Annotated in this window: 31 protein-coding genes (1 of these 31 cut by a window edge); 22 read left to right on the top strand and 9 right to left on the bottom strand. The window is 70.6% G+C overall.

Annotated elements, in window-relative coordinates; translation table 11 throughout:
- From ACK1X7_RS37595 to ACK1X7_RS37580, 4 genes are all read right to left on the bottom strand, one after another.
- On the bottom strand, positions 1–14304 hold the 5' portion of the coding sequence (locus tag ACK1X7_RS37595; protein ID WP_413116942.1) for a type I polyketide synthase. Its footprint begins 2580 nt before the window's first position; only the first 14304 of its 16884 coding nucleotides appear in the window; it begins with the start codon at positions 14302–14304; its stop codon lies beyond the left edge, outside the window.
- A gap of 62 nt (positions 14305–14366) precedes the next feature.
- Positions 14367–14975, bottom strand: coding sequence for a nuclear transport factor 2 family protein (locus ACK1X7_RS37590; protein ID WP_413116311.1), 609 nt, complete (start codon positions 14973–14975; stop codon positions 14367–14369).
- A complete protein-coding gene (locus tag ACK1X7_RS37585) occupies positions 14972–20395 on the bottom strand; it encodes an SDR family NAD(P)-dependent oxidoreductase (protein WP_413116310.1) in 5424 nt (1807 codons plus the stop codon). The genes ACK1X7_RS37590 and ACK1X7_RS37585 overlap by 4 nt, the downstream gene beginning before the upstream one ends.
- A 35-nt stretch (positions 20396–20430) precedes the next feature.
- Entirely contained in the window at positions 20431–25461 is a 5031-nt protein-coding gene (locus tag ACK1X7_RS37580) for a type I polyketide synthase (RefSeq protein WP_413116309.1), read from the bottom strand.
- Positions 25462–26031: 570 nt separating this feature from the next.
- On the opposite strand from ACK1X7_RS37580, the gene ACK1X7_RS37575 reads away from it, so the two are divergent.
- The 3 genes from ACK1X7_RS37575 to ACK1X7_RS37565 all read left to right on the top strand — a co-directional run bounded on the left by ACK1X7_RS37575 (position 26032) and on the right by ACK1X7_RS37565 (position 31290).
- The gene (locus ACK1X7_RS37575) at positions 26032–26817 is read left to right on the top strand and encodes a FadR/GntR family transcriptional regulator (RefSeq protein WP_385141417.1); all 786 of its coding nucleotides are present in this window, start codon (positions 26032–26034) and stop codon (positions 26815–26817) included.
- 889 nt (positions 26818–27706) lie between these two features.
- Entirely contained in the window at positions 27707–29137 is a 1431-nt protein-coding gene (locus tag ACK1X7_RS37570) for a sugar porter family MFS transporter (protein WP_390794519.1), read from the top strand.
- Between the two features lie 164 nt (positions 29138–29301).
- Positions 29302–31290: a right-handed parallel beta-helix repeat-containing protein gene (locus tag ACK1X7_RS37565; protein WP_413116308.1), complete on the top strand. Its 1989-nt coding sequence runs from the start codon at positions 29302–29304 to the stop codon at positions 31288–31290.
- Positions 31291–31427: 137 nt separating this feature from the next.
- On the opposite strand, the gene ACK1X7_RS37560 is transcribed toward ACK1X7_RS37565, so the two are convergent.
- Both ACK1X7_RS37560 and ACK1X7_RS37555 read right to left on the bottom strand, forming a co-directional pair.
- Positions 31428–32480, bottom strand: a complete 1053-nt coding sequence (locus tag ACK1X7_RS37560; RefSeq protein WP_413116307.1) for an alcohol dehydrogenase catalytic domain-containing protein — start codon at positions 32478–32480, stop codon at positions 31428–31430.
- Positions 32481–32663: 183 nt separating this feature from the next.
- Positions 32664–33410 (bottom strand): SDR family NAD(P)-dependent oxidoreductase, encoded by a 747-nt coding sequence (locus ACK1X7_RS37555; RefSeq protein WP_385141429.1) that lies wholly within the window; start codon positions 33408–33410, stop codon positions 32664–32666.
- 579 nt (positions 33411–33989) lie between these two features.
- Here ACK1X7_RS37555 and ACK1X7_RS37550 point away from each other — a divergent pair.
- The 9 genes from ACK1X7_RS37550 (at position 33990) to ACK1X7_RS37510 (ending at position 43416) form a co-directional block, all read left to right on the top strand.
- A complete protein-coding gene (locus tag ACK1X7_RS37550; protein ID WP_390794522.1) occupies positions 33990–35192 on the top strand; it encodes a mandelate racemase/muconate lactonizing enzyme family protein in 1203 nt (400 codons plus the stop codon).
- Between the two features lie 28 nt (positions 35193–35220).
- On the top strand, positions 35221–36096 hold the full coding sequence (locus tag ACK1X7_RS37545; RefSeq protein ID WP_413116306.1) for a fumarylacetoacetate hydrolase family protein: 876 nt from the start codon (positions 35221–35223) through the stop codon (positions 36094–36096).
- Complete coding sequence (locus ACK1X7_RS37540) at positions 36093–36365, top strand: hypothetical protein (protein WP_413116305.1); 273 nt, start codon at positions 36093–36095, stop codon at positions 36363–36365. The genes ACK1X7_RS37545 and ACK1X7_RS37540 overlap by 4 nt, the downstream gene beginning before the upstream one ends.
- Complete coding sequence (locus tag ACK1X7_RS37535) at positions 36362–37213, top strand: SMP-30/gluconolactonase/LRE family protein (RefSeq protein ID WP_390794525.1); 852 nt, start codon at positions 36362–36364, stop codon at positions 37211–37213. The genes ACK1X7_RS37540 and ACK1X7_RS37535 overlap by 4 nt, the downstream gene beginning before the upstream one ends.
- Before the next feature lie 671 nt (positions 37214–37884).
- A complete protein-coding gene (locus tag ACK1X7_RS37530; protein ID WP_423247800.1) occupies positions 37885–39420 on the top strand; it encodes an ISL3 family transposase in 1536 nt (511 codons plus the stop codon).
- A gap of 494 nt (positions 39421–39914) precedes the next feature.
- Entirely contained in the window at positions 39915–41267 is a 1353-nt protein-coding gene (locus ACK1X7_RS37525; RefSeq protein WP_413116304.1) for an amidohydrolase family protein, read from the top strand.
- A gap of 40 nt (positions 41268–41307) precedes the next feature.
- Positions 41308–42297, top strand: coding sequence for a TIGR03619 family F420-dependent LLM class oxidoreductase (locus tag ACK1X7_RS37520; RefSeq protein ID WP_385158000.1), 990 nt, complete (start codon positions 41308–41310; stop codon positions 42295–42297).
- A 29-nt stretch (positions 42298–42326) separates the two neighbouring features.
- Positions 42327–42791 (top strand): MBL fold metallo-hydrolase, encoded by a 465-nt coding sequence (locus ACK1X7_RS37515; protein WP_413116303.1) that lies wholly within the window; start codon positions 42327–42329, stop codon positions 42789–42791.
- A 214-nt stretch (positions 42792–43005) separates the two neighbouring features.
- A complete protein-coding gene (locus tag ACK1X7_RS37510; RefSeq protein WP_413116302.1) occupies positions 43006–43416 on the top strand; it encodes a nuclear transport factor 2 family protein in 411 nt (136 codons plus the stop codon).
- Here the strand turns inward: ACK1X7_RS37510 and ACK1X7_RS37505 are convergent.
- Both ACK1X7_RS37505 and ACK1X7_RS37500 read right to left on the bottom strand, forming a co-directional pair.
- Complete coding sequence (locus tag ACK1X7_RS37505) at positions 43380–43697, bottom strand: hypothetical protein (RefSeq protein WP_390795715.1); 318 nt, start codon at positions 43695–43697, stop codon at positions 43380–43382. The two genes, ACK1X7_RS37510 and ACK1X7_RS37505, sit on opposite strands and share 37 nt — an antisense overlap.
- Positions 43698–44092: 395 nt before the next feature.
- Positions 44093–45595 (bottom strand): PucR family transcriptional regulator, encoded by a 1503-nt coding sequence (locus tag ACK1X7_RS37500; RefSeq protein ID WP_385146123.1) that lies wholly within the window; start codon positions 45593–45595, stop codon positions 44093–44095.
- An 801-nt stretch (positions 45596–46396) separates the two neighbouring features.
- Between ACK1X7_RS37500 and ACK1X7_RS37495 the strand changes: the two genes are divergently transcribed.
- From ACK1X7_RS37495 to ACK1X7_RS37460, 8 genes are all read left to right on the top strand, one after another.
- A complete protein-coding gene (locus ACK1X7_RS37495; protein WP_385146122.1) occupies positions 46397–48025 on the top strand; it encodes a GMC family oxidoreductase in 1629 nt (542 codons plus the stop codon).
- 10 nt (positions 48026–48035) lie between these two features.
- Complete coding sequence (locus tag ACK1X7_RS37490; RefSeq protein ID WP_385146120.1) at positions 48036–48428, top strand: hypothetical protein; 393 nt, start codon at positions 48036–48038, stop codon at positions 48426–48428.
- Positions 48429–48545: 117 nt separating this feature from the next.
- Entirely contained in the window at positions 48546–50072 is a 1527-nt protein-coding gene (locus ACK1X7_RS37485; RefSeq protein WP_390795714.1) for an aminobutyraldehyde dehydrogenase, read from the top strand.
- A complete protein-coding gene (locus tag ACK1X7_RS37480; RefSeq protein WP_390795713.1) occupies positions 50069–51517 on the top strand; it encodes a purine-cytosine permease family protein in 1449 nt (482 codons plus the stop codon). The genes ACK1X7_RS37485 and ACK1X7_RS37480 overlap by 4 nt, the downstream gene beginning before the upstream one ends.
- A gap of 73 nt (positions 51518–51590) precedes the next feature.
- A complete protein-coding gene (gene speB / locus ACK1X7_RS37475; RefSeq protein WP_413116301.1) occupies positions 51591–52580 on the top strand; it encodes an agmatinase in 990 nt (329 codons plus the stop codon).
- Between the two features lie 224 nt (positions 52581–52804).
- Complete coding sequence (locus tag ACK1X7_RS37470; RefSeq protein WP_413116300.1) at positions 52805–53590, top strand: electron transfer flavoprotein subunit beta/FixA family protein; 786 nt, start codon at positions 52805–52807, stop codon at positions 53588–53590.
- A 35-nt stretch (positions 53591–53625) separates the two neighbouring features.
- The gene (locus ACK1X7_RS37465) at positions 53626–54594 is read left to right on the top strand and encodes an electron transfer flavoprotein subunit alpha/FixB family protein (protein ID WP_385146110.1); all 969 of its coding nucleotides are present in this window, start codon (positions 53626–53628) and stop codon (positions 54592–54594) included.
- A 12-nt stretch (positions 54595–54606) separates the two neighbouring features.
- Complete coding sequence (locus tag ACK1X7_RS37460) at positions 54607–55146, top strand: hypothetical protein (RefSeq protein ID WP_413116299.1); 540 nt, start codon at positions 54607–54609, stop codon at positions 55144–55146.
- Between the two features lie 355 nt (positions 55147–55501).
- On the opposite strand, the gene ACK1X7_RS37455 is transcribed toward ACK1X7_RS37460, so the two are convergent.
- The gene (locus ACK1X7_RS37455; RefSeq protein ID WP_413116298.1) at positions 55502–56071 is read right to left on the bottom strand and encodes an ATP-binding cassette domain-containing protein; all 570 of its coding nucleotides are present in this window, start codon (positions 56069–56071) and stop codon (positions 55502–55504) included.
- 558 nt (positions 56072–56629) lie between these two features.
- Here ACK1X7_RS37455 and ACK1X7_RS37450 point away from each other — a divergent pair.
- Together ACK1X7_RS37450 and ACK1X7_RS37445 are read left to right on the top strand one after the other, a co-directional pair.
- Complete coding sequence (locus ACK1X7_RS37450) at positions 56630–56944, top strand: hypothetical protein (protein ID WP_413116297.1); 315 nt, start codon at positions 56630–56632, stop codon at positions 56942–56944.
- A 6-nt stretch (positions 56945–56950) separates the two neighbouring features.
- Positions 56951–57409 (top strand): response regulator, encoded by a 459-nt coding sequence (locus ACK1X7_RS37445; protein ID WP_413116940.1) that lies wholly within the window; start codon positions 56951–56953, stop codon positions 57407–57409.
- Positions 57410–57671: the final 262 nt, after the last annotated feature.

The raw sequence follows: 57671 nt of genomic DNA, 5'->3' as shown, positions 1-57671 counted from the left end.
CCGGCGGGCGCGCACTCCGTCGGCCTGGCACTGGGCGAGCAGTCCTTCGAGGGCCCCGGTCTCGCCGGACACCACGACCGCGCTCGGCCCGTTGACCGCGGCCACCGACAGCCGCTCGCCCCATGCCTCGGCGCGGGCCAGGACCTGGTCGAGCGGGAGCGGGACGGAGACCATGCCGCCCTTGCCGGACAACGTCGCCAGGGCCCGGCTGCGCAGGGCGACGACGCGGGCGGCGTCCCGCAACGACAGCGCGCCGGCCACGTACGCGGCGGCGATCTCGCCCTGGGAGTGTCCGGCCACCGCGGCGGGACGGACTCCGTAGGAGCGCCACAGCGCGGCCAGTCCCGCCATCATGGCGAACAGCGCGGGCTGGACGACATCCACCCGGTCCAGGCCGTGTCCGTCGCGCAGCACATCCGTCAGGGACCAGTCCACGTACGGCGCCAGCGCCTCGGCGCACGCCTCGATCTCCTGCCGGAAGACCGGGGACGAGTCGAGCAGTTCCGAGGCCATCCCGGGCCACTGCGAGCCCTGGCCGGGGAACACGAACGCGACCTGTCCGCCGGTGTCGGCCACGCCCTGGACCAGGTCCGGGTCGGCACCGCCCGCGGCGAGCGCGGTCAGCCCGCGGCGCATCGCCGCCGCGTCCGTACCGAGGACGACCGCCCGGTGCTCGAACGCCTTCCGGGTGGTGGCGAGCGAGTACCCGATGTCCGGTACGGCGCGGTCGGCGGCCGGCAGCAGGCGGGCGGCCTGGGCGCGCAGTGCGGGCTCGGTGCGCGCGGAGAGGATCCACGGCAGCGGCGCCCCGGCAGCGAGTCGATCGGGGGCCTGCGCGTCGGTCGGCAGGTCGGCCCGGTCGTCGGCCGGAGCCTGCTCCAGGACCAGGTGCGCGTTGGTGCCGCCGATCCCGAACGAGGACACCGCGGCGCGGCGCGGACGGCCGTCCTCGGGCCACGGCCGGGTCTCGGTCAGCAGCCGTACCGAACCGGCGGACCAGTCCACGTGGGGTGTCGGCGGGTCGGCGTGCAGGGTCCGGGGCAGGGTCGCGTGCCGCAGGGCGAGGACCGTCTTGATCACTCCGGCGACACCGGCCGCGGCCTGGGTGTGTCCGATGTTCGACTTGACCGATCCGAGCCACAGCGGGCGCTCCCGGTCCCGGCCGTAGGTCGCCAGCAGCGCCTGCGCCTCGATCGGATCGCCCAGGGCCGTGCCGGTGCCGTGCGCCTCCACCACGTCCACGTCGGACTCGGAGAGCCGGGCCGCCGCCAGCGCCTGACGGATCACCCGCTGCTGGGCGGGGCCGTTCGGCGCGGTCATCCCGTTCGAGGCGCCGTCCTGGTTGACCGCCGACCCGCGGATCACCGCGTAGACGGTGTGCCCGTTGCGCCGGGCGTCCGACAGCCGCTCCACGAGCAGCATGCCCACGCCCTCGGCCCAGCCGGCCCCGTCGGCGGTCTCGCCGAACGACTTGCACCGGCCGTCGGGGGACAGCGCCCGCTGCCTGCTGAACTCGACGAACAGGCTGGGCGTGGACATCACCGTGGCCCCGCCCGCGAGCGCCAGCGAACATTCGCCGTTGCGCAGCGCCTGCGCGGCCAGGTGCAGCGCCACCAGCGAGGACGAGCACGCGGTGTCGACGGTCACCGCGGGGCCTTCCAGGCCGAATGTGTAGGCCACGCGGCCGGAGGCCACACCGCCCGCGCTGCCGATGCCGACGTACGCCTCCAGTTCCTCGGGCACCTTGCGCAGGCGGGAGCCGTAGTCCTGGTGCATCATCCCGGCGAAGACCCCGGTTCGGCTGCCTCGCACCGTCTCGGGGTCGATCCCGGCCCGTTCGAACGCCTCCCAGGAGGTCTCCAGGAGCAGCCGCTGCTGCGGGTCGGTGGAGAGCGCCTCGCGCGGGCTGATGTCGAAGAACTGCGGGTCGAAGTCGGCGGCGTCGTAGAGGAAGCCGCCGGCGCGCGTGTAGCTCCTGCCGGGCCGGTCGGGGTCGGGGTGGTACAGCTCACCGACGTCCCAGCCGCGGTCGGTGGGGAACTCGCCGATGGCGTCCTCGCCCCGGAGCAGCAGCTCCCACAGGTCCTCGGGGGAGCGCACACCGCCCGGGAGCCGGCACGCCATGCCGATGATCGCGATCGGTTCGTCGGCCGTCGGCACCGCGTCGGCGCTCCGCGTGGCCGGGGCTTCCCCTACGGATGGTTGCCCGCCGAGGAGTTCGCCGCGCAGGTGGGTGGCCAGCGCGAGCGGGGTCGGGTGGTCGAACACCACGGACGCGGATATCCGCAGCCCGGTCTCCGCGCCCAGTCTGTTCCTGAGCTGCACCGCGCCGAGCGAGTCGAACCCGATCTCCTTGAAGGCCCGGTCCATCCGGATGGCGTCGGGTCGGTCGTGGCCCAGCACCAGGGCCGTCTGCCGCTGCACCAGATCCCTCACCGTCCGTTCGCGCGCGGCCTCCGGCAGGGCGGCCAGGCGTTCCGCCAGGCTCGGCCCGGCCGCACCGTCGTCCACCACGCGCCGTAGGGGTGCCGGCGTCAGGCCGCGCAGCATGGGGCCGGCGTCGGCTGCGCGGGAGGCGGCCGTGTCCAGCCGGGCGGTCACCAGTACGGCGTCCGGCCGGCCGAGGGCCGCGTCCAGGAGCGCGAGGCCATGCGCTGTGGACAGGGGGGAGACGCCGGTCCGGGCGACCCGTCGCCGCAGCTCGGTGGGGTCGAGATGCCCGGTCATCCGGCCGGTCTCGGCCCACAGTCCCCACGCGAGCGACTGGGCCGCCAGCCCCTGATCGCGACGCAGTTCGGCGAGCGCGTCCAGGAACGCGTTCGCCGCCCCGTAGTTGCTCTGGCCCGGGTTGCCCAGCACCCCGACCACCGAGGAGAACAGGACGAACGCGGACAGGTCGGCCTCACGGGTCAGCTCGTGCAGAAACCACGCGGCGTCCGACTTCGGCCGCAGCACCCGGTCCATCCGCTCGTCGGTCAGCGACGAGAGCACGCCGTCGTCCAGTACGCCCGCCGCGTGCACCACCGCGACGAGGGGGTGCTCCGCCGGCACCGTCGCCAGCAGCGCGGCCAGGGCGGCCCGGTCGGAGACATCGCATGCCGCGAGGCGGACCTCGGCGCCCAGGGCGGTCAACTCGGCTTCCAGAGCGGCCGCGTCGTCGCCCGCCCGGCCGCGTCGGCTCGCCAGGAGCAGGTGCCGTACACCGTGTTCGGCGACGAGATGGCGGGCGACCAGGCTGCCCAGCGCGCCGGGGGCTCCCGTGATCAGGACGGTGCCGGTGGGGTCCATCGGCGATACGGCGCCGGTGTTGTCGGGGTCCGTCGGCGATACGGCCTCTTCCGCGGGCGCCGGTTCGAGCCGGGGTGCCCTGACCGTGCCCTGCCGTATCACGAGTTGGGGTTCGCCCAGGTCGAGCGCGGCCGGCAGAACGGCGCTGGTCGCCTCGTGGTCGTCGAGGTCCACCAGCACGAACCGATCCGGGTGTTCGGCCTGGGCCGAGCGGACCAGTCCCCACACCGGTGCCGCCGCCACGTTGTCGCCGGGGCCCATGGCACCGCGCGTCACGACCACGAGCCGTGCGGAGGAGACACGCTCGTCCTCGATCCAGGACCGCAGCAGCGACAGGGCCCAGTGGGCCGACTCGTGCACGCCCGTGACCACGTCCTGGGACACCGGGCAGACCGCGAGCACCACGTCCGGCCCGGCCCCGGCCGCCGCGTCGAGGTCCGCGAAGGACTCGCCGGGCAGTGCGCCGTCCGCGCCGAGGACCGCCCAGCGCAAGGCGGGAGGCGTCGCCACCGCGGGTGTACGTTCGACCCAGTTCACGCGGTACAGCGAGTCCACGCGGGGCCTGTCCCCCGCCGCCGCGCGGGTGCTCAGCGAGTCCATCGAGATCACCGGTGCGCCGGTGCGGTCGACGGCCGTCAGCGACATCCCGCCGGTCCGGCCGGGCCGTAGCCGGACCCGGAGGACCGAGGCGCCGGTGGCGTGCAGGCGGAAGCCGTTCCAGGAGAACGGCAGAAGCGGTGTGCCGTCCTCGACGGCGGCAAGTTCGAGGGCGTGCAGCGCGGAGTCCAGCAGGGCCGGGTGCACACCGAACCCGTCCGCTTCCACGCCGTGCGCCAGCTCGACCTCGGCGAACAGTTCGGCCTCGCGCCGCCACACCGTGTGAAGGCCCCGGAACGCCGGCCCGTAGTCGAGGCCGATGTCCGCCAGCCGCTCGTACAGCCCGCTCACGTCGACCGGCGCGGCGCCGTCCGGTGGCCACACCAGCGGGTCCACGGTGTACGGCCCGGAGGCCGTGAGGGAGCCGTCGGCGTGCAGTCGCCAGTCCTCGTCGGCCGATCGGGAGTGCACGGTCAGTTCACGGCGTCCGGTCCCGTCCGCCGCGCCCACCCGTATCTGCACCCGGACACCGCGCTCCGGCACCGTCAGCGGCGTCTGGAGGACCAGTTCCTCGACGAGGTCGCACCCGACCTGGTCGCCCGCCCACACGGCCAGTTCCATCAGCGCCGCGCCCGGCACCACCACCGAGCCCAGCACCGTGTGGTCGGCGAGCCAGGGATGCGTGGCCGGGGACCAGTCGCCGGTCAGCACCAGGCCCGCGCCGTCGGCGAGGACGACGCAACCGCTCAGCAGCGGATGACCGGCCGGGTCCGCGGTGGGCGCGGTGCCCTGCTCCAGCCAGAAACGGCGGTGCTGGAAGGCGTAGGTGGGCAGATCGACCCGGCGCCCGCCGGGGGCCGCCGGTGTCCAGTCGACCGGGACGCCGTGCACATGCGCCTCGGCCAGCGACGTCAGGAACCGCTGCGGCCCGCCGTCGTCGAGCCGCAGCGAGGGGATCACGGCACCGGCCACACCGGCCGCGTCGATGGCGTCCTGGACCGCGGGCAGCAGCACCGGGTGCGGGCTCACCTCGACGAAATGCGTCAGTCCCTGGCCGACCAGGTCCCCTACGGCCTCGGCGAACCGCACCGGCTCACGCAGGTTGCGGTACCAGTAGGCGGCGTCGAGGGTCGAGGTGTCGTGCCGCCGGCCGGTGACGGTGGAGTGGAAGGGGACGGTGGCCGTCCGGGGTGTGACGGCGGCGAGGGCGGTCTCGATCTCCTCCCGGATGGGTTCGATCTGTGCCGAATGGGCGGCGAAGTCCACTCCGGACAGTCGCCAGCGCAGTGTGCCCCGGCGGGACAGCTCGCGTTCGAGTTCCTCGAGCGCGCCGCGGTCGCCGGAGACGATCACCGCCTCCGGGCCGTTGACCGCCGCGATCGACAGCCGCCCGTCGAAGGGTTCCAGCAGCCGCGCGGTCTCGTCGGCCGGGAGCGTGACCGACAGCATTCCGCCCGTGCCGGACAGCCGGCGCAGGCACTTGCTGCGTTCGGCCACGACCCGGGCCGCGTCGGTGAGGGACAGCGCACCCGCGGCGCAGGCGGCGGCGATCTCGCCCTGGGAGTGTCCGACGACGGCGGCCGGGGTCACTCCGTACGAGCGCCACAGCTCGGCCAGGGACACCATGACCGCGAACAGGACCGGCTGGACCACGTCCACCCGGTCCAGTTCGGACCGGTCCCGGACGACGTCGAGCAGGGACCAGTCGACGAACGGGCGCAGCGCGGTGGCGCACTCGGCCATCCGGGCGGCGAACACGGGTGAGGCGTCGAGCAGTTCGGCCGCCATGCCGACCCACTGCGTGCCCTGCCCGGAGAACACGAACACCACCTGGCGGTCCTCGCTCGCCGCGCCGGTCAGCACGCCCGGCACATCCCGCCCCTCGGTCAGGGCCACGAGTCCGGCCCGCAGACGGGCGTGGTCCGCGCCGACGACGACGGCACGGTGTTCGAACACCGTGCGGGTGGTCGCCAGCGACAGGGCGACGTCCGTGGCGTCCCGTTCGTCGACGACGTCCAGGAGCCGGGCGGCCTGCGCGCGCAGTGCCTCGGGGGACTTGGCCGAGAGCACCCACGGCACCGGGGCCATCTCGTCGGTGCCCACCGGTGCGGCGATGTCGGCGGGTTCCGGGGCTTCGAGGACGACGTGTGCGTTGGTTCCGCTCACGCCGAACGAGGACACCGCCGCCCGCCGTGGCCGGTCGGCGTCCGGCCACGCCTGTGGCTCGGTCAGCAGCCGCAGCGATCCCGTCGACCATTCCGCCTGGGACGTCGGCCGGTCGACATGCAGGGTCCGCGGCAGTACGCCGTACCGCATCGCCTGCACCATCTTGATGACGCCCGCCGCGCCCGCGGCGGCCTGGGTGTGGCCGAGGTTGGACTTCACCGAGCCGAGCCAAAGGGGGCGGTCCGCCGTCCGCCGGCGGCCGTAGGTGGCCAGCAGCGCCCGCACCTCGAGCGGGTCGCCGAGCCGGGTTCCGGTGCCGTGTCCTTCCACGGCGTCGACGTCCGAGGCGGTGAGACCCGCGTTGTGCAGCGCCTGCCGGATCACCCGCTGCTGGGCCATGCCGTTCGGCGCGGTGAGCCCGTTGGACGCGCCGTCCTGGTTGACGGCACTCCCCCGGACCACCGCCAGCACCTGATGTCCGTTGCGCCGGGCGTCGGACAGCCGTTCCACCACCATCATGCCGACGCCCTCGGACCAGCCGGTGCCGTCGGCGGCGTCGGCGTAGGACTTGCACCGACCGTCCGGCGACAGCGCGCCCTGCCTGCTGAACTCGACGAACGTGTGCGGCGTGGCCATCACGGCCACACCACCCGCCAGAGCCAGCGAGCACTCGCCGGACCGCAGTGCCTGCGCGGCCAGGTGGAGCGCCACCAGGGACGAGGAACAGGCCGTGTCCACGGTGACCGCGGGCCCCTCGCAGCCGAGCACGTACGCCACCCGGCCGGAGGCGACGCTCGCCTGGTTGCCGATCAGCAGATGGCCTTCCAGGTCGTCGGGAGCGGACAGCAGCCTGCCCGCGTAGTCGTGGTACATGACGCCGGTGAAGACACCCGTGGCGCTGCCGCGCAGGGACGCCGGGACGATCCCGGCGTGCTCCAGGCCCTCCCACGCCGTCTCCAGCAGCAGGCGCTGCTGCGGGTCGGTGGCCAGGGCCTCCCGTGGCCCGATGCCGAAGAAGGAGGCGTCGAAGTCGGCCGCGTCGTAGAGGAAGCCGCCGTGCCGGGTGTAGCTGGTGCCGGTCGTCGTCGGGTCCTCGTCGTAGAGCGCCGCGAGGTCCCATCCCCGGTCGGTGGGGAAGTCCGAGATCGCGTCGGTGCCCTCGACGACCAGTCGCCACAGGTCCTCCGGCGAGCGCACCCCGCCCGGATAGCGACAGGCCATGCCGACGATGACGATCGGATCGTCGTCGGTGGAGGTGGAAGGGGAAGGGGAAGGGAAAGGGGAGATCGAAGGGGAAGGGGAAGGCGACACGGGGGTGCGGTCCGGCTCGTCGGCGGCGGACCCGGTTCCGGCGATCTCGTCCAGCAGATGACCCGCCAGCGCGGTGGGGGTCGGATATTCGAAGACGATCGTGGCGGGGAGCCGGACCCCGGTGAGGGTGTGCAGCCGGTTGCGGAACTCGACCCCGGTGAGGGAGTCGAACCCGAGGTCCTTGAAGGAGTGGTCCGGGTCGAGAGTCCCCGGGTCGAAGTGGCCGAGCAGGGACGCCACTTCCGTGCGGACGAGGTCGAGTGCGGCGCGGGCGCGCTCGGACTCGGGGCGGGCGAGCAGACCGGGCAGGCCGTCGCCCGGTGTGGGCGTGGACCGTGCGGGGCGGCGGCGGGTGAGCCTGGCCGGCAGCACATGGGCGTGCTCGCCGGACAGGGCCGCGTCGAAGAGGGCGAGTCCTTCCGCCTCGGTGATCGTCCCCAGTCCGCCGCGTCGCATACGGGCTTCCTCGGCCGGATTCATCCGCCGTGCCATGCCGACGCCGTCGGCCCACAGTCCCCAGCCCAGTGACAGGGTCGGCCGGCCCTGTGCCCCGCGGTGCCGGGCGAAGGCGTCCAGGAACGCGTTGGCCGCCGCGTAGACCGCCTGCCCGGGGTTGCCGAGTGCGGCGACCGCGGAGGAGAACACGACGAACGCGGACAGGTCGCGGTCGCGGGTGAGCCGGTCCAGGTGTACGACGGCGTCCACCTTGGGGCGCATGACGGTGGCGATCTGCTGCGGGGTGATCGACGTGAGGGTGGCGTCGTCGAGCACACCGGCCGTGTGGACGACGGCGTCCAGGTCGGGCAGTGTCGCGAGCAGGTCCGCCAGCGCGCCCGGGTCCGCCGTGTCGCACGCCGCGACCGTCACGGTGGCGCCCGATTCGGTGAGCTCGGCCTCCAGTTCGGCCGCGCCGGGCGAGTTCCGGCCGGCCCGGCTGGTCAGTACCAGGTCGCGCACCCCGTGGGCGGTGACGAGGTGCCGGGCGAGCAGTCCGCCGAGGCCACCGGTCCCGCCGGTGATCAGGACCGTGCCGCTCAGGCTCCGCGGGTCCTCGCGGACGGGGCGCAGACGGCGAACGCGCGGCACGAAGAGCCGGCCGTCGCGCAGCGCCAACTGGGGCTCGCCGACGGCTCGAGTGGCTGGGGCGCCCGCCAAGGCGGCATGGACGTCCGCCCGGTCGGCCGGCCGGGCGTCGATGAGCAGGAACCGCCCGGGATGTTCGAGCTGGGCCGTGCGCACCAGGCCCCAGACCGCCGCGCCCGAGGGATCCTCGATCTCCGGGTCGGACTCCACGGCGACCGCGCCACTGGTGAGCACCGCCAGCCTGGTGCCCGCGAACCGCTCCTGGGTCAGCCAGTCCTGGATCAGGGCGGTCAGCCCGGCCGTCAGGGCGTGCGCCCGGCCGACGACGTCGTGCGAGGGCTGCTCGGACGTGCAGTCGACGAGCAGGATGTCCGCGGTCGGGGTGCCGGCGTCGAGACCGGCGGACACGGTCGTCTCCGCGACCACCGGTGTCCGGCCCTCGGCCCAGGCGCCCGTACCGTCCGTGGTGCGGGGCACCCACTCGACCGTGTGCAGTGCGTCGGGCACGCTCGTGTCCATGGCCAGCAGCGCCAGCGACGCGACGGCCAGGACCGGTGCCCCGGAGGTGTCGGCGACGGTGAGCGCGACGGTGTCGTCGCCGGTCGTGGTGAGCCGGACGCGCAGTGCGCTCGCGCCTACGGCGTACCGGGTCACGCCGGTGAAGGAGAAGGGCAGCAGACCGGTACGGGCCCGGCCGAGCAATCCGAGCACCACGGGGTGCAGACAGGGGTCGAGCAGGGCGGGGTGCAGACCGAACCGGCCGGGCTCGGCGGCCAGTTCGACCTCGGCGTAGACGTCGGCGCCGGACCGCCACGCGGCGCGCAGGCCCTGGAAGCCGGGGCCGTAGTCGTAGCCGAGCCCGGCCAGTCGCGGGTAGGCGTCGGTCAGGTCCAGCGGCTCGGCACCGGCCGGCGGCCACTGCTCGGGCATGGGAGGCGGCGGCGCGGCGGCGCGGGAATCCAGGGCGCCGGTGGCGTGTCGGGTCCAGTCGGTGTCGTGCTCGCCCCGGGCGAACACGGTGAACGGGTACTGGCCGGACGCGTTCACCGGCCGTACGACCACCTGGAGGTCCGTGCCGTCCGCTTCGGACACGATGAGCGGCTGCTCGACGGTGAGTTCGGCGATGTGTTCGGCACCGGCCCGGCCGGCGACGTACAGGGCCAGTTCGGCGAAGGCGGCCGCGGGCAGCAGTTCCCTGCCCGCCACGACATGCTCCGACAGCCACGGGGTGTCCTGGGCGGAGAGTCGTCCGGTGGCCAGCCAGCCCTGCTCGTCGGCCAGTTCGGTCACGTCGGTCAGCCAAGGATGCCCGGCCGCCGCGGAGGCGTCGCCGGTGAGCCAGAAGCGCCGGCGCTGGAAGGGATAGGTCGGCAGCTCGACCTGGCGCGGCTCCCGGCCGGCGAAGTACGCCGGCCAGTCGACCGGCACACCGCGGGCGCCCAGGTGCGCGACGGCGGTGGCGAGGGTCCGCACCTCGGACTGGTCGTGCCGGAGCGCGGGGACGACGACGGCGGTGGCATCGGTGGCGACCTCACCCGCCGGTACGGCGAGCACCGCGTCCGGCCCCAGCTCCAGATAGCCCGTCGTGCCCTGGGCGTCGAGGTGGCGCAGGCCCGCCTCGAACCGGACGGTTTCGCGCACGTGCCGGGCCCAGTAGTCCGGTGAGCCCAGTTGTGCGGGTGTCGCGAGGCCGCCGGTCAGGTCGGAGACGATGGGGATGTGCGGGGCCGTGGCGTGGAGTTCCCCGAGTTCCCGGCGGAAGTCCTCCAGCATCGCGGCCATGTGCGGCGAGTGGAAGGCGTGGCTGGACCGCAGCCGCCGTACCCGCCCGCCCAGTTGCTCGGCGATACGGCGCGCCGGGCCCTCGTCGCCCGAGATCACCACGGAGCCGGGGCCGTTGACCGCGGCGATGCCCACCGAGTCCTGGTGGCCGTCGAGCAGCGCGGCGACCTCCTCGGCGGAGGCGCGTACGGTGAACATCGCGCCGCCGGCGGGCAGCGCCTGCATCAGCCGGCCGCGCACCTCGACCAGCCGGACCGCGTCCGGCAGCGACAGCGCGCCGCCGACATGCGCGGCGACGATCCCGCCGACCGAGTGCCCCAGCAGGTGGTCCGGGCGCAGGCCCCAGTGCCCCACCAGCCGGAACAGGGCCACCTCCAGGGCGAACAACGCCGCCTGGGTGTAGCGGGTCCGGTCGAGCAGCCCGGACTCGTCGGTGAACATCACCTCGCGCAGCGAGCGGTCCAGGTGCGGATCGAACAACGCGCACACCTCGTCGAGCGCGTCGGCGAAGGCCGGGTAGGCGACGTACAGTTCACGTCCCATGCCCACCCGTTGGCTGCCCTGGCCGGTGAACAGGAACGCCGTGCCGCCCGCGGCCTTCGCGCTCGCCCGCAGCACGTCCGGCGTGGACCTGCCCTCGATGAGCGCGGACAGTCCGGCCCGCAGCCGCGCCCGGTCCTCGGCCACGATGACGGCCCGCCGGGGGAAGGCGGTACGGGTGGTCGCCAGCGAGAAGGCGAGGTCGACCGGCTCGGCGTCGAGCACGGACAGCCGGGCGGCCAGCTCGCGCAGGGCGTCGTCGTCCTTGGCGCTCAGCACGACGGGTACGGCGCCGGGTGCGGGGCGCGGCGGCCGCGGGCGCTCGTCGGGCGAGGGCTCCTGGAGGATCACGTGCGCGTTGGTGCCGCTGATGCCGAACGAGGACACCCCGGCGCGGCGCGGCCTGCCGGACGAGGGCCATGGCACGGACTCGCGCAGCAGCGCGATGTCGCCCGCCGACCAGTCCACGTGCGGCGACGGGGCGGTTGCGTGCAAGGTCCCCGGCAGCGACCCGTGCCCCATGGCGGTGATCATCTTGATCACGCCGGCGACGCCGGCCGCGGCCTGGGCGTGTCCGATGTTGGACTTCAGCGAGCCCAGCCACAGCGGACGTCCGGCGGGCCGGCCCTGGCCGTAGGTGGACAGCAGGGCCTCGGCCTCGATCGGGTCGCCGAGGGTGGTGCCGGTGCCGTGCGCCTCCACCGCGTCGACCTCGTGGGCGGCCAGTCCGGCGGCGGCGAGCGCCTGGCGGATCAGGCTTTCCTGGGCGGCGCCGTTGGGCGCGGTGAGTCCGTTGCTCGCACCGTCGGAGTTGATGGCCGAGCCGACGAGGACGGCGTGCACCCGGTGGCCGTTGCGCCGCGCGTCGGACAGCCGTTCCAGGACCAGCACACCTGCGCCCTCGGCCCACGCGGTGCCGTCGGCGCTCGCCGAGAAGGGCTTGCAGCGGCCGTCCGGTGCCAGCCCGCGCTGGCGGCTGAACTCCACGAACATGCCCGGGTTCGCCATCACCGTGACCCCGCCGGCGAGGGCCAGCGTGCACTCGCCCTGGCGCAGCGCCTGCGTCGCCAGGTGCACGGCCACCAGCGACGAGGAACACGCGGTGTCCACGGTGACGGCCGGGCCGAGCAGGCCGAGCGTGTAGGCGACCCGGCCGGACAGGACGCTGACCGTGCTGCCGGTCAGCCGGTAGCCCTCGGTGCCGCTGTCGGCGGCGTGCAGTCGGGGGCCGTACTCCTGGGAGGTCGCGCCGACGAACACCCCGACGCGGCTGCCGCGCAGGGACGTCGGGTCCGTCCCGGTCCGCTCGATGCCCTCCCAGGACACCTCCAGCAGCAGGCGCTGCTGCGGATCCATCGCGGCGGCCTCGCGTGGGCTGATGCCGAAGAAGTCGGCGTCGAACCGGTCGGCGTCGTGCAGGAAGCCGCCGTGCCGGGTGTAGGAGGTGCCCGGGTGGTCGGGGTCGGGGTCGTAGAGCCGCTCGATGTCCCAGCCTCGGTCGGCGGGGAAGGGGGTGATGGCGTCGCGGCCCTCGCTGACCAGTTGCCAGAGGTCCTCCGGCGAGCGCACGCCACCGGGGTAGCGGCAGGCCATGCCCACGACCACGATCGGGTCGTCCGAGGCCGGGGCGTCCGCCGTCGGGGCCGGGGGCGGGGCCGTCAGGGCGGGCATCGGTTCGGTGGGCCGGGTGCCCGCCAGTTCCGCGCGCAGGAAGCCCGCGAGCCGTGCGGGGGTCGGGTACCGGAACATCGGGCGGTACGTCAGGCGAAGGCCGGTGGCGCTGCTGAGGGCGGCGCTGATCTTCGTCAGGCCGACGGAGTCGACCCCGAGGTCCTCGAAGGTCAGCTCCGGGTCGATCGACTCGCCGGTGACAAAGCCCAGTTCGATCGCGATATGGGTGCGGACCAGCTCCAGCAGGTCCTTCGGCGCGGCCCGTGGCACGGGCGCGCTCTCGCCGGCCCAGTACCGCTGCCGGGTGAAGGCGTACGTGGGGAGGTCGGTGAAGCCGGCCGGGTCGCCGGGCAGTCCGGTCAGCCACTCGGTCCCGGTGTCGGCCGGCGGCCGGCCCTCGGCGAGGTCGGCCAGTCCGCGCCGGTACTCGGCGAGGCCCGGACCACGTACCACGGCGCGGTGCTCGAAGTGCGTCCTGGTCAGGGCGAGCGACAGCCCGACGGCACGGGGGTCGGTGCCGGGGCAGGCGTCCAGCCAGGACAGCAGGGCGGACGCCTGGGCGCGCAAGGCGCCCGGGGTGGGGCCCGAGACCAGCCACGGCACCTCACCCTCGGAGCGACCGCGCGGTGCGCTGTCGCGGGCCGGAGGTTCGGCGAGCACGAGGTGGCAGTTCGTGCCGCCCATGCCGAACGAGCTGACCCCGGCGAGGAGTCGGCGCCCGGACGGCCAGGCGTCCCGCTCGGTCTGCACGCGCAGGCGCAGTTCGGACAGCGGGATCTCCGGGTTCGCCCGCTCGAAGTGGAGGCTGGGCGGAAGCTGTCGATACCGGATGCTCAGCACCACCTTGAGCAGGCCGGCGATGCCCGCCGCGCCCTCCAGGTGGCCGATGTTGGTCTTGGCCGAGCCCACCAGCAGCGGCTGGTCGGGCGGGCGGTGTGCGCCGAGTGCCGACCCGAGCGCCCGCGCCTCGACGGGGTCGCCGACCCTGGTGCCGGTGCCGTGCAGTTCGACGTACAGCACGTCCGACGGGTCGACGCCCGCCTGCCGGTGCGCCTCTTCGACGACCTGTCGTTGGGCCGCCGCGCTGGGCACGGTGAGCCGGGTGTCGCCGCCGTCGTTGTTGACGGCGCCGCCGAGGATGACGCTGTGGATCTCGTCGCCGTCGGCGAGCGCGTCGGACAGCCTCTTGAGCACCAGCAGCGCGCCGCCCTCACCGCGCACATAGCCGTCGGCCCGCGCGTCGAAGGTGAAGCAGCGGCCCTGCGGCGACAGTCCGCCGAACCTGGCCGCTCCCAGGGTGGTCTCGGCGAGGATGTTGAGGTTCACCCCGCCGGCGATGGCGGTGGCGGACTCGCCGCGGCGCAGGCTCTCGCAGGCCAGATGCACGGCGACCAGCGAGGACGACTGGGCGGTGTCCACGGTCATGCTGGGGCCGCGCAGCCCGAGCGTGTGCGAGACGCGGTTGGCCAGGACGCCCCGGCCGGTGCCCGCCATCGTGTGCTGGTCGATCGCGTCCGTACCGGCCCGGAGCAGCACGGTCGCGTAGTCGTCCCACATCGCGCCGACGTACACGCCCGTCGCGGTGGAGCGCAGCCGTGCCGGGACGATTCGGGCGTGTTCCAGGGCCTCCCAGCTCAGCTCCAGAAGCAGTCGCTGCTGTGGGTCCATCGCGGCGGCCTCACGAGGGGAGACACCGAAGAACGCCGCGTCGAAGGTGGCGATGTCGTCGAGGAAGGCGCCGAAGCGGTGGGGCAGCGCGGAGCCGGGCCAGCGGTCCGGGGGCGCCTCCCCCACCGCGTCCACGCCGTCGCGCAGCATCTGCCAGTACCGGTCGGGCGTGGAGGCCCCCGGCAGCCTGCACGACATGCCCACCACGGCGATGGGTTCGCCGGGGTGGCCGGTGCGTGGGTTCGGGTCGTTCGTCGCCTTCACGCCCCCGACTCCTCGACTTGCTCGGAAACGCGCTGTTCAGAGGCGAGTTGCTCAGTGCCGGGCTGATCGGAGCCGGGCTGATCGGAGCCGGGCTGATCGGTACCGCGCCCGGCGGCGGGCCACACCGGCGGCGGCCCCTGCATGTACAACCGGCGGTGCGCGATGCGCCACGCCGTGCCCTCGCGGTGCAGCAGATCGACGTAGTTCCCCAGCCGGCGCAGTCCGAGCCGGCCGTCGGTGTAGCTGCCGGTGACGGTGAAGATCGAGTACACCTCGGCCGTGTCCGGGCCCAGCCTGGTGACCAGCAGGTTGGAGGTGGCGTGCCGGGAGTGGACGCCCACCGTCTCCCGGTTGTGTTGCCACAGCCGGGCCAGCCCGTCGGTGATCTGCTCCCGGGTGGAGACCGTGGCGGGAAAGCCTTCGGGTGCGGGGCTCATCTCGAAGAGCGCGTCCGCCGTGTAGAGGGTGCCGAGCGTCTCGAACTCGCCGGAGTCGAACAGCAGCCCGGCCGCGACGACCACATCGGTGACGGCGGCCCGCTCGATCAGCATCCGGTGGTCGAGCTGGGTCGTCTCGCCTGGGTGCAGCCAATGGGTCTCGCTCACGGGGTCCTCCTGTTGCCGTTCTGCTTGTCGTGCTGCTCGTCGTGCTGCTTCTCGTGCTGCTTCTCGTGCTGCTCGTCGTGCTGCTTGTCGTGCGGCTGGAGCGCGGACAGCCAGGACCACACCGCCGCCGCCGTGGTGTCGGAGTGATCGCCGACCATCGTGCAGTGGTCGCCGGGGACCTCACCGGCCTCGTGGCCGGGCGGCCAGTGCGAGCGCCAGTCCGTGACGGCGGGCTCGTCCGGTGAGCCGGGTACGCAGTCCCGCGGCCGTAGGAACAAGGTCCGTGCGGCGACCGGACCCGGCTGCCAGTCGCGGAACAGGCGCCGGTAAGTGCCGTACGCGGTGATGGCGGTCACGTCGGGCCGGGCGAAGGTCTCCCGGCGCACCACGAGTTCGTAGTTCATGGCGCGGCGCAGCGCCGGGGACATGCCGTCGGGCAGGTAGGTGTCGAGGAGCACCAGGGCGGAGGGCCGTACGCCGGCCGCCTCCAGTCCCTCGGCCACGGCGTGGGCGAGCCAGCCGCCGGACGAGTAGCCGAGGATGACGACCGGCCCGTCGCCGCGAGCGTGCAGCACCTGCCGGACGAGCACCCCGACGAGCGCGTCGACCGTGGCCGCCAGCGGTTCACCGGCCCGGTAGCCCGGGATCGGGACCACCGCGAGGTTGGTGCGGCCCTGGAAGTAGCGGGCCAGCCGGGCGAACTGGATCGCCGGCTCGACGGGGGCGAACGGCGGGAACGCGAACAGGGTGGGTCCGTGGTCGGCGTGGGCCATGCGTACGAGGCGGGGTGCCGGATCGAAGTCGGCGGGGTCGTCGTAGGTCTCCCGCAGGCCCGCCACCCCGACGCACAGCGACTCGATCGCCCGCATCTTTCCCAGCAGCGCCAGTCTGCGGTACAGCGCGTGCAGCCCGCCGCCGTCCTCGGTCCCGGTGTCCGGTCCGGTCAGCGTCTCCTCGCGCAGCAGCGTGGTCAGGTGCTCGGCAAGCGCGGCCGGCGTCTCGTGGTCATAGATCAGGCCGGTGGGCAGCGGGTGGTCGGTCGCCTCGGTCAGCCGGTTGCGCAGGCCGACCGCGCGCAGCGAGTCGAAGCCCAGTTCATGGAACGGCCGTTCGGGCTCGATCGCGTCGGCCGAACCGTGCCCGAGTTCCGCGGCGACCTCCCGCCGCACGACGTCGAGCAGTGTGTCCCGCTGTTCCTGGCCGGACTGTCCGGCCAGTCGCGCGCGCAGGTCGGACCGGGCGGCGGGGCCGGCCGGGGCGGGTCGCGGGACCAGGCCGGCGATCAGCGGGCGTGGCCGGGCCGCGGTGTAACCGGTCGCGAACCGGGCCCAGTCCACATCGGCGACGACCGGTGCCGGGGCGCCGCTCGCCACGGCCCGGTGCAATGCCCGTACCGCCAGGTCGGGGTCCATCGGCCGCAGGCCCCGGACGGCGTACCGGTCGCCGGCTCCTTCGGCCATACCGGGACCGGCCCACACGCCCCAGGCGATCGAGGTGGCGGCCAGGCCGCGCGCGTGCCGCCGGTGCGCCACGGCGTCGAGCACCGCGTTGGCCGCGCAGTAGCCGCCCTGCTCGCCGCTCCCCCACACTCCGGCGGCCGACGAGAACAGGACGAAGGCTTCGAGGTCGTCCTCGGCGGTCAGCTCGTCGAGCAGGACGGCCCCGGCGGACTTGGCCGCCATCACCTCGGCGAGTTGTCCGGGGTTGGTCCGTGCGATCGGCAGGGTGGGTTGCGGGGCCCCCGCGGTGTGCACGACGGCCCGCACCGGGCTGCCGTGGGCGCGCAGTCCGGCCAGTACCGAGGCGAGCCCGTCGCGGTCGAGCACATCGCAGGCCACGACGTCGACCTGGGCGCCCAGCGCGGTCAGTTCGTCGCGGAGTGCCGGTGCGCCCGGTGCGTCCGGGCCGCGTCGGCTGAGCAGGACCAGATGCCCGGCTCCGCTCCTGGCCAGCGAGCGGGCCACGTGCCCGCCGAGCCCGCCGGTGCCGCCGGTGATCAGCACGGTTCCGGTGGGCCGCCACGGCTGCCGGCCCCGGGGTACGGGGGTGCGGGTGAGGCGGCGTGCGTAACGGCCCGACGGCCGGATCGCCACCTGGTCCTCGCCGGGGTCGAGGGCGAGTACTTCCGCGAGGGCGGTCAGGTCCGCGCCGTCCGGTGTGGCGGGCAGATCGACCAGGCCGCCCCACCGTTCGGGGTGCTCCAGTCCCACCACCCTCGCCAGTGCGGCGACCGCCGCGCCCGCCGGGCCGCTGACCGCTTCTCCGGACACCGAGGCCGCGCCGGCGGTGACGCACCACAGGGGTGCGGTGAGGCCCGCGTCGCCGAGCGCCTGCGCCAGGACCAGGGTGGTGGCCAGGCCGGTCGGCACGCCCACGAGGCCGGGGAGCGGGTCGGTGGCGCCGTCGAGCAGGGACACGATCCCGGTGGGCGCCGTGGGCAGCGCACCGAGCCGGTCGGCCAGCGCCGCCCGGTCGGGGTCGGCGACCGTCAGCCGCGACACATGGGCGCCGGCGGCGGTGAGGGCCGAGGCGACGCCGTCGCCGGCGGCGCCGTCCACGGGGAGGACGAGCAGCCAGGTGCCGCCGAGGGGCGGGGCCGGGTGCGCGGCGGGCAGCGGCTGCCAGGTGATCCCGTAGTGCCAGTCCGGCCCGTCGTCGGCGGGCGCGGCGTACGGGAGCGTCGAGCCGAGCCAGTACCGGTCGCGCTGGAACGCGTACGTGGGCAGCTCGACGTGCCGACGCCGGGCGCCCTCGGCCCGACTCGGCGCCGGTGCCTGGCCGCCCCGCACGATCAGCCGGGCCAACGCCCGCTCGAACGTCTCCGCCTGGCCCTCGTCCCGGCGCTGCGTGGCCACGAACACGGCGCGCCGGGGGTCCGGGACACAGTCCTGCGCCAGCGAGGACAGCACCGCGTCCGGGCCGATCTCCAGGTAGGTGCCGACGCCTGTCGCGTCGAGTGCGCGCACCGCGTCGGCGAACCGCACCGTGCGGCGCACGTTGTCGAGCCAGTACTCCGCGCTGCCCAGTTCCGCGCCGGACACCACCCGGCCCCGGGTCGTGGACACGAACCCGGTGACCGGCTCGCCGAAGGACACCTCGGACAGCACCTCGGCGTACCGGTCGAGCATGGGGTCCATCAGCGCCGAGTGGAAGGCGTGCGTCACGGCGAGCCGCGTGGTCTTCCAGCCCCGGGCGGACGCGGCGTGCTCCACCAGGACCACCTCGTCCTCGGCGCCGGACACCACCACCGAGTCGGGGCCGTTCACGGCGGCGATGTCCACCGGCCGGCGCAGGTCCCTCAGCACCGCCAGTACGTCGGGCTCGCCCGCGCGCACCGCGCTCATGACCCCGCCGCCCGGCAGTTCCTGCATCAGGGAACCGCGCGCCGCGACCATCCGCGCCGCGTCCGGCAGGGACAGTACGCCTGCCACGTGCGCGGCGGAGATCTCGCCGAGCGAGTGCCCGAGCACGAAGTCCGCGGTCCGGCCGAACGACTCGTACAACCGGTACAGCGCCACCTCCACGGCGAAGAGCGCCGGCTGCGCGAAGCCGCTGAGGTCGAGCGCGGCTGCCTCGGGGGTGCCGGGCTCGGCGAAGACGGTCTCGCGCAGCGGAGTGGGCAGGAGCGCGTCGAACCGGTCGCACAGCGCGTCGAACGTCTCGGCGAACACGGGGAACCGCTCGTACAGCTCACGCCCCATGCCGGGCCGCTGCGACCCCTGCCCGGTGAACAGCGCCGCCGTCCGGGCGCGGCCGGCCACGCCGGTGACCACCCGGTCGGCCGGCGTCCCCTGGGACAACGAGCGCAGGCCCGCCAGCAGTTCGCCCCGGTCGTGGGCGGTGACCACGGCCCGGTGGTCGAACAGCGACCTGCTGGTCACCAGCGCACGGGCCACGTCGGGGACGGTCGCTCCCGGTCGCCGGTCCAGGTGGTCGTGCAGCTTCGCCGCCTGCGCGCGCAGCGCTGGCTCGCTCTTCGCCGACACGACGACCCACGGCAGCGGCAGCGGGCCGGGGGATTCCTCGGCCACGGCGGTGTCGGCCACGGCGGTGTCGTGCGCGTCGGTCACGGGCGCTTCTTCGAGTACGACGTGTGCGTTGGTGCCGCTGATGCCGAACGAGGACACCGCGGTCCGCCTGGGCCTGCCGGTCTCGGGCCAGGCCCGCTGTTCGCGCAGCAGTTCCACCGCACCGGCCGTCCAGTCGACATGGGACGACGGCTGCCCGACGTGCAGGGTGCGGGGCAGTACGCCGTGCCGCATCGCCTGCACCATCTTGATCACCCCGGCCACGCCCGCCGCCGCCTGGGTGTGACCGAGGTTCGACTTCACCGACCCCAGGTACAGCGGCCGTTCGGCCGGCCGGTGCTGTCCGTAGGTGGCCAGCAGCGCCTGGGCCTCGATGGGGTCGCCGAGGCTGGTACCGGTGCCGTGGGCCTCGACCGCGTCCACGTCCGCCGGAGACAGGCCCGCGTCGGCCAGCGCCTGCTGGATCACGGCGCGCTGCGCGGCACCGCTGGGCGCGGTGATGCCGTTGGACCCGCCGTCCTGATTGGTGGCGCTGCCCCGTACCACGGCCAGCACGGGGTGCCCGTGCCGCTGGGCGTCGGAGAGCCGCTCGACCAGCAGCAGGCCGGCGCCCTCGCCCCAGCCGATGCCGTCGGCGGTGTCGGCGAACGCCTTGGACCGCCCGTCCGCCGCCAGGCCGCCCTGCCGGGCGAACTCGGCGATCGGCGTCGGCGATCCGGTCACGGTGACTCCGCCGACCAGCGCGAGGTCGCACTCGTGCGCACGCAGTGAGCGGATGCCGAGGTGCAGGGCGACGAGCGAGGAGGAGCAGGCGGTGTCCAGGGTGACGGCGGAGCCGGCCAGTCCGAGGGTGTAGGAGATCCGGCCGGACAGCACGGACGTCGAGCTGCCGGTGACCGCGTCGCCCTCCGACCCGTCGAAGGCGCCCATGGTGCTGAGCGCGTAACCGGTGAAGGCGCCGCCGACCACCACGTCGGTGCGGCTGCCGCGCAGGGTCGAGGGATCGATCCCGGCCCGCTCGACGGCCTCCCACGCGGTCTCCAGCAGCAGTCGCTGCTGGGGGTCCATCCCGGTCGCCTCCTTCGGCGATATGCCGAAGAACTCCGGGTCGAACCCGCTCGCGTCATGGAGGAATCCGCCCTGGCCGGGTCCGGCACCGGGCGATGGCCAGCCGCGGTCGGCGGGGAACGCGGAGATGGCGTCGGCTCCGGTGGTGACCAGCTCCCACAGCCGTTCGGGCGAGTCGGCGCCGCCGGGGTAGCGACAGGCCATGCCGACGATGGCCACGGGTTCCAGCGGGCGGGCCCGGGCCTCGGTGAGCAGTTGCCGGGTGTGGTGGAGTTGTGCGGCGGTCTCGCGCAGGAGACGCCGGAGACGGTCGTCCTGGGACATGGTCGTTCCTCGGTCGGTGGGTCGGCCGGCTGGTGTCAGGAGATGCCGAAGTTGTCGTGCAGGTACCGGAACATCTCCTCGTCGCCGGCCCCCTCCGGGATCACCTCGGCCGCCTCGCCGCCGGGGGCGGCGGCGGTCCAGTTCGCCACGAGGGCGGCCAGGCGGGCGGTGACCCGGGCCCGCCCCTCGGCGGTGAAGGCGGTGGTGTTCAGACCGGCTTCCAGCCGGTCCAGTTCGGCGAAGGCGGCCACCGGCGCTCCGGTGTCGTCCGTCGGCGCGAGTTCGGAGCGCAGTCGGCGGGCGAGGTCCTGCGGGGTCGGGGACTCGAAGACCACGGTGGTCGGCAGCCGCAGTCCGGTGGCGGCGTTGAGGCGGTTGCGCAGTTCGACGGACATCAGCGAGTCGAAGCCCAGGCCACGGAAGCTGCGGTCGACCTCGACCGCTTCCGGTTCCGGCTGGCGCAGCACGCCGGCGGCGCGTTCGCGCACCAGGTCGAGCAGGATGTCCTCCTGTTCGGCCGGGGAGTGCCCGGCCAGCCGTTCCCGCAGCGGCGCCGCCCGGTCCGGGCCGTCGGTCGGCGGGCCGCCGGCGAAGTCCGCGACGAGCGGGCTCGGCCGTAGGGCCGTGAACGCGGGGATGAACAGCGACCAGTCCAGGTCCGCCACCACCGACGTCGGCGTGCCGTCCGCGACGGCCCGGCTCAGCGCGGTGATCGCCGGGCCGGGGGGCATGGCCCTGACCCCGAGCCGGTGGAACAGCTCCCGGAGTTCGTCCGGGGTGTCCGACAGACCGGTCTCGGTCCAGCCGCCCCAGGCGATCGACGTGGCCGGCCGTCCGGCGGCCCGGCGCCGTTCCGCCAGGGCGTCGAGATGGGCGTTGGCCGCGCTGTAGGCGCTGTGGCCGCCCCCGCCCAGTACGCCGGAGAGCGAGGCCATCAGGACGAAGGCGTCCAGCGGGGTGTCGGCGAGCAGGGCGTCCAGGTTGGCCGCGCCCACGGCCTTTCCGGTGACCACCTCGGCGAACTCCTCGACCGTCGTCTCCGAGATCGGCGCGTGGTCGCCGCTCACGGCGGCGGAGTGCACCACCGCGCGCAGCGGTGTCTCCTCGGGGATGCGGGCGAGCACCTCGGCGAGCCCGGCGAGGTCGGCCGTGTCGCAGGCTTCGAACGCGACCGTGGCGCCGGACTCGGCCAGCTCGGCGGCCAGTTCGGCGGCACCCGGGGCCTTGGCGCCCCGGCGGCTGAGCAGCACCACGTGCCGGGCGCCGTTGCGGGCCGCCCACCGGGCGACGTGTGAGCCCAGCGCTCCGGTGCCGCCGGTGACCAGGACGGTGTCCCGTGGCCGCCACGGCTCGCCGGCGCGCTCCGGGGCGCCGGCCCGGACCAGTCTGCGGGCCGTCGCGCCCGACGCGGTCAGCGCGATCTGGTCCTCACCGGTCCCGCCCGCCAGGACCGCGCTCAGCCGTGCCTCGGCGGCGGGGTCGGGCGCGGCGGGCAGATCGACCAGGCCCGCCCACAGCCTCGGGTGCTCCTGCGCGACCGCGAGTCCCAGGCCCCAGATCTGCGCCTGGGCGGGGCTGGGCGCCCGGCCGGTGGCGGACGTCGCACCCCAGGTCAGACACCAGAGTTTCGCCGTGCTCCTGGCCTCCGCCGTCATGGCCTGCGCCAGGGCCAGCGTCAGCGCCACTCCGGTGGGGAGCGCGGGGTGGTCCGGGTGGGGTTCCTCGGCCAGGGCCAGCAGTGACACCACTCCGGCGACCGGCTGGGGGCCGCCGAGCGCGTCCCGCAGCCGTTCGGCGATCCGCCGGCGGTCCGCGTCGTACGTCGACAGCGTCACCGTCCTGACCTCCGCGCCGCCGTCCTCCAGGCGGGCGAGCACGGCTCGGACCCGTTCGTCCTGCTCGTGCGCCTCCGGCAGGACGGTCACCCAGGTGCCCTGCGGGGCCCGCGTCCCGGCGGGCGCCAGGGGCGTCCAGGCGATCCGGTACCGCCAGGAGTCCACGGCGGCCCGCTCCTGGGCCTGCCGGTGCCAGGCGGCGATGGCGGGCAGTGCCGCCTCCAACGGGGTGTCACCCGTGACGCCGAGCAGCCGGGTCAGCGCGGGCAGGTCGCCGCGGTCCACGGGGTCCCAGAACGGCCGGGCCGCCGCGTCCGCCGTCAGCGCCGCGGGCGCGGTCTCCGTCCGCTCGCTCTCAGTCCGCTCGCGCTGCTCCCGGCCGCACTCCTCCCGGCCGCGCTCGTCGGCCAGCCAGTAGCGCTTGCGCTGGAAGGCGTAGGTGGGCAGGTCGACGAGTTCGGCGTCGGTGAAGGCGGCGCGCCAGTCGACGGCGCCCCCGCGCACATGGACCTCGGCGACGGCGGACAGGAACTGCTCCCGGCCGCCGTGGCCGCGCCGCAGCGTGCCGACGACGGCGGCGTCCCGGCCGGACTCGTCGATCAGGTCCTGTATGCCCATCGTCAGCACGGGCTGCGGGCCGACCTCCACGAACAGGCCGTGTCCCGCGTCGAGCAGGGCGCGTACGGCGGTGTCCAGCCTGACGGTCCGGCGCAGGTTGCGGAACCAGTAGCCGGCGTCGAGGCCCGATGTGTCCTGACGGCCGCCGGTGACCGTGGAGTAGAACGGGATCTCGGCCGCACCGCGCGGTGCGATGCCCGCGAGGGACGCCTCGATCTCCTCCCGCAGCAGATCGGCGTGGCCCGTGTGCGCGGCGAAGTCCACTCCCGGGACGCGCCAGCGCAGCATGCCCCGGCGGGAGAGTTCGCGCTCGAACTCGTCCAGGGCGGCGGCGTCGCCGGAGACCGTCACGGCCGTCGGCCCGTTGACCGCCGCGACCCACAGGCGCTCGCGCCACGGCTCCAGCAGCTCCGCCGTCTCGGTGGCCGCCGCCACCACGGAGAGCATCCCGCCGAGGCCGCACAGCCGCCGCAACGACTTACTGCGCAGGGCGACCACGCGCGCCGCGTCCCGAAGGGACAGCGCCCCCGACACACAGGCGGCCGCGATCTCGCCCTGGGAGTGCCCGACCACGGCCGCGGGCGTCACCCCGTACGACAGCCACAGGCCCGCCAGCGACACCATCGTCGCGAACAGCACCGGCTGGAGCACATCCACCCGGTCGAGTCCCGGCGCGCCGTCGACGCCCCGCACCACGTCGAGCAGCGACCAGTCGACGTATTCGCCGACCGCGGTGGCGCACTCGGCCATCCGGGCCGCGAACACCGGTTCCGCGTCCAGCAGTTCGCGGGCCATCCCGTCCCACTCCGTGCCCTGGCCGGGAAAGACCAGGACCGGCCGCCGCGCCGCCTCCGCCCGGCGCCCCCGGATGAGGTGAACACCGTGCCCGGACTCCTCGGCGAGCGCGCCCAGACCCTCCAGGAGGGACGTCCGGTCGTTCCCGAGCACGACGGCACGGTGGTCGTGGGCCGTGCGGGTCAGCGCGAGCGAGTAGCCGACGTCGGCCGGGCGCCGGTCGTGTTCGCGTACGTGCGCGCGCAGACGCTCGGCCTGGGCGCGCAGCCCCTCCGGTGAACGGGCCGAGAGCGGCCAGGGCACGACGACGTGCGGTGTGCGGCGTCGCTCGGCGGGGGGCGGCGGCGCCTGTCCGGGCAAGTCCGCCGGTGGCGCCTGTTCGAGTACGGTCGCCGGTGGCGCCTCTTCGAGCACTGTCGCCGGTGGCGCCTCTTCGAGCACGACATGGGCGTTGGTGCCGCTCACCCCGAACGACGAGACTCCCACCCGCCGTGGCCGGTCCGTCTCCGGCCAGGCCCGTGACGCGGTGAGCAGCCGGACCGCGCCGCCCGACCAGTCCACCTGGTCGCTGGGTTCGTCCACGTGCAGGGTGCCGGGCAGCACTCCGTGCCGCATCGCCAGCACCATCTTGATCACGCCGGCCACGCCTGCCGCCGCCTGCGTGTGGCCGAGGTTCGACTTGACCGACCCCAGCCACAGCGGCCGTTCGGCCGGCCGGTCGCGGCCGTACGTGGCCAGCAGCGTGCGCGCCTCGACGGGGTCGCCGAGCCTGGTGCCGGTGCCGTGCCCCTCCACCGTGTCGACGTCGTCCATGGAGAGTCCGGCCGCGGCCACCGCCGCCTCGATGACCTGTTGCTGTGCCGTCCCGTTCGGGGCGGTGAGGCCGTTGGACGCGCCGTCGGAGTTGACCGAGGAGCCGCGCAGGACTGCCAGTACCCGATGACCGTTGCGTCGCGCGTCCGAGAGCCGTTCCACCAGCAGCGCACCGGCCCCTTCGCTCCAGCCGGTTCCGTCGGCCGCGGCGGCATAGGACTTGCAGCGCCCGTCCGGTGCGAGGCCGCCGTGCTGGGCGAACACTTCGAAGACGGCCGGGGTACACATCACCGACACCCCGCCGGCCAGCGCCAGATCGCACTCGCCCGAGCGCAGGGACTGTGCCGCCAGGTGCAGAGCGACCAGGGACGAGGAACAAGCGGTGTCCACGGTCATCGAGGGGCCGCGCAGACCGAAGGTGTAGGAGATGCGCCCCGAGACGACACTGCCCGAGGCCCCGGTGACGAGGTGCCCGGTGAGGTCGGTCGGTATGGGGACCGCGGAGAGGGCGTAGTCCGAGCCCATCGTCCCGGCGAACACCCCGGTGCGGCTGCCCCGCAGCGACTCGGGGTCGATCCCCGCCCGTTCGAAGGTCTCCCAGGCGATCTCCAGCAGCAGCCGCTGCTGTGGATCCGTCGCGAGCGCCTCGCGCGGTGCGATGCCGAAAAACCCGGCGTCGAATTCGTCGGCACCGGCCAGGAACCCACCGCGGCGGATGGGGACGGCCGCGGATACACCGGGTTCACCGGGCAGTACGACGGCGTCCGGCGGCGCGAGCGGCCAGCCGCGGTCGGTCGGAAAGTCCGACACGACGTCCCGGCCCTCGATCATCAGTCGCCATAGGTCTTCCGGTGAATCCACCCCGCCGGGGAAGCGGCACCCCATCCCGATGATGGCAATCGGCTCACGCCCGCGTTCCTCGGTCGCCCGGAGGCGTTCGGTGGTCAGGTCGAGTTCCGTGGTGACCCGCTTGAGGTAGTCGAGCAGTTTGTCGTTGCCCACCATCCGAATCCTCCCGGAAGTCAAACAAGGTACCCCGCAAGCAGAAAAGCAGCACATGCATATGCGATGCCTTCTTGACAGGGCGGGTCACAGCAAATCATCAGCAGCGACAGGGCACCTCGCCGAGCGACCACACCTGAGGCAGTCCGCTAATTCAAGCCGACATGGTCGAAATCATGAAAGCGCCTACAAAGAGATTGTCCACACAGACCAACCGCAATGTCTTTGGTCATAGAACCTATATCACCGAGGCATGCCGCCAAAAGGCACGCTGAAGGTTTTATATAAAGACCTAGTCTCGGAGATTGTGCTTCCGTCGGCGCAACCCGGAATCGCCATAAGGGCTCATACAGTTAATGCACTCCGGCCGAGGTTCGGGCGACAGGACTGCTGCCGCATCCGCGTCCGGCGGCGGCCCGTCATGACCGTGGCGCCCGCACCGGAGCTCCGGCGGATCGGGCAGCGGCGCCACGCACCCGCACGCCTGCTCCGGCCCAGGCTTCGCAACCGCCCGGCTGACTGTGGTCATGCCGGTCTATCCTTACCCGGGAGCCTTGAGGAGGTCAGCACGCCATGACATCGGACACCCCGGCGAACTTCGGCGCACCGCCGCCGTACGTCAGCCAGGAGCAGGTGCTGATCCAGTTGGAACAGCGGATCCTGAGCGGTGCGCTCAAGGTCGGGGACCGACTGCCGTCCGAGCGGACGCTGTGTGCCGAGTACAAGGTCAGCCGGCCCGTAATCCGCGAAGCGCTCCGCGGCCTACAGGAACGCGGGTACATCGAGATCTATCCCGGACGTGGCTCGTTCGTACGCGGGGTGGTGGCCAGCGATCTGGCCCGGCCGCTGACCCGGCTGGCGCAGCGCACCGGTGTCACGCCGCGACACCTTGTCACCGCGCGCACGATGCTGGAGTGCCAGGCGGCCGGGATGGCCGCGCAGTACGGGAGCGACGAACAGATCGAAGAGATCCGTGCGGCGCTGGAGCGGCACCAGGCCGCCCGCACCCTCCAGCAGCTCGCCCGTACGGATCTCGCGTTCCACGAGGCGGTGGCCCGGGCCAGCGGCAATCCGGTCATCGTAGTGATGTTCGGGGCGATTCGCCCGCTTGTGTACGGCCTGATGCTGCGAAGCCTGAGTGACAGCGAGGTGTTGCGGGCCGCCGACCCCTGGCACGTGACCATCTATGAGCGCATCGCCCGGCGGGACGCGGAGGCCGCCCGGGGCGGCATGTCCGAACATCTGCGGCTGGCCCTGGACCTCTATGGAGAGGACCTGGACGTCCCGCTGGAGGACGTTCTGGCGGGTCGGGGCATCGATGTCGCCCGACTCGAGGAGGAGCTGACGGGCGGACGCTGATCCCTCCCGGTCGCCTTTGCCTCCACCACTCTCCATCGGTGACCAGGGGGCTCGATCTCCCGCCGTGTGCGGAGTGATCTCGGACGCGAGCTGTGCTGCTGCCGGGACCTGGCCGTCGAGCCCGTGTCGTCACAGCACCCTTGTTCAGGATTCACGCGCAAGTGACGGCGGTCGATGTCTTGACAGACCGACACCGCGCAGGGGAAAAGAGAGCTAGCGGTATAACCGGTCAGACCGGCGGTGTGTCACTCCTCCTCCCCGACCGGTGTGGCCGGCCTGGTCCCGAAGAGAGAGGCACGTTGGCCGTGTTCCTCAGCAGTGCACAGATCCGCACCACAGTCCCCGTCCGGGCACAGCCGCCCGGACCCAACTGCCCGGGCATCGGCGACGTCGTGTTCACGGTGCCCCGCCCGAAGACCCGCCTTGAGTAGTTCCCGTCCACCCGGAACATCTGGCCGCCGGATCAGCCATGCGTCACGGCTTTGGGGGGCCGGAGTCAACCACCACGACGGCCCTCGCCCCTCCTTGGCGCCCTGCCGCATGGATCGGTCAAGTCGACGCCGACCCGTCGCGCCGCGCCTTATTCGCCGAGGCCCGCTACAGCACCATCCCCGGTGCCGGATCCCACTCGGCTGACCGGCAAGACCGGCATCGCATCGAGCGGCCCAGCAACGGCCAAGCTCCAGCAGGCGTTCGGCCCACGACGCCACCTTGCCCAACTGCCCTTGTCCCCACTTTGAGGGTTTCCACGGCGGACGGCCGACACTCCCGATCGCCCGACCATCACCCCAGCCGGGCCGGCGGCCCCATGCGCCTCACTGCCCTACGCCCTAAGGGCAGGGCCGCAACTAGCATGCCCGACATTTTGGACTGAACCGAAGGAAACGGCATGACCAATACAACCAGGACGAAGCCGACCTCAGGTCATGGGGCACCAACGGGCGATCTACGCCATGTGATCTTCATTGCCGCCGCGGCCGCGATGGGCGGCTTCCTGTTCGGATACGACAGCGCGGTCATCAACGGCGCGGTGGAGGCCCTCCGGGACCGCTTCGCCATTGGCTCGGGGACTCTCGCACAGGTGGTGGCATCCGCGCTCATCGGCGGCGTGATAGGTGCGGCCGCCGCGGGGCGTCTTGCCGACCACATCGGCAGAGTCCCCACCATGCGGATCGCCGCCGCGCTGTTCACCGCCGGCGCCGTCGGCTCCGCTCTGCCGTTCGGGCTATGGGACCTCGTGGCGTGGCGCGTAATCGGCGGGGTGGGGATCGGCATGGCCTCGGTGATCGGACCCGCCTACATCGCGGAGATCTCACCGTCGGCGCATCGCGGGAGACTCGCCTCCTTCCAGCAGGCCGGCATCGTCATCGGTATCGCTGTCTCCCAACTCATCAACTGGGGCGTACTCAGCGCCGCGAACGGCGAACAGCGCGGTGAGATCGCCGGATACGAGGCATGGCAGTGGATGCTCGGCATCATGGCGATCCCCTCGGCCCTCTACGGGATCCTCACCGTCATGATCCCGGAGTCGCCGCACTATCTGATCTCCGTGGGCCGGCGCGACAACGCCAAGCGGGTGCTCCTCCGGGTCGAGGGGCCGGCCGCCGATCCGGACGCCCGTATCGCCGAGATTGAGCAGAGCGTGTCCAGCGAGCGGAAGCCGGTCTTCAAGGACCTGCTCGGCGGACGCTTCGGTCTCCTCCCGATCGTCTGGATCGGTATCGGCCTCGCCGCCTTTCAGCAACTTTGCGGCATCAACGTGATCATGTACTACGCGTCGTCACTGTGGCAGTCCGTGGGTATCGACCCGTCAAGTTCGTTCTTCTACTCGTTCACCACGTCGATCACCAACCTCATCGGAACCGCCATCGCGATGGCCGCTGTCGACCGGATCGGTCGCAAGCCCCTCGCGTTGATCGGCTCCGTCGGCATGGCGGTCTCGCTCGGCCTCGTCGCCTGGGCCTTCTCCTACCGGAGCGGCCCCGGCGGCAAGGTCACCATCCCTGACGCACAGGGCACGACAGCGCTGATCGCCGCGCACTCCTTCGTGCTGTTCTTCGCCCTCTCCTGGGGCGTGGTGCTGTGGGTGCTGCTCGGCGAGATGTTTCCCAACCGCATCCGGGCCGCGGCCCTGGGCTTGGCCGCGACGGCGGTATGGGCCTCCAACTGGCTCATCACCGTGAGCTTCCCCAGCCTCGCGGACTGGAGCCTGTCGGGCGCTTACGTGATCTACGCCGTCTGTGCCGCGCTCTCCATCCCGTTCGTCCTCATGTGGGTGAGGGAGACGAAGGGCAGGTCGCTCGAGGCCATGAACTCATAGGAGGGCGAACCCGACAGTTGCTCCGCAACCATTGACAGTCGATACGGCACGGCTATACATGTGGTCTGACCGGTAAAACCGCATCAGTCGCATCGCTTTCCATGGCGGCAGATCAGCGCACAGAGAGTGTCGAGGCTGCATGAGTGGCACACGGGAGGGTTCACATGAATGAGCGACATCCGGATTCCGCCATACGCCGGGATGTCTCGCGCCGGGCGTTCCTCGCGGTCAGCGCCGGAACCTCAACCGGGCTCGCCTTCGGGCTCGCACCGGCCACGACCTCGAACGCGGCGGCGGCGACGGGAACCGTCTACTACGTCTCCAAGAGCGGGAGTGACACAGCGGACGGGACGAGCGGCGCGCCACTACTGACGATCAACGCGGCGGCGCAGAAGGCCCAGCCCGGCGACGTCGTCCTGGTCCGTGCCGGGACCTACCGAGAGGAGGTCATCCCCCCGCGGGGCGGCACCAGCGACGACATGCGGATCACCTACGCGGCCGACGCCGGGGCTTCGGTGACGGTGACGGGCTCCGATGTCTTCGAGAGCTGGACCCGGGTCTCCGGCGATGTCTACCAGCTAAAGATCAAGAATTCGTACTTCAACGGGTTCAACCCCTACGCATGGCAGGTGCACGGCGACTGGTTCGACGCCAACGGGCGAATCCATCGCGTGGGAATGGTGTACCTCGATGGCGCCTGGCTGCCGGAAGCAACGAGCCTGGATGCGGTGAACTCGAGCCCAAACGCATCGTGGTGGTCAGACGTAGACGGTCTTGTGGAAGGGACGGCGCCGAGCTACAAGCCGAGCTACGACGAGAGCGGCTACACGACGCTCACCGCGAAGTTTCCCGGGGTTGACCCCAACAAGGGAACAGTCGAGGTCGGTATCCGAGGTACGGCGTTCAAACCGGCCGCGACCAACCTCAACTACATCACCATCCGGGGCTTCACCCTTCGGAATGCCGCCACGAATTGGTGCGCACCGACGATGGGACAATGGGGACTGGTAAGCGCCTACTGGTGCAAGGGATGGGTCATCGAGGGCAACGAGATTGCCTACTCCAGGTGCTGTGGCATCGCGCTGGGAAAGTACTCGGATGAATACGACGGGCTGCGCGGCACGACGGAAGGCTACTATTTGACGATCTCTGACGCGCAGGACTCGGGCGGTTGGTCGTTCGCGAACATCGGTGGCCACATCGTCCGGAACAACACGATCCATCACTGCGGCCAGACCGGCATCGTGGGCTCTCTCGGCGGGATCGGCAGCAGGATCACCGGGAACGAGATCTACCACTCCAACAGCCAAGGGATCTGGGGTGGAGCGGAAATGGGCGGCATCAAGCTTCATGGGGCCATTGATGTCGTCATTGCCGAGAATCACATCTACAACACCGGAGGCTATGCCGGGATCTGGTTGGATTGGATGGCACAAGGAACCCAGGTCATGCGGAACCTGTTCCACCACAACGCCGACATCGACATCTTTGCCGAGGTGGATCACGGTCCGCTGCTCATCGCGAACAACGTCATGTTGTCGGCCGGGGGGCTCAGGTGCGTGTCGGACGGGGTGGCCGGGGCACACAACCTCATAACCGGGGCCGTGACCGCGAACGCGGACGAGCGACAGACGCCTTATATGGAGCCGCACTCAACGACCACGGTCGCCAAGGTGGACATCCCGATCGGCGGTCAGCAGTGGATGAACAACATCCTCGGCGCCTCGGCCGATCTCTCGGTCTGGGATTCCGCAAGCGCGTCCTGTCCAATCACGATGAAGGCAAACGTCCACACCAAGGGTGCAACCCCATCGGAAAAGGAACAGGGTGGAGTGGACGCTGCCTCGGTGGCGTACACGCCCGCACTCACGAAGAAGTCCGACGGCTGGTATCTCGTAGTGCCGCGCGTCGAGTCGTGGCGATCGACCCAAGCGCTCGTGAGCACCGCCACACTTGCGAAAGCGCCGACCTCCGACCAGGCGTTCACGAACCCCGACGGATCGCATATGTCGGTATCGAGCGACTTCCTCGGGGTCCAACGTGCCAACAGTGTGCCGTTTCCCGGCCCGTTCGAGAGTGCCGGGGGCACGGACGCGTTCAAGGTATGGCCGCGAGTCGTGCCGAGCACCGACGCCTGGGGACGGCCCTCGTAGTCGGATCCGAGCGGCCCGGCGCCATCGCCGCACAGGCATTCCCGCGCCCTGCGCCGCTCCTCGGGCAAGGGGGATCCGCTGGTCGCCCTGATATCCGGCGCCCGCACCGGGCACGGTGCGGGCGCCAGATCATGCGGTCAACGGCAGTCGATGGCGATCTTCAGGACCTCGGGGTCAGGCTGCGACAGCAGGGGAAGCGCGACGGTCACCAGATCCTGTAGCGGGATCCGGTGGGTGACCATGTCTGCGGCGTCGAGCCGGCCGTCGGCCAGCAGCCGCACTGCCTGGGCGACGTCGGCGTCCCACAGATGGGCAGCGGAGCCGACGAGCCGGCGTTCGCCGAGGACGAGAGCCGGCAGTGGGACGGGCTGTGCCCCGGAGCCCAGCCCTACGGCCACCACCAGGCCGCCCGGCCGTACGAGGTCGAAGGACCGCGTCAACTGTCCGTCGGCGCCGCTGCATTCGAACACGACATCAACGCCTGGCGCATCGAGGTCGGCCAGGGCGGCATCGAGGTCGCCGGGTGAACAGGAGCGGACCGCGGAGTGGGCCTCCGCGAAGCGGCGCCGGTACTCCGACGGGTCGACCAGCCAGCAGCTTGCGGCGCCCGCGGCCAGCACGGCCTGTGCCGTGAGCTGGCCGATCGTCCCGCCGCCTACGACCAGGGCGACGGCGCCGATGATCTCGGATACTTTGCGGACCGCGCGGACCGCCACGGCAGCCGGTTCGGCGAGGACGGCGGTCTCCATCGGCAGTCCGGGCGGCACCGATACGCAGGTCCGGGCTTTCGCGATCATCAACCGCGCCAGGCCACCGTCGTCCTGCTGGCCCGGAACGCAAACGCTGGGACACAGCCCTTCTTCGTGCCGAAGACACCACCAGCATTGGCCGCAGCCATTGACCACGTCCGGAACCACACGAGTCCCCACAGGCGGGCCGGTTCCGTCGCGGGCGGCGCGGACGACCTCGCCGACGACCTCATGTCCGAGCGTCAGCGGCGCCATCCGACCGCTGAGCGGGTGCGGCTCGTCAGTCGGGATAATGAGCGGTCCGGCGCGGTACTCCTCCAGGTCGGTGCCGCAGATACCGCACCAGTGGACCTTGACCAGCACTTCGTCATCACGGGGCACGCGCGGCACGACGTCCTCGACGCGGATGTCGTAACGGCCGTGCCATCGGGCAGCGAGCATCGCTTGCGGCCTTTCGACAGGGATCGGCGATCGTGGGGCAGCGGTGGGGAGGACCGGCGATGTCGTGCGTGCGGCGCGGGTGGACCTGGCTCGGTCTGGACACGGCGAGTGCGCGGTCCGAGGGTGGATGATCTTGGCGAATCGCGAGACTACACTTCTTCAACTGGTATGACCAGATGCGCTTCACTCGTCCATCGGATACAGGCTCGCCCCGCCGTCGACCAGTAGCGTGGCGCCCGTCATGTAGGCGGACAACGGCGAGGCCAGGAAGAGCACCGCATCGGCCACCGACTCCGGGGTCTGGAGGCGGCCGAGGGGGATCGCGCGCTGCGCGCGGGCCCGGTACGCGGGATCGGTGTCCCACTGGCGCCTGGCCATGCCGACGCCGACAATGCCGGGCGCGACCGCGTTGCTGCGAATGCCCCGCGGGGCGAGTTCGCGGGCGAAGGTACGCATCAGCGACCGGACGGCGGCCTTGCTGGCCGAGTAGGGGCCGATCTCCGGCCAGGGCACGTCCTGCACCCAACTCGTGGTGAATACCAGGGTCCCTGGCGCTTCAACCGCGAGCCAGCGCCGCGCGGCCTCCGAGGCGAGGAGGAAGGAGCCGCGCAGGTTCACCTTCATCAACTCGTCGAAGGCTGCGATGGGGTAGTCGACGACGGGATGCGAACCGACGACCCCGGCATGCACGCAGACGATGTCCGGCAGACCGCCGAACACCTCATCCGCCCGGTCGCAGAGCGCCCGGACCTCGTCCTCCGAGGTGAGGTCACAGGCCGCGTACATCCTCGGGTCGAAGCCTGCCGCGGTCACCGCCTCGACGGCCGCACTCGCGTCGGTCAGGTCGGTCAGCAGGACGTGCGCGCCCGCTTCCCGGAACGCCGCGGCAATGACCTGTCCGATCCCGCCGAGCGCACCGGCGACGACCACACGACGTCCGGCCAGACCCCAAGGGCCCGAGTTCGAAGCCGTCCCCATGTCAACCTCCGCATCACTGTGGATCAGGTGGGCACCGAGCGCCGCGACGCCTGGCCGGGTGAGGGAATCACCGGCGGGCGCTTGACGCCGCCGCAGAGTCCCGCGTATACGTTGCGGCATGACCGGTCTTACCAGTCTTCGTCCCACTCTACCTCCGGGTGCGGATATCGCTGCCGCGCCGGAGGCAGGGATCCTCTCCGGGACTGGGGCCCACGGCACGCTCCCGTCGGCGGGCCGCGGGCCCAGGAGTTGGAGTGCAACGTCAGCCGGAGGCCGATGGCCGGCTTCACGGCGGCAGACATCAAGACCAGACCCTGGTGAACCAGCGGGACCCGGCGACCAATGCACACCGCGGCCAGAAGTCCCGGCGCGGACTCGTTGTGGACCGCCGTCGTGAACGCCGCGAGACCAGCGCCTGCCTTGACGAGCTCAGCATCCGCATACCCGGATCGCGGCCGCAAGCCAGGCCGCTTTCCTCCGGACGACCATCAACGCCCTGTCGGTGAAACAACGGAAAGGCATGCGACGTACATGCGCATCGTAGCGTTGGAAACTCTGCGACCTCAGTTCCAGAACAATTTGTGCGTCGTCGTACTGCACACCGATGACGGCCAGACCGGTCTCGGCGACTCCTTCTTGCAGTCGGCCGCGGTCGAGGCGTACCTGCACGATCATGTCGTGCCGCTGCTCCTCGGCCGGGAGGATCCGGCCCCCGAGGCAGTGGCGGCGCTGCTCGCCCCGTATGTCGGGTTCCAGGGCGGCGGCGTCGAGGTGCGTGGGAACGGCGCGGTCGACATGGCGCTCTGGGACCTGTTGGGCAAGCGGACCGGCAAATCTCTCGCCCGGCTGCTGGGCGGCCCGGTCCGCGACACCATAGACGTCTACAACACCTGCGCCGGACCCGGCTACATCCAGCGCACGTCGCGGCAGACCTCCGCCAACTGGGGAGACTCCGCAGCCGGCGCATACGAGGACCTGCACGCCTTCCTCACCAGACCCGCCGCCCTGGCCAAGGAACTCTACGAAGAGGGGCTGCGCGGCATGAAGATCTGGCCCTTCGACCGGGCCGCCGAGGCATCGGCGGGCACCCGGATCCGCCCGAGGGAGCTGCACGAGGCCCTGGCCATCGTGGGCGAGATCCGTGACGCCGTGGGCCTGGATATGGACCTGATGATTGAGCTGCACGGCCTGTGGTCGCGCCGGGCCGCGGTCGAGATCTGCCGTGCGCTCGAACCGTTCCAGCCCTTCTGGGTCGAGGACCCGATCCGGCCGGACGCGATCGACTCGGTCGGCGCTCTGTGCGAGGAAGTCGGGGTACCCATCGCGCTCGGTGAGACGGCGCTGGGCCGACGCGGTTTCCTGCCCTTGCTCCAGCAGGGCAGGATCTCCTACGCGACGCTGGACGTGCAGTGGACCGGCGGGATCACCGAGGCGCGCAAGGTGGCCGGCCTCGCGGACGCGTTCGCCATACCCATCGCCCCACACGACTGCACCGGCCCGATCACCCTCGCCGCGTGCTTCCACCTGGCGATGTCGCAGCCCAACACCCTCTTCCAGGAGACCGTTCGCGCGTATCTGCGGACGTGGTACCCGCGGGTAGTCACAGGATTGCCGCGGATCCGCGAGGGGAAGGCGGTTCTGTCCAACGAGCCGGGGCTCGGCTTGCAGCTCGTGACGGGGCTCCGCGAGGACGGGGCGACCCGACGCCGGATCAGTCGGCTCGAGGCCGCCTGAACGTCCCATTCCTGAGACAGGAGTCATCATGAGGCTTGTTCGTTGGCGTACTTCGGACGGGACGACGAAAGTCGGCGTGCATGAGGACGAATACCTCGTCGAACTCCCGTTTGCCACGATGGCGGAGGTATTGCAACACAAAGTCGCCGACATCCGGCGGGCCGTGGAGGAGGCCGTGTCGAGCGGGCGCCGAGTCGATTCCGCAGAGGCCGAACTCCTCGCGCCGGTCGATGGCCGCACCGAGGTGTGGGGCGCCGGCATCACCTACCAGCTCTCCCGCTCCGCTCGCGCCGAAGAGTCCGGCTTCGAGGAGATCTACCACCACGTGTATGAGGCGGACCGACCGGAGCTGTTCTTCAAGTCCGCCGCCTGGCGGGTGCTCACCGACGGCGATCCCGGTGGCTTGCGCCCGGACTGCGACGACTCGGTGTGCGAACCGGAACTGGCACTTGTCCTCAATCGGCACGCGGAGATCGTGGGCGCGCTCGTTTGCAACGACCTCACCGCGCGCGGCATCGAGGCGGTGAACCCGATCTATCTGCCGCAGGCGAAGTTGTTTCCCGGCGGCTGCGTGCTGTCCACCGCGATCGTGCCATGGTGGTCCATCGACACACCGGAGGACCTGCTCATCACCATGGCGGTGTACCGGGGCCCGGAACTCGTGTTCTCCGGCGAGGCAAGGACTTCCGCCATGCGGCGCCGATACGGCGAACTGGTCCAATGGCTTTCCCGGGGCGAGCAGTTCCCCGATGGCGTCGTGTTGAGCACCGGAACCGGCATCGTGCCTCCGCTCGGTGAGGGACTGCGCCCCGGGGACCGGGTCATCGTCACCATCGATCAGGTCGGGGCCCTGTCCAATGTCATGACCGATGACCGGGACATGTTCGAAGGGTTGCCCAGATGACTATGACCGGTGTCAACCCCATGAACGGCGCGGTCCTGACCACCGCGATGCGGGACTTCCTCGCCCACGCCGCGATCGAACTGGTCACGAACGGACAGCCGGCCCCTGACCACGCCGGTGCCTTCGAACCCGCCACTCTCGCACAGACCACCGCGAAGGCACTGACCGCGGACCCGCTGCCGCCGTGGCTTCGCAACGCCAATCCGGACCGGATTCCACGCCGCGTGGATGGCGTGCTCACCGACGAGCCGATTGAGGAGGGGCCATGAAACGCATCGAAGCCGAACAGTTCACCACGAGCCTGACCCACCATGGCGAAGGGCCGGTCTGGCTCGGCCACCATGGACTCGCGGTGCTCGACATGCTGGCCGGCGATGCGGTCCTGATCGACGCCGGCGGACAGGAGAAGCGCCGCGAGCACTTCGGCGAAACCCTCGCCGCCCTCCGGCCACGCCGCGATGGCGGATTCGTAGTCGGCCTGGAACGCGGCTTCTGCCTGGTGAACGAGCACTTCACCGTGACCGGAACGATGCAATGCTGGACCAACTCGGACGTGCGCATGAATGACGGAGCCTGCGATCCCCAAGGCCGCTTCTGGTGCGGCTCCATGGCCTACGACCTGACACCGGGCGCCGGCGCGCTGTGGCGCCTCGATCCCACCGGAGGCGTCGTCCAGGCGATCGACGGCATCGGCTGCTCGAACGGGCTGGCCTGGACCCGAGACGGCACACGCGGCTACTACGTCGACAGCCTGACCGGCAGAATCGACATCCTCGAACTCGGCCCGGACGGCGAAATCGCCGGGCGCCGGCCGTTCGCGGACGTCACAACCGAGGGGTTCCCCGACGGCATCGCCGTCGACCGGGCCGACGGCGTCTGGCTGGCCATGTTCGGCTCCGGGCGGCTGCTGCACTTCGACCACACAGGACGACCCGACGCCGAGATAGCAGTGCCGGTCAAACAAGTCACCGCCTGCACCTTCGTGGGCCCCGACTACTCCCAGCTCTGCATCACCACTTCACGTTTCGGCCTGACCGACCCGGAAATCGCCGCCGGCGCCGTATTCATCGCAACGCCCGACATGGGCGGCTTCGCTCCCTACACGTTCAGCGGATAGCACCATCCGAGGCGTCGGCGGGGGCGGTACGGCCACGGCTCCGGCTTTCCTTCGGTGGTAACGGAGCGTGAAACAGATCGAGGAGGATGCCGCGGCGCACGAGAAGTCGGCTCGTCTGTCCATCTGAGCCAGGAGGGCGGCACAGCCGCGAACATCTGCCGCAGCGGGAATGGCGCGCTGCTGCTGAGGGCCACCGTGTCCAACCCACCACCACGGCGATCACAGTGTCGGTCAACGCCAACCCCCGCATCGCCAAGGAGACAACCGGCTGGATGTGGAGTCCCCCGCGGCCGCGCGGCACCCGTACCGCCACCGCGCATAAGGTCTCCGGAATACGCCCTGCCCTCACCGCATGAGCAGACTGTGCCAACACCGCCTGCCAGGCTGCCAGTTCACGGCCTTCCGCAAAACGCTTTGGCTGGAGCTGCCCCAGGTAGGCGGGCTGTCGGTCGGGCTGGGAGCGGTGATACCTGAACCGCACTGGCCTCGGTGTCCGTGAACCCCGGCCCCTCGACCGCCCGTTCACGCTGCTGTCCTTTCGACACCACCGCCGCGGGGTGGGGGCTGATCGAACCCCTGCTGTTCCTGGTCTTGCTGGGGGGTGTGTCAATTTAACGGCCCTGTCTCACATTCGGTGGTAACGGAGAGTCGTGAGGGTCGTTGACATTCCCGTGAAGAATGTCAACGAGCTCGTGCAGACGGTGTTTTCGGGGCTGTCCCCGCTGGTCATAGAGGGGGTCACCGACGAGGGCGAGCGGATCGTGGTGCGAGCCCGGACGCCGACGGAGGCCGCGGTCTGCCCGGTGTGCGGGGCGCCGACCGGGCGAGTACACGGATATCAGCTGCGGACGGTGGCCGACGTGCCGGTCGACGACCGCCGGGTGGTGGTCCGTGTGCGGGTCCGGCGCCTGGTGTGTCCCACGCGCGGCTGCCGCCACACCTTCCGCGAACAGGTGCCCGGAGTCCTGGAGCGATACCAGCGCCGCACCGCCCGCCTGACCAGGCAAGTCAAGGCCGTGGTCGCGGAGTTAGCGGGCCGAGCGGGTGCACGCCTGTTGGCGGTACTCGCGGTGGGCCTGTCGCGTCACACGACCCTGCGCACCCTACTGCGCATCCCACTGCCCACCGGGCGGACACCCCGTGTGATCGGCGTCGACGACTTCGCCCTGCGCCGACGGCACCGCTATGCCACCGTGGTGATCGACGCCGAGACCCATGAGCGGATCGACGTGCTGCCCGACCGCACCGCCGACACCCTTGAGGCGTGGCTGCGCAAGCACCCGGGTATCGAGGTCGTGTGTCGTGACGGCTCGGCGACCTATGCCGAGGCCATCCGCCGCGCCCTGCCCGACGCGGTGCAGGTCGGAGATCGCTGGCATCTGTGGCACAACCTGTGCGACGCCACCCTCAGCGAGGTGAAGGCCCACAGCACCTGCTGGGCCACCGTACTGGACGCACCCATCTACGACGGGCCCCGCGCACAGACCACCCTCGAACGCTGGCACCAGGTCCACGACCTCCTCAACCAAGGCGCCGGCCTGCTGGAATGCGCCCGCCGCCTGCAACTCGCCCTGAACACCGTCAAACGCTATGCCCGCGCCGACCAGCCCGAACGGATGCTCCGCGTCCCCAAATACCGCGCCAGTCTCGTCGACCCCTACCGCGAGCACCTGCGCAAACGCCGAGCCGAGGACCCCGCCGCCCCCGTCAAGCACCTCTTCGAAGAGATCAAAGCCCTCGGCTTCACGGGCTGCCTCAACCTCCTGCACAAGTACATCAACCAAGGCCGCGCAGACGCCGACCGCAGCCACATCTCCCCGCGGCGGCTCGCCCGGATGCTGCTGACCAGGCCCGACAACCTCAAGACCGAGCAGCACGAACTCCTGGCCAAACTCACCGCCTCCTGCCCCGAGATGACCCAACTCGCAGCCGGTATCAGAGACTTCGCCCCGCTCCTTACGCCGCACGCCGACAACGCCGACGCACTCACGCGCTGGATCGCCCAAGTCCGAGAGGCCGACCTGCCTCATCTGCGCACCTTCACCCGGGGCCTGGACCGAGACCTCGACGCCGTGATCGCGGGGCTCACCCTTCCGTACAGCAACGGCCCCACCGAGGGCGTCAACACGAAGACCAAACGGATCGCGCGCCAGATGCACGGACGAGCAGGCTTCACCTTGCTCCGGCACCGCATCCTCCTCGGATAGCAGCACGCTCCGTTACCACCGAATGTGAGACAGGGCCGTTGATTAGACACTCCCGGGACTCGTCGAGGTGGTGGAGGCCGGACGACGGGGCACCAGTCCTCGAGCAGCTCACCCGGGCAGTGGGTGCGGAGGGTGCGACCGGGGCGGTGGACACGGTCGGCGGTGCGCTCACCCCGGTAATTCTCAACGCGATGGGAGTTCGTGGCCGGGTCTGCCTGATCAGCATCCCACCGCAGGCGGCGGTAGCCGGTGTCGACCTCCTCGCGTGCTATCGCACTCGGTGTTCGCGACTTATCCGCTGGAGCGGGCCGCCGATGCGTACACGGCAGTTGAGCAAGGGGCGCACGGCCGACCGGTTCTGCTGCCCCAGAAACCTTGAACGTTCCGTGTGGTCCTTCGCCATCGACCGGCTGTCAGAACCTTTACGTCAGCGGCGATCGGCCGACGCCGGAACCCTGTTGCCCCTCTGCACACCGAACAACGGAGGCTGAACGATGCCGTCAAGATTGTTGCTCAAGAACGGATTCGTCCTGACCCTCGACCCGGCACTGGGCGATCTGCCCCGCGCTGACGTACTCGTCGAGGACGGGAAGATAGCTCAGATCGGTCCGGATCTCCCCGTGAGAGACGCGGAAACCCTCGACGCCGCGGGAACTGTCGTCGTCCCGGGGTTCGTCGACACCCATCGGCACATGTGGGAGACCGTGCTGCGCGGCGTACTGCCGGCGTGCACGCTGGACGGATACCTCGCCCAGGTGATCGGTGCCATCGGCCCCGCCTACCGCCCCGAGGACGTCTGCACCGGGAACCTGCTCGGCGCGCTCGAGGCCCTCAACGCGGGCATCACCACGATCGTGGACTGGTCGCATTGCAACAACACGCCCGAGCACGCGGACGCCGGCATCACAGCGTTGCGCGCGGCCGGTATCCGTGCGATGTACGCCCATGGGACGCCCGCGGGTGGCGAATGGTGGGCCTACAGCGAACTCGGCCATCCAGCGGACGCCCGCCGTATCCGCGAGCAGTACTTCTCATCGGAGGACGACCTCCTTACCTTCGCCCTTGCCGTCCGCGGGCCAGGAGTGAGCCGCCCCGAGGTGTGCGTGCATGACTGGCGGCTTGCTCGCGAGCTGGAAGCCAGGATCTCCGTCCACGTGGGGATGCGGATCACGGGCGTGCACGGGCAGGCGATCGCCGAGCTCGACCGCGCAGGGTTGCTCGGCCCGGACACCACCTACGTCCACGCCAACACCAGTACCGACGACGAGCTCGCGATGATCAAACGCACCGGTGGTTCTGCCTCGGTCGCTCCGTACGTCGAGATGCTCATGGGGCACGGCCATCCACCGATCACGCGGATGCTGGAGCAAGGGGTGACGCCCTCGCTGAGCATCGACGTCGCCACCTCGGTCCCCGGCGATATGTTCACCCAGATGCGGACCGCGCTCGCCCAAGGCCGCATCTCCTCGTTCGGCGACGATGTCGATGTCGCATTCGCGCCGGCACTCACCCATGCGGACGTGCTCGGCTTCGCGACACGTGCCGGTGCCCAGGCCTGTGGACTGGCCGATCGCATCGGGACCCTGGCTCCCGGTAAGGACGCGGACATCGTCTTGATCCGGGCGGATGACATCAACACGATGCCCTTGGTCGACCCCGTCGCCACCGTGGTGACCAGTGCCGACACGGCCAATGTCGACACGGTGATCGTCCGCGGCGAGATCCGCAAGCGGGCCGGCAAGCTCGTCGGGGTCGACCTCGCCCGGCTCCGGGCCGACGCGGAGCGCTCCCGTGACCACGTGCTGCGTTCGAGCGGCATGACTCCGTCCTGGCTGCCGCAGAACTGAACGATTCTCTTTGCCAATCCACAACCTGGAGGACGAGACCGTGAAATTCGCAGTGGCACTACCACAGTCCAACCGCGTCGGGGACACTGCCGCGATCCGCGATGTCGCCCAGGCCGCCGAGGAACTCGGGTTCTGGGCCGTGTCGATGCAGGACCACATCGTCTTCGATGGCGTGTGGCTCGGCTGCGGTGCCGAGGACGACGAAGGCCGAAATGACCGTCGAACCGTGTTCGAGCAGCTCACCACGTTCGGCTACGTCGCCGGGATCACCTCCACGATCCGGCTGCTGACCAGCGTCATGCTGCTGCCGGTGCGCGAGACCATCCTTGCGGCCAAACAGATCGCCACGCTCGACCAGCTCTCCGGCGGGCGGATGCTCCTGGGAATCGGTGTCGGGCTGTCCGGCACCGACCGTGACCCGCAGGTCCTCAAAACGCTCTCCCGCAATGCCACGGTGGAGATGGCCGCGCTCGGCGTGGACGTGACAAAACGTGGCCGGCTCGCCGACGAGCAACTCGCGGCGCTCCGGCGCATTTGGACCGACGACAGCGCTTCCTACGATGGGAAGTTGGTCCGCTTCAAGGAAATCGAGGTATTCCCCAAGCCGGCACAGGCCGGGGGGCCGCCGATCCTGATCGCCGGTAACTCGCCCGCCGCATTGCGGCGTACGGCCCGGGGCGGCTACTGGTGGCTGCCCAACCACGCCACCCCCGATGAGGTCGCCGGCGGCCTGGCCGCGCTCGCCGAATCGGGGCACCGGCCACCGGAGTGCGTACTCGACCTGTTCTGGCGCATGGACAACACCACCGCGGCAGCGCGGGCGGCCTGCCGGGGCACCCTGGAGAACGCCTTCGGTGACCACCTGCCGGTCCGCAACCTGGTCGGCACACCGGACGAGATCGCCGCACGGTGCCGGGAGTATCGCGACGCGGGGGTCAGCATGATCGAGATGAAGCCGGTCTTCCGCTCGGTCAAGGAGCTCATCGAGATGATGGAGACCCTGATGACCGAGGTCGCGCCGACGGTTTGAGCAATCGTTCCGCAGATCAGGAAGCAACGATGCCTGCCGAAGAACTCAGATTCGAGCACCACCCGTTCCAGCGCATCGGACCGGATGCGCACCTCATCCAGGACGTACAGTTCGCGCTCGGCCGGCCCCTCTGCGTTCCCATCAACTCCGCCGTGCTGACCGGCCAGGAGCCCGTCATCATCGACACCGGCTCGCCTCGCAACCGCCAGCAGTGGCTCGACGACGTCTTCTCCATTGTGGAGCCGGAGGATGTTCGCTGGGTGTTCGTCTCGCACGAGGACGCCGACCACACGGGCAACCTGGAAACCGTTATGGCGCGCTGCCCCAACGCGACACTGCTGTGTAGCTGGGCACTGGTCGAACGGTTTAGCTGTGTCTACGATTTCCCGCTGCACCGATGCAGGTGGGTGGCCGACGGCGGACCCGCGCCGCTTTGCCGCGAATGTCACCACGCTCCAGAGGCTCGACCCGAGCGTCGTTCTCACCGGCCATAGCCCTTGCATCCACGCCAATCGCGTCGACGAAGCCTGCGAAATCCTCGGCTCACTGGCTGAGGCACCGGTCCCACCCTGCCCCGACCAATCCGTGCTCGATCTCATCCTCGCGGCCATGGGGGACTGAGTCCGCCGTCTTCGCTGGTCGCGCACCAGCCATTGCCTGCGGACACACATTTTCGCCCATCCCTGGGTCCATCTCCTGGAGACACTCATGCCTGAAAGCAGTACGAACATCACCGTCGTCGACGACTTCTTCCGAGCTGTGGAGCGCGGCGACGTCGACGCCGTCCGCGGCATCTACGCCTCGGACGTTGCGATCTGGCACAACGACGGCGCCGGCGATCAGGGGCTCGAGGACAATCTCGTCGTACTGGGCTTGCTCGGTGGAGCCATTCACGGCATGCGCTTCGACGTTACCCGGCGGGCCGATGTCGGCGCCGGTGTCTTCCAACAGCACGTCCTGCGGGGGCAGTTGCCCGACGGGGAACAGGTGGGGCTCGACGCGGCAATGTACATCGCGGTCAGCGACCGGAAGATCACGCGAATCGAAGAGTACTTCGACGTCGCCACTGTCAGGCACCTCATCTATGCAGCCAAGAACGCTACGGACGAGGAGGTCTGAGAATGGGTGTTCTCGACGGGTAGGTCGCCTTGATCACTGGCGGTGGCCGCGGTCAGGGCCGCGGCCACGCCGCCATGTCCGCCGAAGGCGCTGAGATCATCATTTGCGACCTCGATGGCCAGGGGGATCTGGACCAGTACCCCACGGCTTACGCCCCTCACGACGGTGCCGGCATTGCCGTAGCCGCGGTTCCGAACCCCTGGCACCGCGTAGTACCAGCGCCCGGTCTCGGCGGAGATGCTGCGGAAGCGGCTGCGCGTCGAGGCTACCGGGTCGCGCACGCTCGTGACGATCGCCCGTTCCGAGGGCCGGGCCGAAGGCGCTCGCGAGCGTGCCCGGCCTTGAGATCGGGAAAGGGGTGGCCGGGAGAGGCTGCGGATGAGCGGCGGCACTGAGCCGTTATCCGAAGTTCGGGGTCCGTCCTACCTGCCTGTTACCGGAGGTTGTGCGTGTTCAGGCGGTGGACGAGGCCGGGGCGGCGCCGGTACGTCTCACCCGGGCGCGTTGTGCGCTGCCGGAAGTCCGCTCCGCTGCCGACGTGGTCGCAGGCGTCGCACAGGTCACGCAGGAGAGCGACGGCCTGGGCGTAGGAGCTGGTCTGTTGGGTGGCGAAGTGCGCCTCGACCTGTCGCCACGCGGACTCCGTGTCGTGACCACCATGCAGTTCGCACTCCGTTCAGGGTCCAAGAAGTGCGCGAGCCTGCACGGCCAGCCAAAGCTCGGCAATATCGCGTGTATCGGTCACGTTGTGTCCGGTGATCGCCTCGACCTTGCGGATCCGGTACAGGACGGTCTGCCGGTGCACATGGAGTACATCGGCGGTCTTCTGCCAGGAGCGCTGGTTGTCGAGGAATGCCTCGAGTGTCCGCAACAGCTCCGTCTCGTGCACCCGCTCGTACTCGATGAGCGCGCCGAGCACGCGCGTCACCAGGGCGGTGGCGTCGTCGGTTCCCGTGACGCCCAGCAACGGCGTTGCGTCGCCGTACCGGACGGTGCGCGAGGTGACCGAAGCCGCCGCGCGGACCGCCCAGCTTGCCTCACGCGAGGCTTCCGGGACCCGTTCGACGGTCCGGATCGGGCCACTGATCCCTGCCAGGGCCTCTCCGCCGAGGTTCGAGCGGATCAGCGCATGGACCGTGTCGCCTTCGACGCAGAACACGTAGAGCACGCCTGACCGGTGTACCACGAGATGGGGCACTCTGTTGCGCCATAGCACGATGTGGAACTCTCGCAGCTTCGCGAGGGCATCGGAGGTGATCGCGAAGAGGGTCGCCTTGGAGACGTTCAGGCCGAGGGCCTTCATCTGACGACGTCCGCTGCGCTCGTCGAGCCGCCCCTCCATGAGCTGCGCCAGCAGTTCGGCACCCAGCCGACGACGGTGCTCGATGCTGATCAACGACTGGGACAGCTCCAGAGCGATCACGGTCACCACGTGCTGCATGAGTATGGCGTCGAGCACGTTGCGCCCGCTCGAAACGAGGACGAGGACCGCGCTCGACTGCGTCGGGATGTCCATCAGTCTCATCTCGCGCCCGTCCTCGAGCGGGACCGCGAAGGCCCCCGCTCGCAGGTCTGAGGAATCCGGTGTGGATCGGCGCAGCGCGTCGGTGAGCGTGGGGTCGAGGCGCGGGTCTTCCGGGTACCAGGGCTGCGCGGACCCGCGGTGGCAGACGTGGACCTCGCAGCCCAGTTGCTGGGAGAGTGCCCGCGAAAGCGCCGAGGATTCCCGGTGACTTGTCAGCGTCCGCTGCATGGCGTGGTAGATCCGCTCCGTTCGGATCAGCCGATCGGACTCCTCGAGGAGGTTGGCGACCGCAACGGCGCGGGAGATCGCGATGAACGGCATGGGAAAGCGGACTGTCAGAACGCTGAACCCCAGACGCTCACTCGCCTCGGCGAGTTCGTCGGTGAGTGGCGGGCTGTACATCCGCTCCCCGATCGCCAAACCGCTTGCGCCGACGTCGGCCAACCGTTCGATGAGGACCCGCTGCCCGGCGCCGTCGGCGGGAAACGACATGCCGTTGGTCATCAAGAGCTCACCCCCGGCGAGCCACCGCCAGGGCTCGGGCAGGTCGGATGTGTGGGTCCACGAGACCTCCCGATCGAGTCCGCCCGTGCCGGAGTGCAGGTGCAGCCGCAGATGTGGCGTCTCCAGCAGATCCGCGATCGTGATCGTCACGATGCAATAATACCAAGTAAGTACAAGGATGCTTGTGCGTCTGCACAATTGGGGGGCGCTGACCGAACCGACCGTCGTGACCGACCGGTTCGTTCAGTGACGGCAGCGGTCTCCGATGCGAAGGGAATCCCCTAAGGGGATGCCACCTCGGATCACGCGCTTGGCCAGGTGCTCGCAAACCCGCAGGATCACGATCGCGTCGTTTACGTCGCAGCCGACCGAACGGACAGAGGACGGTCTGCTCCGGTACGCATTCCGGCACAGCGTTCCCGCGGAGGACGGTGTCCAGCGGGCGTTCCACGGCTTCGTGGTCCGCGCCGGGGAAGCTGTTACGGCGGATGCTCGGTGATCACGGTCTGGTCGTTGTTCACGCGCGTGCACTCCTGGTGCTCCGCGGCTGTCCCGGCCTGCCTCCCGGCATCCATGCGAGGAGGAGCCTGCCCATGCTTCACCCGGGATCGGCGCTCGTGCCCCTGATCCGCGGTCTGCCGATGCCTCCGATGCCCGGCGACAGCACCCTTCGATCGTGATCGGCTGGGGCCTCAGCCATACCGGCACGGAGGCCGGACCCCCATTGCAGGGCACCGTTTCGGATATGGCAAGTTGTGCATTTGCTCAAATCGGAGGGTCTCACTTGTGGCGGATGTACCTGGTGCCGTGGGGGGTGGGCCGAAGCATTCTGGGTGCGGATCATTCGACCCCCTGGTCCGGTAGGCACCGGAGAGTCGACCGGACCGGAGGCGTCCACCGACGTGGGTGCGAACGCGCCCATAGCGGACTGAGCGAGCGGGAGAGTTACTGGTGAACACGCAGCATGGTCACGGGGATGCGGATGTGCTCATTGTGGGGGCCGGCGCCTCCGGTGGGGTGGCGGCCCTGGAGTTGGCCAGCCGCGGGTTTCGTGTGGTCTGCTTGGAACAGGGCGACTGGGCTCTTCCCGATGACTTCACGGGCGGCAAGCCCGAGTGGGAGCTGACCCGCCTCAAGCAGTGGCACCCCAGCCCGAATGTGCGCGGACGGGAGAGCGACTACTCGGTCGACACCGAGCAGAGCCCGATCGAGCCGTTGATGTTCAACGGCGTGGGTGGCAGCACCATCATGTTCTCCGGGCACTGGGTCCGGGCACTTCCCTCCGACTTCCGGGTCCGGACTCTCGACGGGGTCGCGGATGACTGGCCGTTCACCTACGAGGACCTGCGGCCGTTCTACGACGAGGTCACCCACCACATCGGCGCGTCCGGACTCGACGGCGACCCGGCGTACCCGGACCCGCACACGTTCCCGCTGCCGCCGATGCCGATCGGCAAGTACGGCCTCGCCGCGGCGAAGGGCATGGACAAGCTCGGCTGGCACTGGTGGCCGGCCCCGAACGCCATCGCGTCGCGTAAGTTCAAGAACCGCCCCGCGTGCCTGCGGTACGGCGCCTGCGAGTCGGGATGCCCGACCGGAGCGAAGGCGAGCACTGACTTCACGCACTGGCGCGACGCGATCGCCGCCGGTGCTGTGCTGGTGACCGGGGCCCGGGTGCGGCAGCTCACGGTTGACAACCGGGGACTGGTGACCGGCGCCGAGTACATCGACCGCACGGGAGTCGTGCGCCACCAGGCCGCAGGCGTGACCGTGATGGCCGCCAACGGGATCGGCACCCCGCGGCTGTTGCTCAACTCGGCGTCTGCGCAGTTCCCCGACGGTCTGGCAAACTCCTCGGGGCTGGTCGGCAAGCGGCTGATGATACATCCCTACGCCTCGGTGTACGGGACCTACGAGGACGAGCTCGAGACCTGGCTCGGCCCGACCGGGCAGGCACTGCAGTCGATGCAGTTCTACGAGACCGACGCCAGCCGCGGGTTCGTTCGCGGGGCGAAATGGAACCTGATGCCGACCGGCGGCCCACTCACCCACACCGTGTGGGAACCGGGCGAGGACTGGCGCGAGGGCTTCGGGCCCGCCTTCCACACCCGGTTGCGCACAACCTTCGGCCGGTACACCGAGTGGGGCATCACCACCGAGGACCTGCCCGAGGACCACAATGAGGTCGTCCTTGACCCGGGCGCCACGGACTCCGACGGCATCCCGGTGCCCAAGATTCGCTACACCATCAGCGAGAACACCGAACGCATGCTCACGTTCCATGTCGACCGGGCGATCGAGGCCCACCTGGCCGCGGGCGCGACCTCGGTGCACCCCATCCCCGTCGTCCGGGATAGCGGCTGGCACCTCCTGGGCACCGCGCGCATGGGTACCGATCCCGCCACCTCCGTCGTCGACCAGTACGGCCGCGCGCACGACGTACCGAACCTTTTCATCATCGACGGGAGCGTGTTCGTCACCTCGACCGGTGTCAACCCGACCGCGACCATCATGGCGGTCGCGCTGCGGTCGATGCGCCACCTCGCCGACAGCCGCCACCACCAGACCACCGCCGACTGAGGACTCTGTGATGATCGATCCCGACCAGCGGCGCACCTTCGCCGCACTCGCCGATGCGCTGATTCCCGCGTCCGATCCGATGCCCTCGGCCACTGCCGCGGGTGTGCCGGGTGAGCTGCTCGACCAGGCCCTCGGCTACCGGCCGGACCTGGCAGAACCGTTCGCCGAGGCGGTTGCCTGGTGCACGGGCAAGGACCCCGAAGCTGCTCTGGACGGACTCTCCGAACAGCGGCCCGAGGAGTTCCAGGCCCTCACTGTGCTGACCGCCGGGGCCTATTTCCTGAGCCCCCAGGTGAAGGCCGTGCTTGCCTACGACGCTCCGCCGCGCACGGCCCGCGACGACGTCGACTCCTACGTCGACATGCTGGCCGACGTCGTCGATCGCGGCTTCGCGACGCGTTGAGCTCGCGGCCTGTGCATTCGCACAACCAGGTCAGCGTTGGTTCTGAGCAGTGAGACCGGTGCGTCCGAGATGGGCGCACCGGGCGTGAACCCAGGAACACGAACGAAGGATTCCAAGATGACCGAGGCGCACACGCAGATCCCGGTGGTTCCCCTGGGAGACGGCCTGGCACCGGCCGGTGGGGAGACCGCGGTGTTGACACACTTCGTCAACGGTGCCGGCTGGAAGGGCACCGGGACGGAGACACAACCGATTTTCAACCCCGCGACGGGACAGCCGATCGCACAAGCTCTGCGCGGCACCTCGGCCGATGTCGACGAGGCGGTGGCCGCTGCCAAGGCGGCGTTGCCCGGCTGGCGGCAACGGACACCGAAGGACCGAGCCGATGTGCTGCTCGAGGCCGCGGCGGTGCTGGAAGCCAACGCCGAGGAGCTGGCGCACCTGGAGTCGGTCAACGCCGGCAAGCCGATGCCGCTGGCCCGCGAGGATGTCGACGGGACGATCGACACGCTGCGGTTCATGGCTGGTGCGGTCCGGGCGCAGCTGAGTCTGAGTGCCGGAGAGTATGTCGCCGGCCGCACGTCGATGATCGTGCGGGAGCCGGTCGGGGTAGTGGCCGCGATCACGCCGTGGAACTACCCGCTGCTCACGGCGGCATGGAAGATCGGGCCGATCCTGGCGGCCGGCAACACGTGTGTATTGAAGCCGTCGGATCAGACACCCCTGACCGCCCTGCGCATGGCAGAGCTGCTCGCCGAGGTGTTGCCCGCAGGGGTGCTCAATGTCGTCACTGGTGCCGGATCGGTGGTCGGCGAGGCGCTCGCCACCCACCCTGACGTCGCGTTGGTGTCGGTGACGGGCAGCGTGCGGAGCGGACAGGCGGTGGCCGGTGCGGCCGCGACCACGCTCAAGCGTGTGCACCTCGAGCTCGGCGGTAAGGCACCGGTCATCGTGTTCGCGGACGCCGACCTGGACGCGGTCGCCGAAGGCATCCGGTTCGCCGGCTTCGGCAACTCGGGCCAGGACTGCGGCGCGGCCTGCCGGATCCTCGTGGAGCAGTCCGTCCACGACGAGCTGCTGGAGCGCCTCGTGCCCATGGTGGAGTCGCTGATCGTGGGCGACCCGGCGGCCGGGGACCACATCGAGATGGGGCCGCTGGTCTCGAAGACCCACCGTGACAGCGTGCTCGGCTTCCTCGACCGTGCCTTCGCGGAAGGAGCGCGGGCGGCGACGGGCGGGAGGGCCCCGGAAGGCGACGGTTACTTCGTGCTTCCGACGGTGCTGGTGGACCTCCCGGACGGTGCCGAGTGCACCCGTCAGGAGATCTTCGGGCCCGTGGTCACCGTGGAAACCTTCGCCGATGAGGATGGAGCGGTCGAGGCGGCCAATCGCACCGCCTATGGGCTGTCCGCCTCGGTCTGGACCGAGAACGCCCGCCGCGCCGCCGATCTGCCCGGCAGGCTGGACTTCGGCACGGTGTGGGTCAACGACCACCTGGCATTCGCCACCGAGATGCCGTGGGGCGGGTTCAAGTCCTCCGGCTACGGACGCGACCTGTCGGCGTATGCCCTCGATGACTACTCGCGTACCAAGCACGTCATGTTCAACCGGGCTCGAGGCGCCGACGGCACGGAGCAGTCATGAGCGAGCAACTGGCCGGGCGCCGCGAGTCCGCCTCCAGTATCGAGTCGGCAACGATCCAGCCGATCCCGCTCGACCAGCGGCATGGAACGAACCGGGACATGTTCACAATCTGGTTCGGCACGAACATCATGATCCTTTCCATTGTCACCGGAGGACTTGCCACCACGCTGTACGGCCAGCCGGTCTGGTCGGCCGCGCTGGGGATCATCGTCGGGAACCTCGTCGGCGCGATCTTCATGGCGCTGCACTCCGCCCAGGGGCCGCAGCTCGGGGTCCCTCAGATGATCCAGACCAAGGGGCAGTTCGGCTCCTGGGGTGCGCTGCTGATCGTTGTGATCGTGGTGTGCATGTACCTCGGGTTCTTCGTCTCGATCCTGGTCTTCGGAGGACAGTCGCTGGCCTCGGTGATTCCGCATTTGAGCAGCAAGGCCGGCATCGTGCTGCTCGCGGCGGCCAGCATCGCGGCCACGATCTGGGGCTATAGCCTGATCCACGCCTATGCGCGGATCATGACCTATGTCTCGGGCGCCATCCTGCTCCTGGCGTTCGTCTGGGCGTTCGTCGTCCACCCGGTGCCGCACACCTTCTTCGATACGGGTGGGGCCACCCTGCCCGGGTTCGTGAGCACCGTGTCGGCGGCCGCGGTCTGGCAGATCGCCTACGCACCATATGTCTCGGACTACTCCCGTTATATGCCGGCCAAGACCGGCTCCAAGCCGGCGTTCTGGATGAGCTACTGGGGTAGCAGCATCGGCTCGATACTGCCCATGTTCCTGGGCGCGGGCATCGGGCTGCTCCTGCCCGGCACGGACACCATCTCTGCCTTGACCAAGGCAACCGCCGGGATCAGCCTGGTGGTCGTGGCCGTGTTCAGCGTCGGGGTCGCCGCGACGAACGCGATGAACCTGTACTGCGGCACCCTGTGCACGATCACGATCGTGCAGACCCTCCTGCCGCGCTTCACAGCTCGCAGCCGCGAGCGTGCGGTGGTCGCGACCGGACTGTGTACGCTCGCGCTCGCCGTAGCCCTCACCGCTGGGAGCGACTTCGTCGCCACGTACAACGGCTTTCTCACCCTGCTGCTCGGCTCCCTGGTGCCGTGGACCGCGGTCAATCTGGTCGACTTCTACCTGGTGCGCCACGGTGACTACGTCGTCGAGGACTTCTACAAGCGCGACGGCGGTAGCTACGGCCGGGTGAACTGGCCCGCAGTGCTCTGCTACCTGGTCGGTGTCGCTGTGCAGATCCCGTTCATGGTCATCGGGACCGCTTACACCGGCCCGATCGCCAAGGCGCTCGGTAACACCGACGTCTCCTTTCTGGCCGGCCTGCTCGTCGTCTCGCCGTTGTACTACTTCACGGTGAAGGCCCTGGCCCGGCCGCGGACGGCCGTGGCTGTCGAGGAGGAGATTCCCGCGCTCGTCCAGCACGAGACCGGAGCCTGAGCACATCGGTGCGCCGGTTGCCTGGCCCGGCTCCCCGTCGCGGCCTGCCCCCAACCTTGATCGGAGTCACCCCTTGAGCGACCACAAGCCGATTGGTGCCCTCGAAGCCACCGTGGTCCCGCGCTTCGCCGGCCCCGGCACCTTCGCCCGGATTCCTTCCATAGAGTCCGTGCCCGACTACGACATCGCGGTGCTCGGCGTCCCGTTCGACGGCGGTACGTCGTACCGGCCGGGCGCCCGGTTCGGGCCGATGGGCATCCGGCAGGCGTCCCGACACCTGCGGCCGCGGTTCCATGTCGAGCTCGATACGGCGCCGTTGGAGGCGGTCCAGGTCGTGGACGCCGGTGACGTGCCGTGCACGCCGTACTCCATCGACGATGCGATGGGCCAGATCGAGGGGTTCGCCCGCGAGGTCGTCGGCCGGCGTGGCCGGCGCATAGTGACGCTCGGCGGTGACCACACCGTCGCGCTGCCGATGCTTCGCGCGGCACGGGACGAGCACGGCCCGATCGCTCTGATCCACTTCGACGCCCACCTCGACACATGGGACACCTACTTCAAGGCTCCGATCACCCACGGCACGGTGTTCCGCCGCGCGTTCGAGGAGGGCCTGCTCGTCGAGGACAAGTCGATCCACGTCGGCATCCGCGGTCCCATCTACGACCAGCTCGACCTCACCGACGACGCGTCGTTCGGCTTCAGGGTCATCCGGGCCGGTGATCTCGACGTCCTGGGCATCGACGGAGCCGTCGATGTTGTGCGGCAGCGGGTCGGTGACACCCCGGTCTACCTCTCGATCGACATCGACGTGCTCGACCCCGCGTTCGCGCCGGGCACGGGTACCCCGGAGATGGGCGGGTTCACCAGCCGAGAGCTCCTGCACCTGCTTCGCCGGCTCGACGGTCTCAACCTCATCGGGGCCGACGTGGTGGAGACCGCACCAGCGTACGACCACGCCGAGATCACCTGTGTTGCGGCCGCCACGGTGGCCTTCGACCTCATCACCCTGATGAGCAAGACCGATAAGGGCAATCCTGACCGCGCGGCTGCCGTCACGACCTGACTCGCACCCCGGTCACAACCCCATATGCACCGATCAACCCGACCGGGAGTCCTCGTCGTACGGCTGGCGCCGATGGAGCAACGTTCCCCGGAATCCTTTCGGCGAACCGTTCGGGCAGGCAACTCCGAAAAGCCGGGACACATGTCCCGCCCCCGAGTTCGCACCCTGCTGAGCGGCCTGCCGCACACCGAAATCAACCGCCCCCTACCGTCAAGGCGAGAGCTATGAGTCTCAGGATCGTTGTCACCGTGAAGTACGTGCCCGATGCAACCGGCGATCGACGGTTCGCGGAGGACACGACGACCGACCGGGAGTCGGTGGACGGGCTGCTGTCGGAGCTCGACGAGTACGCGGTGGAGCAGGCGCTGCGGATCGCTGATTCGCACGCGGATGCGGAGGTGACGGTGATGACCGTGGGCCCGGACGACGCGATGGACGCGCTGCGCAAAGCGTTGTCGATGGGTGCGGACAAGGCCGTGCACGTGGGCGACGAGGACATCCACGGCACGGACGCCATCGGCACCTCCGCCATTCTGGCCAAGGCCATCGAATGTACCGGCTACGACCTGGTTGTCTCCGGCATGGCCTCGACGGACGGCACCATGGGCGTGGTGCCGGCCCTGTTGGCCGAGCGGCTGGGCGTACCGCAGGTGACGCTGCTGTCGGAGGTGACCGTGGAGGGCACCACGGTCAAGGGCCGCCGGGACGGAGACGCCGCCACCGAGCAGTTGGAGGCGCGACTTCCAGCCGTGGTCTCGGTCACCGACCAGTCGGGTGAGGCTCGTTACCCATCCTTCAAGGGGATCATGGCGGCGAAGAAGAAACCGGTCGACAGCCTGGACCTGGACGACCTGGGCATCGAGGCCATCGAGGTCGGCCTGGGTGGAGCGTGGACTCAGGTCGAGTCCATCGCCGCCCGCCCTGCGCGTACCGCCGGCACGATCGTGAAGGACGCGGGCGCGGGCGGCAAGCAACTCGCGGATTTCCTGGCGACGCAGAAGTTCATCTGAGTCGACCGACCTACTTCTTGCAGGAGATTGTGACGATGAGTGAGATCCTGGTTCTGGTCGACCACGTGGACGGCGCTGTCCGCAAGCCGACTCTGGAGCTGCTGACCCTGGCCCGCCGGCTGGGCGAGCCATCCGCCGTCGTGCTCGGCGCCGGCGATGCCGCCGCGGACATGGCCGCCAAGCTGGGCGAGTACGGTGCCGCCAAGGTCTACGCCGCCGACGCGGCCGAGTTCGCCGACTACCTGGTCGTGCCGAAGGTCGATGGCCTGGAGCAGATCGCCAAGGCCGCGTCCCCGGCGGCCGTGCTGATCACTTCCTCCGCCGAGGGCAAGGAGATCGCCGCCCGCCTCGCGCTGCGCATCGGCTCGGGCATCATCACGGACGCGGTGGACGTCAAGCCAGGCGACAACGGCCTGGTGGCGACACAGTCGGTGTTCGCCGCCTCGTTCACGGTGGACTCCACGGTGTCGCACGGGATACCCGTTATCACGGTGAAGGCGAACGCGACCAGCCCGCAGCCCGCCCAGGCCGCGGGAACAGTGGAGAACGTCGCCATCACCTTCTCCGACGCGGCCAAGGGCACCAAGGTGGTCTCGCGCACCCGGCGCCAGTCGTCGGGGCGTCCGGAGCTGACCGAGGCCGCGATCGTGGTCTCCGGCGGCCGTGGCGTCGGCTCCGCGGAGTCTTTCTCCGTGATCGAAGAGCTGGCTGACGCACTCGGTGCGGCGGTCGGCGCCTCCCGCGCAGCAGTGGACGCAAACTGGTACCCGCACTCCAACCAGGTCGGCCAGACCGGCAAAACCGTCTCCCCACATCTCTACATCGCAGGCGGCATCTCCGGCGCCATCCAGCACCGCGCCGGCATGCAAACCTCCAAGACCATCGTCGCGGTCAACAAAGACCCCGAAGCCCCGATCCTCGAGCTCGTCGACTTCGGCGTCATCGGCGACCTGTTCGACGTCGTCCCCCAGCTCACCGTGGAGATCAAGACCCGTAAAAGCTGAAGTGACCGGCTCTTGGACAGGTGCGACTCCGAACGAGCCGGCCCGATCCCCGGTGTCCAGAGCGCGGACGAGGTCCCGGGCATCGGCAAGGCGCAGCCGACCTGTCTTCGTCAGAGCACGGCCCTCGCTCCCGGCCCACCCGGCCAGTCCCGCCAGCGGCCCGATCAGCGGGACCGCGGCGGCCCGCTCGCGCAGCACGTCCTCCTCCGGCAAGGCGACCGGCATCTGCGGTTCGGCCCGTTCCACCTGCGCCGGGCCGGCCGTCATCCGCCGGGTCATGATCGCGTCGAGGACATCGCGGTCGTGGGGAACCTTCTCGCGCCGGCCCGCTCGGCAAACCGTGTCATCGCCGCCTGGTCCATGATGTCCACACCCTGCTCGGCGGCGGTGACCGTCCAGAACTTCGCCGGCCCCCAGCGGGTACGGTCCGCCATCCGGGCACCGAACTCTCCGGCCGCCCGGCTCACCGCTCGCTCCAGTGCCCTCCGGCCCTCCCCGCGGGGGATCGGTAAGTCCGACCGCGTCGAGGTACCGCGTCAGGGCCAGCAGTGACCCCGGTCCGCCGGGTACCGGCTGCCCGGGCAGTATGGTCAGCGTCCGCGGCAGCCAGTCCAGGAGGAACTCCTCCACATGGACCGTCTGCCACAGCCCCAGTCGGCCGTCCACCGTCCCGTCGCGGCGGTAGTCGAGAGCTGATTGCACAACGAACGCGTCCGCCACGTCATCGTGTTCCCGCCACCACTCCGCCACCCGGCCCGCCAGGGTCTCGGCAGCGGCCTCGAACTCCACGCTACCGGGCAGAAGCACACCCCTGGACACCCACAACAACGGTTGCCGTCCCGTTCGGGCGGATCCAGCCCACCGGGCCGCCACACAAGCACCGAACGGAGCCACCTCGAATTGGTCCCTACTCGGAGGTCGTGCCCGAGGCCATCGGGCAGGCAGCACACTGCTGCCGAAGCAACGGACACCGATCTTCATCCGTTCGAGTCAGCCTTTGCTCCGGTCCGTTGACGGCAACTCGCAAGCGGTCCACGGTCGACATGCCGGGCGAGCCCAGCGGCAAGCAGGAGGTGTCGATGATGACAGCCGACGCGCCGCCCGCCGTCCCAGCCTCTGATACCGCGGCCGGGCAAGGTCCGCTCGCGGACTGGGCCTGCGAACCCCGGCAGCGGCGGTTCCGATCCTCGTCCCCCGAGCTGCCCGGACTTCGGAGAGAAGCCGCTCTCCTGCAGCATGATGCCCATCCGCGAGCGCACGGCAGTGCGTCGCGCGGGCTTTGCCCCAAGACGCGGACGGTGCCCGACTCGGCTGGCCGGTGTCCCTCGACGACTTCGAGAGCCGAGGTCTTGCCTGCGCCGTTCGTGCCGAGCAGTGCGTAGAACTCGCCACGCCGCACCTGGAACGACAGGTCCTTCACGGCATGGAAATCGCCGTAGCGGACGTTGAGCTTCGTGACCTCGATGACTGTGGACATGCCTCGATTCCACCGGCCGTGACGCACTCCAGGTAGTGGCTTCGCATCACGTCCGCGCCATGACATTCGTGGCAGGCGCACATGACGCAGTGTCACTGGCATATCGGAAGCTCCGCACGGATACTGGCTGAACGATGCCTGAAATTACCGAGGCGACGACACAGGGACGGCTGCGACAGCTCAACCTGATCACGCTGCTCCCGGTGATCGCTGTCGGTGGAGTTCTCCTGGTGGCGCTGGACGCCGAGTCCTGGTCGGACGCTGTGGTCCTGGGCCTGGGTGTAGTCGCGGCACTGATGGCCCTGGGCGGCAGGCAGTCTGGCCCGGGTCGCCGTGCCGTGCCTGGTCCTCACCGCGGGCGTCTGGCCCTTCGGTGTGCTGGTGGCCGGTTCACGATGGCGGTGATGCGGCCGGGCGGAGCAGGAACTGCGCGAGATCTACTCGCTCGTCAGCGACACCATCACCCATACCAAGGAGCTCGTCTACGCACAGCGTCGACTCAACCTCCCCGCTGAGCTGGAGAACGCGAAGAACCTGTTCGAGGCCGCTGGCATCAAGGTGGACATCCGCCGCACCGCGTGCACGCACAGTCGCGCGGGCGAGCTGCTCGGCCAAGTCCTGCGCGAGACAACGACCAACATCCTGCGGCACGCTCAGGCCCGTGAAGTCCGGATCACGTTGTCCGAGTCAGGCATCAGCATCGTCAACGACGGCGTATCAGACAAGCCGCTCTCAGAACTCAGCGGTCTCGCCGTTGTCGAACAACGCGTGGTCGACAACGGGGGAAAGCTCATAGTGAACCAGGAGAACGGGCATTTCCTGACCGCTGCCGACTTCCCGTCACCTGGTCCCGAGGCACAGGAGGCCCGATGAACCACCATCGTTCTCGCCGACGACGAGGCACTCTTGCGCAAGGCACTCGCGGCGCCGCTACCGCTCGAGGGCGACATCGCTGTGCGCGCCGAAGCCGCGGACGGCGAGGACGCCGTCCGCGCCGCCCCGCGGTACCGGCCCGACGTGCTCGTCATCGACCTGGAGATGCCCGGCGTCGACGGGCTCAGCGCCGTCGCGGCGATCCGCAGCGTCCGGCCGGACCAGGTGATCCTCATGCTGACCAGGCACGCCCGGCCAGGGGTACTGCGCCGGGCACTGAAGCTCGGTGTCCAGGGATTCGTCAGCAAGTCCGCTGAGCCGGCGCACATCGCGTCCGTCATCGCCAGGCAGCTCCGCCTCGCCGAGGGCACCGTCCGCAACTACCTGTCCAATGCGATGCGGAAGACCCAGGCCCAGACCCGGCACGAAGCGGCGCGGTACGCCCGCGAACACGACTGGCTGTGACCACACTTGGCGAGCGAAGGACCACGAAGCGACTGTTCGCGTGCCGAAGTCGGCCGACGACCAGCCCTCGACGACGCCGATCATCCGGTCCGATGAAACGGACCGCGCCCGCACTCAACCCCCTGCGTGACTGCCGCCCCGCGGTGACACCGCCTTGGGCAAAGCCTTGGATGCACCCGTGTTCAGCGTGACAAATGCGCGAAGCACGCTGAGAACGGCGGCAGTGACGTACATCGATGTTCCGGGTCCTCATGAAGATTTG

Origin of the sequence: Streptomyces sp. CY-1 (assembly GCF_047218265.1) — a bacterium.
In the GTDB taxonomy this organism is placed as follows: domain Bacteria; phylum Actinomycetota; class Actinomycetes; order Streptomycetales; family Streptomycetaceae; genus Streptomyces; species Streptomyces niphimycinicus.
This window is presented reverse-complemented; position numbering and strand designations above follow the sequence as displayed.

Bases quoted from the DNA above. Each gene is read 5' to 3' on its own strand.
- ACK1X7_RS37585 (WP_413116310.1), bottom strand. From the start codon at position 20,395: ATGTCCCAGGACGACCGTCTCCGGCGTCTCCTGCGCGAGACCGCCGCA.
- ACK1X7_RS37580 (WP_413116309.1), bottom strand. From the start codon at position 25,461: ATGGTGGGCAACGACAAACTGCTCGACTACCTCAAGCGGGTCACCACG.
- ACK1X7_RS37575 (WP_385141417.1), top strand. From the start codon at position 26,032: ATGACATCGGACACCCCGGCGAACTTCGGCGCACCGCCGCCGTACGTC.
- ACK1X7_RS37570 (WP_390794519.1), top strand. From the start codon at position 27,707: ATGACCAATACAACCAGGACGAAGCCGACCTCAGGTCATGGGGCACCA.
- ACK1X7_RS37565 (WP_413116308.1), top strand. From the start codon at position 29,302: ATGAATGAGCGACATCCGGATTCCGCCATACGCCGGGATGTCTCGCGC.
- ACK1X7_RS37560 (WP_413116307.1), bottom strand. From the start codon at position 32,480: ATGCTCGCTGCCCGATGGCACGGCCGTTACGACATCCGCGTCGAGGAC.
- ACK1X7_RS37550 (WP_390794522.1), top strand. From the start codon at position 33,990: ATGCGCATCGTAGCGTTGGAAACTCTGCGACCTCAGTTCCAGAACAAT.
- ACK1X7_RS37545 (WP_413116306.1), top strand. From the start codon at position 35,221: ATGAGGCTTGTTCGTTGGCGTACTTCGGACGGGACGACGAAAGTCGGC.
- ACK1X7_RS37540 (WP_413116305.1), top strand. From the start codon at position 36,093: ATGACTATGACCGGTGTCAACCCCATGAACGGCGCGGTCCTGACCACC.
- ACK1X7_RS37535 (WP_390794525.1), top strand. From the start codon at position 36,362: ATGAAACGCATCGAAGCCGAACAGTTCACCACGAGCCTGACCCACCAT.
- ACK1X7_RS37525 (WP_413116304.1), top strand. From the start codon at position 39,915: ATGCCGTCAAGATTGTTGCTCAAGAACGGATTCGTCCTGACCCTCGAC.
- ACK1X7_RS37515 (WP_413116303.1), top strand. From the start codon at position 42,327: ATGCCTGCCGAAGAACTCAGATTCGAGCACCACCCGTTCCAGCGCATC.
- ACK1X7_RS37510 (WP_413116302.1), top strand. From the start codon at position 43,006: ATGCCTGAAAGCAGTACGAACATCACCGTCGTCGACGACTTCTTCCGA.
- ACK1X7_RS37490 (WP_385146120.1), top strand. From the start codon at position 48,036: ATGATCGATCCCGACCAGCGGCGCACCTTCGCCGCACTCGCCGATGCG.
- ACK1X7_RS37485 (WP_390795714.1), top strand. From the start codon at position 48,546: ATGACCGAGGCGCACACGCAGATCCCGGTGGTTCCCCTGGGAGACGGC.
- ACK1X7_RS37480 (WP_390795713.1), top strand. From the start codon at position 50,069: ATGAGCGAGCAACTGGCCGGGCGCCGCGAGTCCGCCTCCAGTATCGAG.
- ACK1X7_RS37470 (WP_413116300.1), top strand. From the start codon at position 52,805: ATGAGTCTCAGGATCGTTGTCACCGTGAAGTACGTGCCCGATGCAACC.
- ACK1X7_RS37465 (WP_385146110.1), top strand. From the start codon at position 53,626: ATGAGTGAGATCCTGGTTCTGGTCGACCACGTGGACGGCGCTGTCCGC.
- ACK1X7_RS37455 (WP_413116298.1), bottom strand. From the start codon at position 56,071: ATGTCCACAGTCATCGAGGTCACGAAGCTCAACGTCCGCTACGGCGAT.